Origin of the sequence: Levilactobacillus yonginensis (assembly GCF_003946265.1) — a bacterium.
Taxonomy (GTDB): domain Bacteria; phylum Bacillota; class Bacilli; order Lactobacillales; family Lactobacillaceae; genus Levilactobacillus; species Levilactobacillus yonginensis.
Window position 1 is genome coordinate 1 of record NZ_RHNO01000005.1, and the last position, 57,671, is coordinate 57,671.

A 57,671-nucleotide genomic window follows, 5' to 3' on the forward strand; every position below is an offset into this window, starting at 1 on the left:
AGCTCCATATACCTACTGTAATTCAAAAAGCTCTGCAAAACCTAAATCGGTTTTACAGAGCTAATCTTAGTATGTTTTGTACATCATTCTTCAATCATGAATTAAGTTTGGACCAAACCGTTCGGTACGTGGCAGCTGTGTTTTCATCGAAAGCCACCAACCGCACGCGTTGAATTGTCGACGTGTGTGCCAAGAAATCAGCAATGGTCTCACCGGCCACTGCCGCGGCCTCCTCTACCGGATAACCATACACACCGGTACTGATGGACGGAAAGTCCACCGTCTTGCAATCGTGGGCAGCCGCTAACTTCAGGCTATTGCGGTAACAGCTGGCCAGTAACGTGGCCTCCTGATGATCGCCGCCCCGCCAAACGGGGCCCGGCGTGTGAATTACCCATTTGGCGGGTAACTTGAATCCCGGTGTGATTTTTGCCTCACCGGTTAGACAACCGTTGAGTGGCGCACAGGCCGCAAACAGCTCAGGACCGGCTGCACGATGAATTGCACCGTCCACGCCACCACCGCCCAACAAGGTCGTATTCGCGGCGTTCACAATCGCATCTACCTGGCTCAACGTAATGTCTCCTTGAATCACCGTAAAATCTGCCACACTGCTCACTCCTTTGACCAGGGCCAATGCCACCGTTTCTTCTTAGCACTGGTCCCGTCCCGTTTCTCTAAACGTTTCATACCCTCACGGTACGGATTGGCGTAGAGTGAATTCAAATTGAACTTTGTCGATGCCGATTGCGACTCACTGGATTGACGATACGGTCGCAGGTCTGTCTGACATTGCGGACAGAACTCATCGGTTGCCGTGATAGCCGCGCCACAATGCGGGCAAAACTTTAATTCTTCAGCCATGCATTGCCTCCTACTTTCGCCGTTGTTGGTGCGCACGATTACGTGCTGCGTTACGTTCCCTCGTCGCAGCGGCACTCTTTTCAGCTTCACGTTGGCGCTGTTCCGCCGCCGCTTGCCGTTGCTGTTCCGCGGCCACTTTCTGTTGCTCAGCAACCCGCCGTTTAGCCTGACTGCGAGCGCTGAAGTAGCTCCACGCACCGACCGCTAAAAAGGCTACGATAATTTGTAAGGGCACCATCGCCCAATTAACGTGCTTGGCAAACCACAAATCATAGATGATCAGTAGCACTGACATGGCCCCAACAACGGAACACGTGTCGCGCAACCACCGGGGTATCTGTCGCCATTTCATCTTGTAAGCTCCTTATGTATGGTGTCGCCAAGATTGACGACACACGATAACGACGTTAAATCTCGCCTTCAACTCGCAACTGGTGCTCCACCAGATACGCATCGAGATAGCCAAAATCAATTTCTTCAATGTCGGCAATCCGTAAGACCTTGCCAACCTGGTCCAATTGATTATCCTCTAATTCATGGAAGATGAATCGCTCGGCACCCACGTCGCTCGGATAGCCCAGCATGCTGTCACCCTTGTGGGCCTTCACCCGAATAACCGTTTGAAAAGTTGCGGCTTGCGTCAACCGCGAACTGAACTGCTCTTCCGTCGGGTCAAACAGCCGCTCGTCGTTGAGAACTGGCTGAATGTGTTGTTTACTGCTCTGATTGATTTCAATGAACAGGCTGACCGTTTGCAGATAATCCGATTCCAACACGATGGCGTGCAGGGCATCAATTCTGGTTAACGTGTAACCGCCGAATTGGCCAGTCATGTCGACCAAGTTCATAATCACGGAATCTCCGGCAACCACGTTGATTCGCCCAACAAAGAACATATCATGATTATGTTGGGGAATCAGCGCCACGAGTTTATCCTTTTCCGCTAACTCTTGAAGCTGCGGACGGAAAACGTCCTCATCAGTCAACGCCACTTGCTCGACGTGCTGTAGCTTTTTAAGCTGGGGCAACGCCGACCCTTGCAGAGATAACTCTTGTCCTTGGAACTCGATAACTTCGATATCCGCAGGGTTTACGTGTAAAGTAGGCTGGTCACTGTAATCGAATTTATTTAACAGCTTAATCGTGACTTGGTCCGTGACAACACTAGTGACCTGACCTTCGTAGAACCGATTGTCATTGCGCAACACCAGCATGATGACCAGCTGATCAACCCAAGCCTGGCTGAGAATCTGTCCCCGAATATCCCGGCGACCGTCCAACTTGAGCGTTTGGCCACCCACTTGATTAAAATGTTCGACTTGCGCCGTCTGGATACGGAAAGCCATGTTATCCAGGTCGTCGCTGGCAAATTCAACCTCATCAACGATTTTCAAATCTAAGAAGACAGCACCATCCGCTAATCCATAATCATCGTAGGTTGCTAAAGCAATTCCAGTTTCACCTACGGCAGTCACATAACCCGTGTAGACGACGTCTTGGGTCGTTTGATAAACGTTAACCAGTAATCGCTGAGCTAACGCACGGTTTAAGTCATTTACGATTGAATTCACATGACGACCCCCTCTAAATATTATTCTGAAAATCTTACCATATTCTGCGCAAAATAGCCCGTTTAAAAGATTTGTTTTATGAAACAGCTGTGCTTAAGAACTTTTCCAGTTGTTCGCCCTTCATACCAGCACTGAGGCCAACCAAGAGTTTGATCCGCGCCTTTTGACCGTTTAAGCCTTGGCACAGCATCATGCCCATCTTACGCAGGCCGATACCGCCACCCTCGTAACCGTAGATGTCTTCAGCGACGCCATTATAGCACCGGGAAACCAAAACTAAAGGAATATGCCGGTCAAGCAAACGTTGAATTGCTGGTAAGGTTACTGGGGGTACATTCCCCGCACCTAAGCCTTCGATCACTAAGCCCGCCGTTTGATCATTGTCTAAGCAGTCGAACAAAGCGGTATCCATCCCCGCGTATGCCTTAATCAGGTAAACGTGGTCGATGACGTGGTCAATATCACACGTGGTCTTTTGAATTAATTGTTGGAAGTAAATTGGATGGCCATTGGCAACCAGGCCGATTGGGCCAAAGGTTGGGGTCCGGAAGGTTGCCACATTGGTGGTATGGGTCTTCGTGACGTAACGCGCGGTATGAATTTCATCGTTCATAACGACCATGACGCCGTTATCCCTTGAAGCATCATCAGCCGCCACTTCAATGGCCGTCTGAAAATTATGTAACCCATCAGAGCCGACTTGGTTGGAAGAACGCATTGCCCCAGTGACCACGACTGGAATCGTACTAGGCAACGTCAAATCCAAGAAATAGGCCGTTTCCTCAAGCGTATCGGTCCCATGGGTAACAACTACCCCGTCAATACCATCCGCTTCGGCCGCCATGATGCGCTCCTTGATCTTTAACATTTCCACCGGAGTCATGTGCGGAGAAGGCAGGTTAAATAATTCGTCCGTGTGTAGTTGCACACGACCTTCCATAATCGTTTCCTGCTGCGCAATAGGATTCTGCGCGTTTGGAACGACCTCGCCCTTCTCGTTTTGCGACATAGAGATGGTACCACCTGTATGGATAGCTAAGATTTTCTTCACAACAGTCAACTTCTTTCCAAATTTAGTTTGTTACTATAACTAATTCGTTACCCACATTGTACCGCATCTGCGATACAATTTAGTTAGAATTTAGAAAGGATGCTGGTGAAAAATGCTAAAAGATAATGATTCCGACAAATATTACAAACCAGGTCCCCACGTCCATCCCAAAAAATATAGTTCTTCCGGCGGTTTAGCCGACTGGGGACCCCTACTGACTTGGTTTGGTGACGTTTTCAAAAAGCTCTGGCAAAAATTAAAAAAGTAATGCTGCAGGTTGTTATTTTAAATTGCGCGTGGTAAGGTAAATGACATTCTATTAAAAAAATAAGTGATTGCCTATATAATGCCAAGATAAGGTTGGCGAGTTTCTACCCAGAGCCGTAAACTCTGGACTATAAGCAAATTGAGGACGAAACTCTTTTTGCCGATGAAAGAGTTCGTCGGCAGAGTTTTCATTTAGCCTCCTTTTTGCAAGGGAGCTTTTTTTGTTTCCAAAATTACCTTGGCGGCGTATGGACATCACGAGAAGGAGGAAACATTCTTGCAGTCCACAAAATCCGCTTCAACCACCTCGTCACCAGCTAACGCCCAGCCACTTTCCCTGTGGCGGGCCGCCATTCTAGGTTTCCAGCACTTATTAGCGATGTACTCTGGTGACGTCATCGTTCCCTTACTGATTGGGGGCGCGCTCCACTTCAACGCCATGCAAATGGCCTACTTAATCAGCGCGGATATCTTTATGTGTGGGGTTGCAACCCTTCTCCAACTGAAACGGACCCCCTTAACGGGAATTGGGTTACCCGTTGTCTTAGGCTGTGCCGTTCAGGCTGTCACACCCCTCAGCGCCATTGGTAATCAATATGGCGTGGGCGTCATGTACGGCGCCATTATTAGTGCCGGTATCTTCATTCTGCTGATTTCCGGTTGGTTTTCCAAAATCAAAAACTTTTTCCCACCAGTCGTCACGGGTTCTCTAATCACCATCATTGGGTTCACGTTGATTCCAGTTGGGTTCCAGGACCTCGGCGGGGGCGATGCGACCGCGAAGAACTTTGGCGACCCCAAGATGCTCCTGGTTGGATTTCTCACAATGGGAATCATTCTCGGATTGAACGCTTTTGCTAAGGGCTTCTTAAAGTCCCTTGCCATCCTTGCCGGTATCCTGATTGGAACCTTCATTGCTGGGGCAATGGGAATGGTTTCCCTGAAGGCGGTTGGCCAAGCTAGCTGGTTCCACCTACCTCAATTTTTCTACTTTGGGACGCCCAAATTTGAGTGGTCCTCGATTCTAACCATGATTCTAGTTTCTTTGACCACGATGGTAGAGTCCACCGGTGTGTTCTTTGCACTGGGCGATCTAACCGGCCATAAGATTGAATCTCAGGACCTAAAACGGGGCTATCGGGCTGAAGGCCTCGCCGTAATTCTAGGCGGTCTCTTCAACACCTTCCCCTACTCAACCTTCTCCGAAAATGTGGGGGTCGTTCAGCTATCCGGTGTAAAGACGCGGAAGCCCCTGTATTTCTCAGCAGCATTTCTCATGTTACTTGGCCTACTCCCTAAGATTGGCGCATTAGCTACGGTCATCCCCGATGCCGTGTTAGGTGGCGCTATGATTGTGATGTTTGGCATGGTCGGGGTCCAAGGCATTCGGATGCTCCAACAAGTAGATTTCAAGGACAACAACAATCTGTTAGTCTCTGCCATTTCGATTGGCCTAGGTCTGGGCGTAACCGTCTACCCGCAGATTTTTCAAGCGATGCCACAATCCTTACAGATTGTTCTCAATAACGGCGTCGTCATCGGGAGCTTCTCGGCCGTTCTCTTAAACATCATCTTCAATATGCGACCACACCGGGCATCTGCGCCGGCTCAAGCACAAGTTAACAGCGACGCACAACCACAGAATAAATAGGTTCTTTACAATAAGCCGGTCAAGTCAAAACTTGACCAGCTTTTTAATTTCAACTAGCCTCCCATAACCGAATGATTTTACGATAAATTTTATGATTAACATTATATCTTATTCATCCCGGAAACAACTTTGTTTGCCAGTTTTTTCATGGTAAACTAGTTATATTCTTCAGCGGGCAAGCCACTCGTGTCCTAGCTGGTCGCCACGTGGCAGCAAACTTACCAAGCGCGACCATCTTCTTAATTCCACGAGTATCTACGCGTATAATGAAGATATCAATTCGGATAGGAGTATTGCCCATGCTAAGCATTCAACATATCAGTAAACACTTTGAGACCGTTAAAGCGCTAAACGACGTGAGCTTTGACGTCCCCAATGGTCAAATTTTGGGTTTGATCGGCCAAAATGGCGCCGGTAAATCAACCACGTTTCACAGCATCCTCAACTTCATTCAATACGAGGGTCAGATTCAATGGCAAGGCCACTCCCTTTCCGCCGACGATTTCAATCAAATCGGTTACCTGCCTGAAGAACGGAGCCTCATGACCAAGCTGACAATTGAACAGCAGATCATCTACTTGGCCCGGCTCAAGGGTAAATCGGCTAAAGAGATTCGTCCCCAGATTGACGACTGGCTAACCCGTTTCGCCGTTAAAGGAACTAGAAAGAGTAAAATCAAAGATCTCTCCAAGGGTAATCAGCAAAAGGTCCAGTTGATCTGTACCCTTATTCATGAGCCCACACTGCTGATTCTGGACGAACCCTTTAGTGGTTTGGATCCCGTCAATGCAGACCTGCTGAAGCAGGCCATCTTGGCGGCTAAGGACCGTGGCGCAGCAATTATTTTTTCCAGTCATGATATGGAAAACGTCTCCGCGTTATGTGACCAACTGGTCATGCTGCGTAAGGGCGACGTAGTCCTGCACGGAACGCTGGATGAAGTCCGTAATCAATTCGGTAAGTCTGAACTCTACGTCACCACGGACTGGTCGCAGGCTCAATTGGCAGACCTTCCCCACGTGCAAGTCGTTGAGTCCCGGCATGGTCGGCACTATCTACTGCATCTGGACGACCCCGCCGCCGGTCCAGCCATCTTTGATGCGCTGACTCAGGGCCACTATATTGAAGAATTCAGTCAACAGCCACCTTCGTTGGATGCGATCTTCCGTATGAAAGTGGGTGAAACGAATGTCTAAAACCTGGATTGTCACCTTTGAAACGTACCTCCGTCAGATTAAATCCTGGAGCTTTTTATTCATGATTCTTGGCCCCTTTCTGATGATTGGCCTAACCATCGGTATCAGCTACGTAAGTGCCAACAGTACCTCGAAGAGCCACGAAATTGCCGTCATTAGTGACTCACAGCCAATGCGGCAGGCCTATTTGCAGCAAAATTCCGACAACGTTAACCGTAAAATCCAAACTACCAAAGCGGCCAAAGCCGCCATGGCTGACAACCAGTTAGCTGGTTACCTGACGTTTGACACGTCGGACCAACTCGTTCAGGGCGACTACCACGGTAATAACGCGATGGGGTCGGGGCTCAAGGCTCAGGTCCAAAATTTCTTAACTGGTTACCAACAAGTCCAGAACTACCAACAAGCTAAGTTGACGCCTAAACAACAGAAATTACTAGCCCGCACGCCGGTACTCAAGACGCACATTGTCTCGAAGAACGGGACGGCCAACCTGGCTAAGATTATTTCCTTCTGGGTTCTGGTCACTTTGATTTACATCATCTTGATAACGTATTCCTCCATCACGGCTCAAGAAATTGCGTCGGAAAAAGGAACGAAGATTATGGAAATCATCTTCTCCAGTACCACGGCAACCAGCTACTTTGTGGGCAAGATATTAGGAATTCTGTTGGTAATTGCCACCCAGATCATTATCTACCTGCTCGGTGGCTGGGCCGGTTACGCGATTGCCACGAGAAACGCAACAGTCAGTCCCTTGATTACACAGAATCAAGCGTTGATCGATACGGTGATTCACAACTTGTTGAGCCTGAATCTCCTGTATTTGTTCTTAGGGGTCATTATCTACACGATTCTCGCAGCCTACTCGGGTGCCCTGGTGGCACGGGCTGAAGATGCTTCTAAGGCTGCCCAACCCGTCATCATGTTGGGAATGTTTGGCTTCTTTGCCACCTTCCCATTCCAAAACAACATGGACGCCTTTCTGGTAAAAATTCTCTCCTACGTACCATTCTTCTCGTCATACTTTATGCCGATGCGGATCATTAACGGTCACGTTGGCCTAGGCGAGCAACTCTCATCGTTAGCTGTTCTGGTTGTTGCCATTGCGCTATTCTCTATCTACATTGGCAAACAATACCAACGTTTGATGCTACAGACGGATAGTCAAAGTCTCTGGCAGCATCTGTTCCACAGCATTCGCCATCGTTAAACTATGAACTACCCATTAACTTTTGGCACTAGAGTGCTATAATAAATGGGTAGTTTTTTTGGGCCCTTAGCTCAGCTGGGAGAGCGCCTGCTTCGCATGCAGGAGGTCGTCGGTTCAAATCCGGTAGGGTCCATTGATAGAGTTTCAGAAAGTAAAATACAGCTTGTAAACAGCGGTATTAAGGCATTCTCAATTTTTACTATTTTTACTGGTAACCACAATATGGTAACCGATGGTAACCTTTTTGGTAACCGGCACACAAGAATCATCATGCAAGGGCGGTGGGAACTGTTAGCTTAATGGCTAGCAGTTTTTTATTTCACTTCTTCCGAATGCATAGCCGTACAAAAGCCCCCGACCATCAATTGAGGCCGAGGGCTTTTAGATACTGATACTATTAATTTATTTTCAAACATTCCTCAACATGTTTCCTTGTAGCATCGTCCTTAAACCATATCCCCATTGACTTCGTTTCCCTAGATAGCAGGACACTATAAGTATTCAGTATTAGCAAAGTAATGATTCGACGATCACCCTTGGCAGCATCTAAGAGTTCATTGATTTCATACTGCTCCCCTTGCCACTGAACCTTATTACCTTTGCTTTTTCTATTAACCGTAAAAGTTAGCTTTAAATATAAATAGTTGACTGCTTGAATTATATCAGAGCGTGCCATATGAAATGTCAATTCATTTTACCCATTTCAATCGACGACTAATCTCGAAAATTGGTAAATTACTAACCGACAAGGGCCTCACTATTGAGCTTAAATTTGATTACTTAAATTGTCTAATCTATCTCGTATTTTGTTCGTAACTTGATCTGTTTTATTTTTTATAGTCTCATGTAACTCAAGATTCCGCTCCATTCCCTTCAAACTTGTAGCAAAATCCCTCATAGATTCCATAAACCATCTATATGTAAAAAGATCATGCAACTCACTCATGCTTTTAGAAATCATTTCTAATTCACTGTTGACATCTTTAGAGTAAAATGGAGCGTCTTCGCGTCTAATTTTAGAAAAATTGTTAAACGCTTGAGCAAACTCCGTATCCCTTTTCTTCATAATTTTCAACTTTTCATCTGTTTTTTCTGGCAAATTATCCATAATTGGCTGTAATAAGTTCGAAGTATCGTATGCTTCAACTAAGCTTTTGGATAGTTCTCTATAAATCTCTAATTCCAAATCAAATCGTTTTTGACTAACGTGGGACTTATCATTCAATTTCTGTTTCAACGATTCCAATTCTTTCTAAGTATTTTTTCTTGATTGTTCTGCATCATGTTGTTTGGCTATAGTCCAAATTCCCCCACAAATAGTAGTAAACCATAGAAAAGGGCTCATTTGACTAAAAATATCTACAGCTAGCTTCCACATTTTTCTTTTCACCTCTATTTCTTATGGGTGTAATAAACGGTATGGGCAGAAGTTTTTACGTCATTATCAACGATGGAAATCTGCCGGGCAATCGCAGCGTGCTGCTTGTGAGTGGTCCGTTTCAGATACAGATTGGCCCCACCGGAGTTTTGACCGAGATACCAAAAGCCATGCTTACTGCTAGGTGCGTAAAACGTTAAGTAACTAGTTGTTTTCGAAAGCCACTTATTACCGTTGACGGCAACGACCGTTTTGTATTTACCGTGACGGTAGGTGGATAACCGAAAGCTGTGGCGATTGATTTTCAGTCGCTGATGGTTTTTCTTATTCCAGAGGTACCAGGTTCCCCGCAGTGCACTGGGAATTGTCGGCGCTTTGCGAGCGGCACTGGCCGTCGAGGGTGCCAGAACGGTTAGGGTCAACGTCGCTAGTAGTAGCAGTAAAGCTAGCTTGAATTTCTTCATAGGTAAATCCTCCTCACAATAATCAAAGTATACCACTGGTAACGAGGGGAAACGACTCGGACTAAAATAGTCAAATTGTGTATAAGCTAATAAAAAATATCAGGTAGGCTTGATGCTAGCCGATTAAATTTGTACAAAAATAGCCCAACAAGGCTACACTTCGTAATTACGGCCAATCTGTACGATTGACCACAAACCAGCCCAATTCTCTTAGCCATTATCACAAAACCAAAAGTAACAATTATTGATTTTTGTCACTTCTAAGTGTAGAATGACCTTAATCAAAAAAATGACTGAAACAGACAGTGGAATTATTTATCCACAACCAATACCCCCAAGTGCAAAGCACCCACTGACTTTGCTGGAAAGGACTTATTCTAATGACTTCATACATTGACGTACCAACTAAAACCCTAGTTACCCCGACGAACAAAACTTTTGCTTACCGCGAGATTGGCGTAAATTCCGAGGTGCCAGTAATTGGGTTGATTCACCTTTCCGGTAATCTCGATAACTGGGATCCTACCGTCATCGATGGCCTTGCCCAGGAACACCACTTGATTCTCCCCGACTACCAGGGCGTTGGTGGTTCAGGTGGTAAAGCAGCGTCAACGATTCAAGGCATGGCCGAAGAAATTCGCGAATTTATCCACGCACTTGGTTTCAAACAAATTGACTTATTTGGCTTTTCAATGGGCGGCTTCGTTGCGCAAGAAGTCATCAATCAAGAACCAACGTTGATTCGGCGAGCTCTGTTGACCGGAACCGGCCCTCGCGGTGGTCAAGGGATTCGAAACGTAACTAAGATTTCCGACAAATCCTTAGCGAAGGCCATCTTCACCTTCACTGATGTGAAAACCTACCTGTTCTTCACCCGCACCAGTAATGGTAAACACGAAGCTGCCAAATTCTTAAAGCGAATCAAGACCCGGCAGACGAACCGGGACCGTTCAATCGGCTGGCCCGCTTACCGAACGCAACTGAAAGCCATCAACCAATGGGGCTATGAACAACCAATTGATTTTTCCAAACTGGGAATTCCAGTGCTGGTCGCAAACGGTGATCATGATGCAATGGTCCCAACGAAACCCAATAGCTATGACCTGGCCAAAGCCTTCCCCAACAGTAAACTCGTCATCTATCCAGATGCTGGCCACGCGGGCGTTTTTCAATTTAGTGCCGACTTCGTCAAACAAACTAACCAGTTTCTGAAATAATCACCCGCACGATCTGAATGCCCTGAACGGCACCCACGCTTAATTCATGGGAACCACCTTGAACCGGCTTACCTTACTATTTTAAAATCAACGCTCGACTACCACAATAAGTCGAGCGTTTTTTGGTACTTATGTATCGCCTTCATGGGGCAGGCTGACCAACTTCTTCGGCCGTCTTTTACTGGCTACCGCCAAACCATCTCTATTTTCTGATAGTTTCCATCAATTATTATTTAAATTGAAAATAATGATGAAAACAAGCTGTCAGTAGCGTATTATAGAAATACTGCTGTCTTTTAGCCATCACCGGTGGTCGGTGGGCGCTGACATGAACGGTAAGAAAAATATTATGTGGAGTTGAAATCATGCATTATTCTTTATTGGTTCGGTGCATTGCCGAATTCATTGGGACGGCCATCATGGTTGCCCTCGGTAACGGATCCGTTGCCAACGTCGAGTTAAAAAATACCAAAGGTTACCACGGTGGGTGGGTCCTGATTGGGTTTGGTTATGGGATTGGGGTCATGATTCCAGCCTTAATGTTCGCCACGATTTCCGGCGCCCAGATCAATCCCGCGATGACGATTGCCAGTGCCGTTGCTGGTAGCTTTCCCTGGCAAGAGGTGCTGCCATACGTGGTCGCCCAACTACTAGGCGCCATTATCGGCCAACTAGCAGTGGTCTTGGCCTACAAGCCCTTCTACGACCGGACAACGGATACGGAAGCCATCCTGGGAACCTTCTCCACGATCGACGCGGCCAACAGCCAACTGAACGGATTCATTAACGAATTCTTGGGAACTTTCCTGTTAGTTCTCGGAGCCGTCGCCATGACCGCCGATAAAGTCGATCCCCGCGCCGATTTTATTGGACTAGGTTTCTTGGTTATGTGTCTGGTCGTCTCCCTCGGTGGTGCAACTGGTCCAGCTCTGAACCCCGCTCGAGATATTGGTCCTCGTCTACTCCACGCCATCTGGCCATTTCCCCACAAGGGTAGTTCACAATTTGCTTACAGTTGGGTGCCTATCGTTGCGCCAATTGCTGGTGCGACCGCAGCTACACTCCTCTACAAGGGCGTTTTCTAAATTAACTAATAGCTTAAATCTAAGCGTGCCATTCTCGTTGTTTAACGAGAGTGGCACGCTTTTTTGATTTCAGAGATTTTTCAGCGAGTTTGCAAGCGCTTACCATACCCCGATATCGGCGGCGTTTTTCATGAAACCGCCGCTCTCATCCCCTTGCCATGCCAGCTTGACTTACCCCCGCCAAACCAATCGACCACCCTGTTTATTTCCTCCCTTAATTATCAGCGGGGCGGTCCTGCTTTTTTCATATCTTTTTCGCGGCAAACTCGATATAATCAAAGAGGTTGCGGGTTTTTCCCAACCAAAATTCATTTACCAGAGGAGGTAGCCTGATGACCCAACCAATTATTGAGCTGAAACATGTCACCAAGCGATACGGAACCAACACCATTCTAAAGAACGTTGACCTAACGCTTGAGCCCGGGACGTTTTACACGCTTCTCGGACCGTCAGGCTGCGGCAAAACAACGATTTTACGAATTATTGCCGGCTTCAGTGACGCCACTGAGGGGGACGTGCTCTTTGCGGGGAAACGCCTGAACAAAGTCCCTGCCAACCAACGAAACATTAATACGGTCTTCCAAGAATACGCGCTCTTCCCCCACATGACCGTGGCGGAAAACGTGGCCTTTGGATTGACCCTGAAAAAGATGCCCAAGGCAGAAATTGCCGAACGAGTTGCCCAGGCCCTAAAACTGGTCCAGCTGGCCGACTACGGTGATCGCGACATCAGTGCCCTTTCCGGTGGCCAACAGCAACGAATTGCCATTGCCCGGGCCATTGTCATGCAGCCCAAGGTTTTGCTCTTAGACGAGCCCCTATCGGCCTTAGACGCCAAGCTCCGGCGAGAGATGCAGTATGAACTGCGTGACCTGCAACAACGACTCGGTATTACCTTCCTTTTCGTGACGCACGACCAAGAAGAAGCCCTGGCTATGAGTGACGAGATTTTCGTCATGAACCAAGGTGAGGTCTTACAGAGCGGCACCCCTGAAGACATCTACGACGAACCCATCAACCACTTCGTCGCCGACTTTATTGGCGAAAGTAACATTCTCCAGGGCAAGATGCTGGGGGACTTTCAGGTTGCCTTTGGTGGCCACGAATTTGAATGTTCAGACGCTGGGATTCCAGCTGGTGAACCCGTCGAAATCGTAATTCGCCCAGAAGACCTGAACCTCACCACCCCCGAGGAGGCCAAGCTGACCGTCACTATCGACACTCAGCTGTTCCGGGGCAATTACTATGAAATTGCCGCTACCGACAATCTCGGCAATGATTGGCAGATTCATTCCGTCAATCCAGCTGAGGATGGTGAAAACGTCGGCATCACCTTCCGGCCCCAGGACCTGCACGTCATGCGGTTTGGTGAAAAGGAAGCTGAATTTGACGCGCGGCTAGAAACCTACGAGGAAACGGAGGACGAGACCATTGACGAAACGTAGAACGTGGCTCTACTTCATCCCCTACGGTCTGTGGTTGGCCCTCTTCGTCATTGCGCCAGTTGCGTTGATTATTTATCAGTCATTCTTTGATCTTGGCCATCATTTCACGCTGGGAAACTACAGCGCTTACTTCCAATCAGCAACCTACTTAAAAATGACCCTTAACTCGGTTTGGTACGCCTTTCTGATCACCCTGTTCACGGGTCTGATCAGCTATCCGACTGCCTACTTCTTACACGGACTGAAGCACCGTCAGCTATGGCTGTTGCTGGTCATTCTGCCCACTTGGATCAACATTCTGCTGAAGGCCTACGCATTCATTGGTATCTTCAGTCAGGCCGGACTAGCCAACCAATTTCTCAGCTTCATTGGTATTGGTCCCCAACAGATTCTGTTTACCAACGCCAGCTTTATCTTCGTGGCGACCTATATCCAGATTCCGTTCATGATTCTGCCCATCTTTAACGCACTCGATGACTTGAACCCGGCCTTCATCAACGCCAGTCAAGATTTGGGCGCTAGTGGCTGGCAAACGTTTACCAAGGTCGTCTTCCCGTTGACCCTCCCCGGTGTGAAAGCTGGGGTCCAGGCTGTCTTCATCCCCTCACTCTCACTCTTCATGCTGACGCGTCTGATTGGTGGGAACAAGGTGATTACACTAGGGACGGCGATTGAAGAACACTTCCTGACGACCATGAACTGGGGAATGGGCTCAACGATTGGCGTGGTCCTGATCATCGCCATGGTCGTTGTCATGCTGCTAACCGGTGATCAGAAGCCGAAGGGAGGGACGCCCCGATGAAACGAAAATTAGCTAACCTTTACCTAATTTTGATCTTTATTATTCTGTACGCGCCCATCATCTTCCTGATTGTCTATTCCTTCAGTGAAGGGGAAACGATGACCAACTTCCACGGCTTCACGTGGAGTCACTATCACACGCTCTTTACCGATCCCCGGATGCTGGCTATTGTGGCCAACACCTTGTTAGTTGCGCTCCTCTCCTCACTGATTGCTACGCTGGTGGGAACTCTGGGCGCGCTGGGCATTAACCGCACTACCAAACGGGTTACCCGCGAGGCGTTGTTGACCATGAACAACGTTCTGATGGTCTCCCCCGATGTTATCATTGGGGCCAGCTTCTTAATCTTCTTCACGATGCTGGGAATTCCGCTGGGATTTGGTTCCGTGTTGATGAGTCACATTGCCTTTGAGATTCCCATTGTTGTGCTGATGGTGCTGCCCCGCCTGCGGGAGATGTCCTCCTCCATGCTGGATGCGGCCCAAGATTTGGGAGCAACGACCCGCCAGCTGTTATCACGGGTCGTCATCCCCTTCATCTCACCGGGAATCTTTGCCGGGTTCTTCATGGCTCTCACCTACTCACTCGATGACTTTGCCGTCACCTTCTTCGTGACTGGTAACGGATTCTCAACCCTATCCGTGGAAATCTATTCACGAGCTCGGCAAGGTATCAACCTGGAAATCAATGCCTTATCCGGTGTCATGTTCCTATTCTCACTATTACTCGTAGGTGGTTACTACTGGATTCAACAGGCCAGCCACCGTCACAAGCAACGTAAACGGGGGGTGACCTCATGAAACGTTTAATTAGTATTATCGTGGCGTTGCTGGCCATCTGTGGATTGCTGGGTTATTCTAGTGACCGCCTGCAGGCTTCGAGCGGGAGCACCGGTAGTCACGTGCTCAACCTCTACAACTGGGGAGATTACATTGACCCCAACCTCCTGACGAAATTTCAAAAGGAAACGGGCTACCACGTCAACGTGGAAACCTTTGACAGTAACGAAGCCATGTACACCAAGATCAAACAGGGCGGTACCCAATACGACCTGGCCATTCCCAGTGAGTACATGGTTGCCAAAATGAAGCGTGCTCACCTGCTAAAACCACTGGATCAGCAGAAATTGACCGGTTGGCACAACTATGACCCGCGTTTTTTGAATCAATCGTTTGACCGTGGTAATCGTTACTCCATGCCTTATTTCTGGGGCACTTTGGGGATTATTTATAACGATAAGTACGTTCAGGCAAGCGAGGTGCAACACTGGCAAGACCTCTGGTCACCGAAGTTCCGCGATAAAATCATGCTCATCGACTCTGCCCGCGACATCATGGGGATGGCGTTGATTACACAAGGCCAATCCATGAACGCAACGGACCCAGCAACGTTGTCGGCCGCTGAAAAGAAGTTGAACGAACTGGCTCCTAACGTAAAGGCCGTCGTTGCTGATGAAATCAAGATGTACATGATTCAAAACGAAGCCCCACTGGCCGTTGACTGGTCGGGAGAAGCAGCTGAAATGTTGGCCAATAATCCCCACCTCCACTACATTGTTCCCAGCGAAGGCAGTAACCTATGGTTCGATAACCTCGTCATTCCCAAGACCGCAACGCATACCAAAGCCATTTACGCCTTCCTCAACTTTATGAGCGAACCGCAAAATGCCGCGCAAAATGCGAAATACATTGGCTATGCCACGCCGAATAAGGCAGCGAAAGCGTTACTTCCCCGCTCGGTTCGCGATGATCAACAATTCTATCCGAACCAGCAAACTTTGCAACACCTGCAGGTCTACCAAGACCTTTCACCGGCCAAGGTCCAGCTCTACAACGACCGTTACCTAGAATTCAAAATGCACCATTAGCCAAATAAAAAACTCGTGAGCAACCACTGCTCACGAGTTTTTTTAGCCGAAACTACCGGCAATATAATCTTGTGTGACTGGAATCTGGGGATTACTGAACATCGTGGCCGTTGGCGTGTACTCCATCACATGACCCAGATGGAAGAACGCACACTGACTGCTGACCCGCGATGCCTGTTGCATGTTATGCGTCACGATAATGATCGAATACTTCTTCTGCAGTTCCAGCAGGGTTTCTTCAACCTTCACCGTGGAAATTGGATCCAACGCGCTACAAGGTTCATCCAAAAGCAATACGTCGGGTTCCATAGCAATTGAACGGGCAATGCACAACCGCTGTTGCTGACCCCCGGATAAGGAGAGCGCACTCTTTTCAAGATTGTCTTTAACCTCGTCCCAGAGAGCCGCCCCCTTGAGACTCTTCTCAACGCGAGAAGCCAGTTCATCTTTACCCTTGATACCGTTAGCTTTCAGAGCATACACGATATTTTCTCGAATTGATTTAGCAAACGGATTTGGTCGTTGGAACACCATCCCAATGTGCCGCCGAATCTCGTAGATGTTCACATCTGGTTCGTTGATATCAACCCCGTGATACCAAATTTTACCAGTTACCGTGGCAATTCCATCGTTCATCCGGTTCAACGACCGCAAGTACGTGGATTTTCCAGAACCCGAGGCACCAATCAAAGCCGTGATCTGATTCTTTGGAAATTCTAGGTTGGCGTCATGCATGGCATGATTGGCACCATAAAACACCTGTAAATTATCCGTCTTTAAGGCCAGCGAGACACTGTCATCGAAGGTCTGCACGGCCGTCTTTTCAAATGAATATTGTTTTAACATGGCAGCTCCTCCTTATTTGCTGGCCGTCACGCGACGATACAGGTAGTTTCCCAGTAACCGCGCACTCAGGTTGAACAGTAACACGGCAATAATCAGAACCGCAGAGGCCGCAGCAGACAACGCTGCAGCATTCGTCGCGAGTCCTTCCGTGTTGATCTTCCAAATATGAACCGCCAAAGTTTCAGCCGGTCGGAGTGGATTCAACGGACTGTCCGCATTCATTGGGTTCCAGTCAGCAAAGTTCGTCACTGGAGCACTTTGGCCAGCCGTGTAAATTAAGGCAGCGGCTTCACCGAAAACCCGCCCCGCACTCAGAACGACTCCGGTCACGATTCCGGGTAAGGCAACCGGCAGGATAATGCCAATTTCAGTCTTCCATTTTGACAAGCCCAAAGACAGTCCGGCTTCTCGTTGACTGCTAGAAACAGCACTCAATGATTCTTCAATGTTCCGCGTCAACAGAGGGAGGTTAAAGAAGGTCAGTGCAATGGCCCCTGAAATAACCGAAAACCCAATCTTAAACTTCACAACGAACAACAGGAAACCAAACAACCCAACCACCACAGAAGGCAAGGAACTCAGCACTTCAATGGCCGAACGAATCAGACTCGTTCGCCAGTTATCTTTGGCATACTCTGCTAAGTAAATCCCAGCACCCAACGAAATCGGGATTGAAATGAGCATCGTCAAAACTAATAGATAAAAGGAATTAAACAGTTGGACCCCAATGCCACCTGCTCCAGAAAAGGCGTCCGTTGTTCCCGTCAGGAACGTCCAACTAACGTGCGGCAAACCGGCAACCAAAATGTACGTCAACAGGAAAACCAAGATACCAACCACAGCGGCAACAATCAAATTAATCATCACCGTTGCAACAAAGTCTTTGCGTTTAGCGTTCATGTTTCAATTGCCCCCTCTTAGCAATGACCCGGACTAATGCGTTAAAGAACAGTGACATGAGCAACAGGATCAACGCCAGAGACCACAACGCATTGTTGGGCAGCGTGCCATCAATCGTGTCCCCAATACCTGAAGTCAATTGACTTGTCAGCGTTGAGGCAGCAGAAATCAAGTTCTTAGGCATCACAGCGGCGTTCCCAATTACCATTTGAACCGCTAAAGCTTCACCGAACGCCCGCGCCATCCCAAAGATAATTGCCGTTAAAATACCGGGCGTGGCAGAACGTAAAATCACCCGCGAAACTGTTTGCCACCGAGTGGCTCCCAGTGCCAGTGAAGCTTCTTTGTAGTGACGAGGAACGGCCCGCAAACTGTCTACCGTCATTGACGTAATCGTTGGTAATACCATGACGAACAGGACAAACGTGGCTGAGATAATCCCAAACCCGGAGCCCCCCACCAAATGACGCATGAATGGCACAACTACTGCCAATCCAATGAATCCATAAACAACGGAAGGAATTCCCACCAATAATTCAATGACTGGTTGGAGCAGCTTCCGCCCCTTGTTAGGCGAAATTTCCGTCATGAAGATCGCCGTTCCCACTGCAAACGGTGTTGCCACGATGGCTGCCGCAAAGGTTACCGCAAAGGACCCAACAATCATTGGTGCGGCCCCAATATGACCAGTATCGGGTGACCAGTTAGTCCCGGTTAGAAATTGCCAAACGTTCACGTGATTCTGGGTAAACGTGGCCAATCCCTTGGACGTGATGAACCACAGCATCGAAGCCACTACTAGAATAATGACGCCAATACAGAGGTAACTGATTCCACGCCCCATCCAATCCTCACGCGTTGCCCGGGTGGCATGGTGTAATCGTGCCGACCACTCGTTGGATTGGGCGTCTTGTTTCTTAAGTTGAAAATTTGTTTGTTCCATAAGTTGACTCCCCCTTAAAAAAAATGAAGGTGCTACGACCGCACCTCCACCCTGTGACTTACTACTAATAATCTAAATTGTGCCTAGCTTTGGGTAACAGTACCCTTAGCATCCTTCGTCACTTTCATGTCGTGGATACTGATGTAGCCCATGTCTTTAACTAAGCTGTCCTGCACCGTCTTGGAATCCATGTACTTCAGGAAGGCAGCAGTGACCTTGTCAGGTGTCCCCTTCGTGTACATGTGTTCGTAAGACCAGATCTTCCACTTGTTGTTTTCAACGTTGTTGTCTGTTGGCGTTACGTTGTCGATTGAAACGGCTTGTAACTTGTTCGTGAAGTAAGAGAAGGCCAAGTAACTAACGGCCCCTGGAGTTGAAGAAACGATCTTTTGAACGGCACCATTGGAGTCTTGTTCTTGTGACTTGATGGCAGTTGCACCCTTCAAGACAGCATTTTCAAATGTTGCCCGGGTCCCACTTCCTTGGGCACGGTTAACGATAACGATCTTTTGATCCTTACCACCAACTTCTTTCCAGTTCGTGATCTTACCCGTGAAGATTTGCTTTAACTGAGCCATCTTCAAGTTCTTAACACCGGTATCTTTGTTCACAACGGGAGCCATACCAACAACAGCGACCTTGTGGTCAGTTAACTTGTCGGCCTTGATTCCGTCTTTTTCTTCAGCGAAGATATCTGAGTTACCGATGGATACGGCACCGGCTTGCACTTGGCTTAACCCAGTCCCAGAACCCCCACCTTGAACGGTCAAGTTAACCTTGCTGTTCTTGGATTGGAAATTAGCACCAGCTTTGGCTGCCAATGGTTGTAACGCGGTTGAACCAACTGCGGTAACCTTCCCCGATAAAGCCTCGCTGCTACTGCTACTCTTGCTGCTAGTTGAGCTCGTTGCCTTGCCACAACCTACCAAAAGTAAACTAATTGTTGCAATCCCCATTGCTAATTTTGATCCCTTATTCATCTCAGTCACTCCATGTCTTTTTTAAGATAGTAGAACCACCACACGTAAGCTAAGCAGCAATACTCGTGGTGCCTCCCCTTAACTTACAACCTTGATTCTAAGCGATGAATATAAATTCTTCGTCGCAATCGTGTAAATTTTCGGTAAATGTTGCCAGTTTCTGTATAAATTCTCTAATATCACGGTATTTGACCCCCATAACCGATTAATCGCTTAATTTCAGGGAATTAATTGCGTAATATAACGGAATTGACTAGAATGAAATTAAGAGGTGACCAAAAGTGGCAAAGAAAAATGAACGGGCAGCCCGTCATGCCATTATTGTTGACATGAACGACTTCTTAATGGATTACGCTGCTAGCAAGTTAGGGCCCAAAAAGGACCTGGCTCAGCAGGTATCAGCTGCAGCTAAAACAGATTTAACTGGATTAGATGACCTATTTAAAGACAACGGGGTTGGTCGGCGAACCAAGTATGTCGACCTAGCTGCTGGCTTCCTTCGTGATGAAGCCGACGCCGACGGTGAAGATACTGAACATGACTTTACCGCTGCAAGTGAGGCCTTGGCCAAGGAAGCCCTGGCTTACTTAAACAGTCACGCCAAAGATTTCGATCGTTGGGAAGAAGCGTAACAAAAGAGAGTGAGGCAAGAGGCGCTTAGTCAATGAGCATTAACGTCGATAGACGAATAATCCCGGTCTTGGATTGTTTGTCTATCGGGGCTAAACGGAGTTAACTGCCTGTTGCCGCACGTTTCGACTATATACGTTCGGAGCGCAAAGAAAGGTTTGAGACTTTGTCCCAAACCTTTTTGCTGTATTTCTAAAACATGCGCTGAAAGGCAGGCAACTTCCTTCAGGCGCACGCTCTTTCGTTTACACATTTATTGCCACTGCCAGAGATCCGCCTTCATCTTAGTCGCAATCATCTGAGAGAGAAGATCAACAAACTGATCCGGCATATATTTTGCAGTGTCCAGGTCCGTGGTTTGTTTATCGACCTTGGTAATGACTGAACCTTGATGTTCCAAATAAAGTCCATATTTCGGGGCAATCTGACATAACCGTTCAACTTGTTCTTGCGTCAAGGACAACGCCTCCTCAGTATTTACTCTGCGCTTAGCGAAATCACGCAATGCCGTCAAGATAATCAGTAACAGAACTTTTTGGCTACCAGTTGCTGGTGAATCGTCGACGCAAGACTGGCCTCATCCGGGCCGTCCGTAATGATCTGTACGAACTGCCCCTCATACTGGGCCAACGCATGTCCTAATTCCGGGTCCATGGGATCTAATTCAACATCATTGATCTTAATGATGGCTGTGCCACGATAGTGTTGACAAGCTCTCTGTAAGCTATCGGTCTGCTCAGTCGTCGGGATACTTTGGTAAAGAGGAAATCCTATCGTCTTCATACGTCTCACCTCTACCTATATTGTAAGCGCTTACGTTACATTTGCCAATACCCTTTATAATATTTTCACAATATTTACGGTTCACGAACACGCGTTCAAACCGGGCTAAAAGTGTGGTATGATATTGCCAGAAATGGAGGAGACGCCGGTATGACAAATAAATTGGGAGTTCGTGAATTAGTCGAATTCACCCTACGCACGGGCGACCTGAGTAGCACCTCAGGCAGTCAAAACACCGCCCTGTTAGGCGCCCAGATTCACCGTCGTCTTCAGAAACAACGCGACGAAAACTATCAAAAAGAGTACTACCTTGAACAAGAATTAACGCTCAATGGTAATCCGTACCTCCTACACGGCCGGGCCGATGGCGTGACGCTCACGGATGACTCCGCCGAAATTGAAGAAATCAAAACATCTGAAACGGTCTTTGACCAGCTGAGTGAGAACACTCTGACCCTTTACTGGGCCCAGGTCAAAATTTACGCGCATTTGCTGATGGAAAAGGAAACTGACTTAGACGCGGTAACCCTCACCCTAACTTACTTTCAGACGAATACTGAAACCACCACCCAGAAGACCCAGGTAATTAGTAAAGCGGACGCCCAAACATTCTTTGATGATGTCATCACCGAATACGTCACCTGGCTCAAGTTTCGCTCGGATCTGCAGGAACGACGCGACCCAACGATTCATCAGTTGACCTTCCCATTCGATCACTATCGACCGGGGCAACGGGAGCTAGCCGTCGCTGTGTACAAAACGATTCTGACTAATAAACGCCTCTTTGCCGAGGCACCCACTGGGACAGGAAAAACAATTTCAACCCTATTTCCTAGCATCAAGGCCATTGGTGAAAGCCTGATTCAACGGATCTTTTATCTGACTGCGAAACAAAGTACGCGGCGAGTCGCTGAAGAAGCCATTACTATGATGGCCGCACAGGGTCTCAAGTTAAAAAGTATCACGTTGACCGCCAAGGATAAAATCAAATTTCCCGAGGAAACCGACCTACTGCCCGAAGAAAATCCATACATGTTGGGATACTATGATCGGTTAAAACCTGCGCTACTAGATCTTATTCAGAACAATGATCAACTGACCCGTCCCGTCATCGAAAAATACGCGCGTAAACACACCCTGGACCCCTTTGAATTCCAACTGGACGCCAGTCTTTTTTGTGACGTCATTATCGGGGACTACAACTACCTCTTCGATCCCCAGGTTCACCTCCAGCGCTTCTTCGCCACCGAAGATCCTGACAACTTCTTTCTGATCGATGAGGCCCATAACCTAGTCAACCGCTCCCGTGAAATGTACTCCGCGGCCATCAGCAGCCAGCCACTCGACCATTTGATCAATCAGAGTCGGGACTTACCCCAATCCAGTAAAAAGTTACACCGCCGACTCCTCGACCTACGGGCCACCTTTGACGACGTGGCCGCACCTCTGCTAGCGGAAAATCAGACAGACAGTACCTTCCTCACGCCACCCGAAAACTTTGACCACGACCTCAGCCGTTTGGTAGAAGCGATTCACGATTGGCTCGTTGATCAGCCACAAACGCCGTTCACGCAGGCGATTTTAGACTACTATTTCGCGGCCATCAGCTATCAACGAATCGGCGAATATTTTGACGAGACTTACCGCATGCGCCTGGAAATTGTTGATGGCAACATTACCTTAAAAGAACTCTGTCTGGATCCCAGTGCCTTTCTAGCGGATAGCCTGGCACTTGGCCACGGAGCAGTTCTCTTCTCGGCCACCCTTTCACCAATGGACTACTATCAGACTGTCCTCGGTGGGGACACTGACAGTCTGGCCTATCGGTTGGATTCGCCCTTTGAACCGCAACACCAAGCCATCATGGTCACCACCTACATTCAAACCACTTACAAGCAACGCAACGCCAATCTCGCCAACATTTTGTTGGCAATTAAAACCATGATCGACGGAAAAAAGGGTAACTACCTCATTTTTCTGCCCTCCCGTAGCTACCTGCTTGATGTGAGTCAGGCCTTTCAATTGGCCTATCCACACATCAAAACTGTGATCCAAGAAGCACAAATGGCGGAGGCCGATCGAACAGCCTTTCTCGCTAATTTTGTAGCCAACCCTGCGCAAACGCTGGTTGGGTTCGCCCTCCTTGGCGGTATTTTCGCCGAAGGTATCGACCTCAAGGCCGACCGTTTGATTGGTGTGGGTATCGTTAGTGTCGGGCTTCCTGGGATCAATCCTGAGACTGACTTGATTCGAGATTACTTTGATGCGCAATCCCAACACGGATTCGCCTTTGCCTATCAGTTGCCCGGTCTTAACAACGTCTTCCAAGCCGCCGGTCGGTTAATTCGGGGATCCAAGGACGTGGGTATCATGCTATTAATGGACCAACGCTTTGCTAGTCCCCGTTACACGCACCTATATCCACGCCACTGGCAACACTTCCAGCGACTCTATCGACCAGAACAATTAACGACAGCCATCCAGAATTTTTGGCACCAGGAGGTATCCGATGAAAACTAAATTGACGCTCGCTATGGAACGAACCCTCTATTATTACTGTAGAGAAGCCGGTACCTTTGCCGTTGAAGAAGTGACCATGCCAGATGACCAAGGCATCGTCGACACCCTCAGTTACCAGGAATTGCCTAGTGGTGAGATTGAATGGCGCTGTTATGAACTCAAGGTCACTAAGAGCGATTTTCATTCTAAAGCTAAGTTGTCCTTCGTCGGTCACTACAACTACTTTGTCTTGCCACTCGACCTCTACCAGGAAGTGGCTGACGAGATTCCCGCGGGCATCGGCGTCCTCATTTACCGACCATTCGCCCAGGAACTTTTAGCCACCGCAACTGAGACCCCCGTTGCGCCGGGCTATCTCACCGTCACGCGACCACCACGACGCCAGGACTTGCAGGTACCCGCTAGCCAGTTGACTACCCGGTTTATTGCTTCACAGGCCCGTGAAGTTGGTAAAGCCAAGCAAATGGCCACCGGCCTCAAACAATACAGTACCGACCGTCTCTACCAGGAACTCAAAAAACGCCACCAACACTACGACATCTACGATCCTGAGGCTAACTTCTACGAACAATTTATTGAAGATACACAATCGACTGCAGTCACGGCCCTGCAGACTGAGGTCGATGCTTTAAACCTAGAGCTTCACGCCTTACAGGACCAGCTAAAGGAGCGCTCATAATGCTGTACTTCCCCTATTTTCGTGGTCGGCAGTACGACCTCCTTGCCTTGAAAAAAATCGCTGAACAACGGATATTACCGCGCAACATCATTCCCATTATCGAACCCGTTCGAGATATTCGGGCCCTCCCCCAAACCGTAGCCGCCTTCGTGGACCATGATCAGCCATTGGTTATCATTGCGAACCCCACGGTCAGTGATTACGCCCTGACCCAACAAAAGCTTTATGACTGGCAGCCTTGGCGCGATAATCCCAATCTCATCGTTGGCCACATCTTGACGCCAACCACGGTAGCTAGTCCCCCAGTCGCTGGTCACCAAACTTTACTGATTGGCCGGCAGTACGATGAACTTTTGGCAGCACAACACGCCGGTATTTTAACCGACAGTACTTACCTATTGGTTCCACCAGAAGCTCGAATTCGCCAACTCCTGCAGCGCCCAACCATTAGTCTCTTTGACCACGCCTGGTTGCCAGAACACGACCGGAGCTACGCCGACATTGAAGACGGCTTTTTCAGCAATGACTGGGAACTAGCCGACTTGAATCACTATCAAGGATTCAGCGACTATACCATTGGCGGCGGTTACTATAGTGAGCACGGCTACCCAGCCCGAGCGGTCACCCTCCATTTGACCTACTTTGCGGGTGAACAGCTCCGCATTCACCGTTTCGTTTCCAACGACCGCTCGGACTTCAAACATCCTAAGGAAAAGTTCTTCCAGGCTGTTGCCAAGTTGGCCGAGTGGTTACCGCAGCAACCCGCTAGTGTGCAAACACCTGCGGCCCAAGAGCTCGCAGCCTACCACACGCAGCACCATTTTCCTGGTCTAGGCGTGGTCAAGCGACTCAGTCTGGAGCACCACCTTCAAACGATGGCAGCTTATTTTAAAAAGCACTATCCACTAAACTGAATTTAAGTTAGACATCAAAAGGTTGAAAGCATTGAAATAACCACTATGCCTGATACAACAAGGATTAGGTATTGGGATTTAGTCGGATATAGTGAAAAATTGCCGCCTTACCGTTCGCCAAATTTGGACTGGAACGCGGCGGGCAGGACGGGACAAGCCAAAGAGCGGTCTTGCCCCTCGCTTGAAGCCGCAAAACACGTCTTCAAGTCGCCATTTTCAAGAAAACCACTTGAAAATCCCATGGCTGAGTCCAAATTTGACTCACTCCCGGCTACCCAGTGGAGCGCCAATAATGCTGAGTAAATACTGCCATTCAGGTATGTAAGTTAGCTTAGTTTCCAAGAATCCGTTTAACCGGAGGCAGTCAAAGGTGGAGCTCGCTGTGTCGACGGTGTTAGCCGATTTTCGGCTTACAGCGTGGGACGTTTTTGAAGACTGGTGGTCTTTCCGGGCTTCAAACCGAGCCGAAGGACCGTTTCTCAGGCCGCAGGCGTTCCCCACAGCAGGCGGAATCTCTGACCGCCGCAGGTGGCGGGGTGAGACTAATTTTAAACCGATAACGCCTGACTATTCTTGGCTTTATAACGGTCTTCGAACTTTCACCCTTCAGTTAGGTATCAACAAAACCAGTTGAGGGTACGGACAGACTTGTCCGCCTCCTCAACTGGTTTTTACTTAAAATTTAATTAGCATGCAACTTAAATTCCACGTATTTCAGTCAAAAACGTGAGTCAGCAAGTGCTGTTGTTGCATGACCCACTGAGTTGAGAGATCCATAACGGCCCGGCAAGCCCGGGTCTTGTCCAACGCGTTTAGCATGACAAAGTCATGGACCATCCCCTGGAACCGAACCTGCGTTACCGCCACCCCAACCTGGCGGAGACGACAGGCATAGGCTTCGGCCTCATCGCGAGTCACATCCGCTTCCGCCGTCAAAATCATGGCGGCCGGTAGTTCCACCAGTTCCGACTGGTCTGCCCTCAGCGGGGCCACCGTACTTTTCTCCCGGTCTGCCGGGTCAGGCGTATACTGGTCCCAGAACCACTGCATCCCAGCGCCAGCTAAGCCGTAGCCCTCACCAAATTCTTGATATGAGGCCGTCTCGAAGTCCGTATCAGTTACTGGATAATATAATAGCTGGCCGGTGATTCTGGGACCCTGCCGTTGCTTGGCCAACAAGGTCATCACGGTGGCTAAATTACCACCAACACCGTCCCCGGCCACAATCAAGTGACTGGCATCCCACAGACCGTGAGCGGCCGCCGTTTGGCAAAGGACAGCGTAATTCTGTTCAACCGCCGTAGGATACTGGGCCTCAGGCGCCAATGAATATTCTGGGAAAATGACCACTGAATGCGTCCTGACCGCTAATTCACGAATTAACTTATCGTGGGTGTGGCTGTCCCCGAAGACCCACCCACCGCCGTGAATGTAAAAAATCACGGGTAACCGGCCAAATGCACCGATCGGCCTAATGTAGCGGACATTAATAATTCCCCAGTCACCAGTGTCACAAGGTTCATCTTCAATCGTGACCTCATCCTTAGCGATGGGGCGGTCCTGAAAATCACTTAACAGTTGCCGGCCGGCATCCGGAATCAGCTCATATGAACGTGGATGGGCGCTATTGTCCTCACAGACCGCCACCGCTGCTGGTTCTAAAGAAAGTCGTTCCCCCATGTCACAGTCCTCCTCTTTGAAATTCCCAAAAACTAGCGTTACTCATTTATACCCTGAATCGCCAGCCAATCCAATCGAAGGCCTCGCATAATCGTTTAATAGTTAAACCACCTAACCACGTTCTGGACAAGTAGCGTGAGGTTAGGCGGATAACTGCCACTTCAGTAAGATAAATTTAGGGATAGGAAAAGGCCTGAGACTCTTGTCTCAGACCTTCTCCGTTCTTTATCTACAAACTCATATCGCTGAAACGTGCGCCACCAGACAGTTAACCATCCTGGGACTCACGCTTTATATTTAATTTATGCTGGCAGGACGCTGACGCCTTCTGGCACCATGAAGTCCTTTTGAACCAACGTTAACTTACCACTCTGGGCGTCCCGTTGATACAACGTGGCGTTGTCAGAATTTTGGTTAACTACCAAGACTAAGCTCTGATCAGCCGTCCAGTTGAAGTCCCGTGGGAAGTCACCTTCCGTGGAAATCCGTTGAACCAACGTCAGGCTACCATCTTCAGCCGTCGCAAAGACTGCCAAAGAATTGTTGCCCCGGTTAGACACGTAAACGAACCGACCATCAGCACTCAAGCGAATGGCAGCGGCCCCGTTGTGGGCAGTCCAGTCTTCTGGAATCGTTGACGTAATTTCTTTAACGGCAAACTTGCCGGCAGCGGCATCGTAGCTCAACGTGGCCACGTTGCTACTCAATTCACCGACCAAGTAAGCAACGTGCTTCTTGTCGTCAAATACAATGTGCCGGGGACCATAACCAGCTGGTAAATCCAGTTGGCTAACAGCTGAGAGCTTCCCCTCATCTGACACGTCATACAAGTAAACCTTGTCAGAACCCAAGTCACAAACGACCAACCGTTTGTCCGGCGTGAGGTCAGCAAAGTGTGGGTGCGGACCATCAGCTTGTTCTGGAGCTGGGCCGACTGGATCTTGATCGATCACCTTATCAGTTAGCGTCAGGGTACCGTCGGCAGCGATGGCGTAGACCGTTACAGCAGCCGTATGGTAATTGGCCGTAAAGACTAATTGACGAGCTTCATCGACCGCCACGTAGGCTGGTGAGGACCCGTTATCCAAGACTTGTTGAATTGCCCGTGGCTTTTCTTCTGAAACATCATAGATGATTAGACCACCGTGTGTGGTCCCATCAGTTTCCTTTTTGTTGATGACGTATAACCGTTGTGCCTTAGCCTTTGCAATGTAAGTTGGGCTTCCGGCTGACGCCAGCCATTCGCAATCCATGAGCTTAGGTGTCGCCGTGTCAACGCTGACCCGGTAGATTCCGCGGCTAATTCGCTTGGTGTAAGTCCCAATATAAAACTCTTCCGTCATATGTGCTGCCCCTTTCAACTTAACAAGATATCACTTCTAAGTATAGCACAGCTGATTGGCCTACACCGATTAAGTCACTGGTAACTGTACGCAAAGACCGTTACAATGGGAATAAATCGTTTTTTGAAAGGACCCACTATCCATGTCTAGTTTCGAAGGGTACCATCCCCTCTTAACCCCCTTATTTCGTTTCGACTGGCTCACCCGCTTCAATCTAAAAAACATTGCCGACCTTGCCAACAAGGATCTGGCAGCTACTGCCGAATGGGTCAACACCACCATGCACGACACCATGAGCCGTTCCGCTCTAACGTGGGGTATCGAACGGCGTCAGACCCACAAATTGGTTGGTTGGGCTGGTTTCACTGCCTTAGATCTCACCACCCATAAAGGTCAGATTCGGTTCATTGGCAAACGACTACCAGTGACGGAACAGCAAGAAATCGTTGACCGGTTAGTTAACTTTGGACGGGACGAACTCCAGCTTACGACACTGAAGCTGACCGCTCCCGAACGCCTGGATGACAGCGTATTGCTTGCTGCCGGCTTCACAAAAACCACCGATGGTCCGTGGACTTGGCACAAATAGCGTGGCAATTGTTAACCATGATATTCTTCTAGTTGCGACAACAATATGTCATGAGAACAGAAATTTTCAATTAAATAAAACCAAAAAAGGTTCCCAGATAATTCGTCTGAGAACCTTTTCGTTTATTATTCATATCTCTATTTAAATATTTTAAAAATAGACAATCATCTCGTACAAGAAGTGAACATGCTCGAACATTTAACATTCTGAATGCTCAGCCAGCCTAAGCCATGGGCGTCTTTTAAGACTTGGGGCTTTCATGGCTTAAAAGCGAGCGAGAAGCCCGCCCTTTGACTGAAGCGTCCCCACAGTAGTCCCCAGTCCCTGGCCGCCGGAGCGCAACTAACTATTCCTCGTTCACCCGTAAGTTAAGTTCCTCAGCAATCTCGAAGGATTCACTGTGATAAGCATCGTGAACACCCAGGTAGTAACAACCGAGGCTTCCCAATGTTACCAAGACAAAGTCCCACGGATAGGCCGCAAAGCCAACGCCACCAAACTCATGGCTCCCAATCAACGACATAATCGTCAACCAGATCATTTCTGCCAATAGCCAGCGGCTCCCCTTCAGACTCGCACGTAAAGCGTGCCAGCCCGCTGGTTGTCGTACTTCATAGTAAATGTAGAAGACGAGGCCGAGGGCAATGACCCCAAAGACTTCGATGGTGGTTGGCCACTTAGCCCAGTAGATAGCCAGACTGGCCAAAATGTACGCCAGTGGCGACCACCAGTGCACCGCGTGCAGGCGGAATGGCCGAATAAAGTTGGGTGCCTGACGTCGTAACGCTGTCACCGTGACCGGACCCGTCAGGTAAGCAATCAACGTAGACGTCGAAATCACGTTAGATAGTGCGCTCCAATTACGGAACCCAGCGACCAACACCACCCCTAGTAGCATGTTGACGACCATCGCCCGCCGAGGTGTCTGATACTTGCGGTTAACTTCACCCAATTTGGTCGGCATGTGCTTACTCCCCGTCATGGCAGCTAACGCCCGACTGGTGGTCGCCACGAAGGAAACCCCAGTTCCAAACGGTGAAACGAACGCATCCAGGTATAACAGTGTCGACAGCCAGCCAAGGTTTAATAGAATGGCAATATCTGCGAATGGTGACTGGAAGTTTACACCGTGCCAACCGTGAGCCAGGTTCCCAGCTGGAACTGCCCCAATGAAGGCTACCTGTAGCATCGTGTAGATAACGGCACTAATGCTGAAGGCAATCACGATACTCCAAAAGATATTCTTCTCTGGATGTTCAATTTCATTTCCCATGTTAATGGTCGTTTGAAAAGCATTGTAAGAAAAGATAATTCCGGCAGCCGTGGTCGCTGAGAAAATCGACGCACTACCGCTTGGCATGAACCCGGCCGCATGGGCAAAATTTTGGGAGTCAAACCCGGTCCAAATCAACACGATAATGGTCAGTGTTGGAATCAATAATTTGAACATCGAAATAAAACTCGTAAACCGGGTCAGTAACTTGACCGACCAAAAGTTTAAGAGGGTAAAAGCCAGAATAAAGAGAAAGACAATCACTAATCCCTCGTTGGTAATATTACCAGCCTTAAGAAAGCCCCGCGTCCAATTAGCCCAACTCCAGGGCCATGAACTCATATACTGTACCGCTGCCACGGCTTCGATCGGAATAATCGTCAAGAGTGACAACCAATTCGACCAACCGGCAACGAACCCCAGTAACGGGCCATGTGAAAAAGCGGCGTACTGACTCATCCCACCGCTCGTCGGGAACATCGTCCCAAGTTCAATATAATTTAACGCAATCAGGCCAATCACGATGGCCCCCAATATCCAGGACAGAATGGAAGCGGGTCCCGCGATTTGAGCAGCCATCCCCGCGCCGAACAGCCAGCCGGACCCAATGATGGCGCTCAGCGTTAACATGATCAAAGAAAATAAACTCATTTTGCGCTTCATGCCAGTTTCCTCACTTTCACAGAGATGTTTGCCCTATTGTACACTACGTCTCCGTCAAAATGTAAAGAATCCCGGAATTTCCATTAGAATAATTGACCGACGTAATAGTGAATAAACATCGTAATAATACCGACGATGACGTTACGAATAATTGCCGTCTTAACTAAGCCACGGCCCAGCTTAGCGCTCAGGTACCCGGTTAACGTTACGGACAATAGCACAGCCACAATGGTCGCTGGCCACTGAGTTGCTGCTGGAAATACCGTCATGGCAACGAGTGGGAAAGTCCCCCCCAGGGCCGCTGCAAACAGGGAAGAAAAAGCTGCATCCCAGGGATTCATGTAATGGCCCAGTTGGATATCTTCCTTGACGTTAACGACCGTGGCCAATGCGTCCTTGTGCATTAAGTCCTTCGCAATTGCCAAAGACGTTTCGGGTGTCACGCCCCGTTCCTCGTAAAACTTTTGAACGGCGGCTTGTTGATCAGCGAAATTGCTCTCCAATAAGGCTTGTTCTTTAGCCACCGCAGCCTGTTCAGTATCTTTTTGCGTACTGACTGAGGCGTATTCACCAGATGCCATTGAAAACGCACAAGCCAGCAAGTCGGCTAACCCGGCAATAAAAATCGTAAACTGGTTAGTAGTGGCCGCAGCAACACTAAAAAGTACCCCAACGACGGTTAGAATACCGTCGTTAGAACCCAACACTCCGGCCCGCAACGTGTTCAATTTTTCATCCATAGTTTGATGTTGCTTTTGTTTCTTTTGATTTTTTTCGTGAACCTCTTCGTTTACTTCCATCTTCGGACCCCCCTAGGCAAATAGATGGCCGATGCCGTAAGTGACGAGCATCGTCAAAATCCCAGCGATTACGTTACGCATGGTTCCGTTGCGACGGTTGGCATTGCCCAACGTAGCGGCCACGTACCCTGTAATCGATAATGCAATCACCACCGCAATGAACGTTCCCAGAATCCGCCAGTCCTTTGGCAACAAGCTAATTGAGACCAAGGGTAAAATCGAACCAGTGGGAAACGAAATCATCGAAGCAATTGCCGCTGAGAAGGGGTTGGTGTATTCACCAACGTTAAACCCAAACCGTTCTCGAACGCTGGCTTTGACTGGATCACTGGCCATCATTTCCTTAGTCGCCTGAGCGGCTAATTCCGGCTTAATCCCACTCGCAATGTATTTTTCTCGAATGAAATCAACCTCACCCTGATAATCATCATCCAACGCCGTGGTCTGGGTTTCAATCGCTTTACGCTGCGCATCCTTTTGGGTGTTGACGGAGACGTACTCGCCCATCGCCATGGACACCGTACCCGCAATCATGCCGGCAATCCCAGAAATAAAAATTGCAAAACTACTAGTGGCCGCCCCAGCAACCCCCACAACGATCCCAGCAACGGAAAGGATACCATCGTTGGCGCCCATCACGCTCGCCCGTAACACGTTGATCCGTTGGGCCAGTGTTGCTGGCTTCTTATTCTTTTTCATCGTATCTACCCCCTGAATTTACACACAAACTTCTCTTACCCATCTTAACACGAGTTGTAAATAAAAGTTTGGGACAACAAACAATTTCTGAGTAATTTAGAACCATTATTACTTAACAACAAATCTATTGTACTCTTTGGCCGCCAAAAGTAAATGGTCGAGATTGAAAAATTTCATTTTAATGACAAGCGATTCTAAAGTGAGCAGAACACTGGCACTCTCGTCAAAATGTGGTTTAATAGAGTCAAACTAGATTCATTCTAAAAAAAGGAGGGAAAACCTTGGCTAGTCAGCAACAACTTTTAAATCAGGCACTACAAACCCTGAAGGAACACCACGTCCGGGTGACCCCGCAACGCCAAATCATCTTAACTTACCTGGTGACCCACCATAACCATCCCGCCGTTGAAACCATCTTCACAGCATTGGCTGAGCAACTGCCCAACCTCAGTATGGCAACGGTCTACAACACATTAAATCTGTTAGTTGATCTGGGAATCGTTATCGAACTTCCCAACGACAATGGCGGTATTCGCTATGACTTCTATGGGCGCCCCCACTACCACGTTATCTGTGAAAACTGCGGTAAAATAACGGATGTCTTCACGCCCGCCTTCGAGCAGATCGAAGAGACCCTGAACGCGGAAGCCAAAAAACAAACGGGTTACCTGATTACCAGCAATCACGTCGAAGTTTACGGACTGTGTCCAGAGTGTCAGCAAAAACTTCACATCGATCCGACCCGCCAAACCTGGGCGACCGAAAAGTAACCGGCACCAATCCAGCCATAGCGGCGTTCCCTCTATCTGACGGAATGCCGCTTTTTAACTTGCCATAAAGCCCGGTCTAACAATATTACAAGGACGTTACAGGTGTCGTAAAGTTTTAATCTATTTGAAAACACGGCGAACAAACGCCGCGATACTCGTTATTACCATCGTAATATAAGCCCTGAAGCCCCGTGTGACGGTTGTCTGGGCGTCTAATAATGTTTATAGTTGATAACGAATGATAAATAAGTCGAGTAAACGACCCATTAACGGGTCCCTTAAATTTAGAAAAGAAAGTACGAGGATGATTAGGGTGAAAATGCACAAAGTCGTTTTAACTGCAGTGGCCGCACTAGGGGCTATCGGTATCTTTGGTGCCACATCAATGACAACTGCCAATGCTGCATCGTCAAAGGTCAACAACTACATCAGCAGTAAGAATATCAAACCTGCTAAAGTAACTAAGAGTATTTGGAGTGGTTTTCCTAAGAACAAGTACCGTCATGGTAAGGGTAAGCCAGAAGGAGTCGTTGTTCACGAAACGGCCAACCCATCCTCAACCATTTACAACGAAATTGCCTACATGAAGCGTAACTATAACAACGCCTTCGTTCACAGTTTCGTTGACGGTTCCCGGATCATCAACATTGCCAACACGGACTACTTAGCTTGGGGTGTTGGTTACCCTGGTAACGCCCGTTTCGTTCAATTCGAACAAGTCGAGGTGCACAGTAAGTCTGCCTTTGCCCACGAAGTTGCTAACGCTTCTTGGTACACGGCTTACCTTCTGAACAAGTACAACTTAAAGCCTAACGATGCTGCCTACGACTACAAAGGCACTGTTTGGTCCCATAAGGCCGTTGCTCACAAACTTGGTGGTTCAACACATACCGACCCAATCGGTTACTACGCTTCCGCTGGGAAGAAGTACTTTGGTCAAAAGTACACCATGGCTGCCTTCTACAAGATGGTCAAGTCATACTACAACGACATGAACGCAACGAAGCACACGAAGCTGGCCAGCGCGACCTACACGTCCGTTAACCAGGAAGCTAAGTTGAGCAGCAAGTACACCAAGTACTACCTGTACAACCACGTTAAGGGTGCCAACAAAAACGCCAAGCGCCAAAGTTGGTCCAAGATTGCGCCTAAGGTTGGCAAGTCTTACAGCATCGACATGACCGCTAAGAAGAGCAATGGTACCACGTGGTACCGAATCAAGCCTTCTAAGGACTCGACCAGCAAGACCCGTTACTGGGTTTATTCCGGTAACCTGACAAACGTTCAAGACGTTGCCACGGAAACGGCCAGTGCTACCAGCACTAGCACCAGCTCTGAAAACAACGCCGCCAACAGTTCAAGTGCTACTGAATCCTCTGTTAGTTCTTCTAGCGCTAGCTCAGTAAGTAGCAGCAACTAAATTTAACATTTCTAACGACCATCCATTTGTCTGGGTGGTCGTTTTTTTGTACTTCTAATTCGGTAGTTGATCGTTAAAGTAGCGGTCAGGGGTGGGGCCCGCTGTGGGGACGCTTCAGCCTGAGGACCGGGCTTCTCGCTCGATTTGAAGCCAGGACAGCCCACCTGTCTTCAAAGTCGCCCATGCCGTAAGCTAGTAGCCCACTAGCTAACGCCATTTTCACGGCCGGCCCCACCCCTGACCACCTCCGCTTTGATTGATCATTACCACCTCATCAGTGCAAACCAACGCTCATAGTGGCGTCAGTACTAACTGATATTGCCACTGAAGACCACTTAATCTACTTACAAACTCTCACCCCAAGATTACTGCATTGCCATAGGATTCAAATTAATTGCCTACAAAAACGTCGTCGACACCTCTCATTAGAGATTGTCGACGACTATTTTAGTCATACTTTATAGCTCCCTAAGCGACCACTAACCAGTTATCACACTAACCGCTGTAAATGACCAATCAGTTTCAACAAAATAACACTATGTTAGCGTAGGTGGCCTGGGACGGGGCCAGCCGTGAAAGTGGTGTTAATTGGCAGTTTTTTTGCCAATTTACAGTACGGGCGAGCTTGGAGACACGTGGGTTCCGTGGCTTCAAGTCGAGCGAGAAGCCCGCTCTTTGGCTGAAGCGTCCCCACAGCTGGCCCCGTCCCAGGCCGCCGAAGCGCGAGATTGCTGTTACTCACCCATTTTAGCTTTATCAGCACGTTTACGTTGACCGGCCACGGCGCGGGTCATGACCCACGTCGTAATTGGCACGGTCAAGATAACACTGACCATAGCAAATAAAATCATCAAAATTTCTGAAACAAAGATTTTATCATTTAAGATTTCACCGAATGAGTAATGAACACCGGTAAACCAGATAAACAGTGCTAGAAAGCCACCAAAGAACCCAAAGAACAAGGTATTAAACGTCGTCCCAATGATTTGCTTACCGACGGCGATACCATCACCCATCAAGGCCTTTAAACCCACCTGAGGATGCTGCTCAAGGATTTCACTAAGACCAGCGGCAATTGCCATAGCAGCCTCGGCAATCGCCCCCAGCGTGCTTAGAATGGCCGTAGCAGTGGTTACCTGTACGAAGCTGATCCCCACCAAGACGGATAAGCCTTCAAGGTCCTCACTATCTTCCGGTCCGAATCCTTGAACGAGAGCCCACTGTTCCACTGGAACAATGACGGCGACCAGGACGACTAGCACGACCGCAGACGCAATGAAGGCCACGGTGCTAGACAAGTCATCCCCACTGCTCATGAAGATGGTCAAAGCTAGCACTAGCATCCCCGTCACCAGGGTAACGATCAACGGTGAGAAGTGAAACGCCACTAAAACAATTGCCAGAAATAACAGGCCAAAATTGAGAATCAACGCTAGAAATGACTGCGCCCCCGCTTTACCACCGACTAAAATCATCAACATTAGTAGAATTAATCCCAAAGTACTGATTGTACTCATGCGCTCACCTTCTTTTCCATGAATCGGCTAGCCAGAAAGCTTGCTAACGGAACCGCCAAGACAATACCGATTCCGCTGATTAGGCTTTGCACGACCCCCATCGACATATTCATCGAGAAGGTGTAGCCCCAGCTATTCCCATTTTTTAAGTACAACATGGCCATCGGGAAAGTATCCGCCACGAAGATAAAGAATAACACGTTGATCAGTGGCCCCATAATCGTACTCCCAATCTGCCGACCAGACTTAAATACTTGATTGGCAGACAGCTCCGGCCGCTCACGTTTCAGGGCAAAGAGCGACGAAATAATATCCGTGGACTCGTCCATGACCGCTCCCAGAGAACCCAAGAGTGTCTCTGCCAAGAACAGTGGGCGCGGCAGCTGAGTCACGTACTGCATGGATTCGTAGTACATCCCCCGCTCATGCGTGAAATGAAAGACCAACAACGCCACGATAATTGAAAACGCCGTTCCGCCTAACGTAGTTGCCAGTGTAATCAGCATCTGTCGGTTCGCACCTAGTACCAACCACAGTGTGAGAGCAGCAAACACAATGGCTAAACTCCCAAAGATCCACAGCACCTGTGCCCCCTGGGTTGAGCCATTCAGGAGAATTGCCATTAAAAACAGCACCCCATTAGCCGCAACACTGAGAAAGGCCATGAACCCACTGAATTGCATAATTAAGAGCAGTAACGCCACGACGACCCAAATCATAGTCAGTATTGGGGTATCCCGCTTCACGTCCTTGGCCGTCGCGGTTAACTTTTGACCGGTGTGTTGATGAACGACCACAAATAGTTGGCTACCCACGTGGTAACGCTGATCCATTGCACCTGATTGTGAATAGGTATTGGTCACTGTCAATGAGCGCCCCCGGTAAGACCCGTTCAAAATGTGACCAGTCAATGTTTGTTTCGTTTGATAATCTTGATTGTGGAAATCATCGGTCTCCTTCGTCGCCCGGCCAGTTTTAACCTGGGTGACCTTCATAATGGGATCATGATAGAGACCAGCATTATGCTGCGTCCCCCATATCAGGAGACCCCCGATGACTAGGGCCAGAAGCCAGAACCACCCCTGCACCCGTTTCCCTTTCATCACTTGCATGTTCCCCGTCCCTTCTTACGCCATTTACCGAATTAATTCCAATATACCACTTTCCGTGGGGTCCCCTGAGCCGGATAAAAAATTTTAAGCAAATCACAGCAAACGCGGCCCGTCAACGCTAATAGGTGGTCTGAAGTTGCTTAATCCCGCGAGGGGCTTGCATTTTGTGAGAATATCCAGTAGAATAACACACGATTGTTATTTTAATTAAGCGAGGGTTTTTACAATGAGAAAAGCACATCCAAATGGCGTTCAAGGCCGTCGGAAGGTTAACCGTAAAAAGGACCGGAAGCGACGCGACGAAATTTCAGACTTACAACGTTGGTTAAAGAACAAGAAGTAGTCTGACGCCTTTACTAGAAAAGTCACTGACACTGTCAGTGGCTTTTTTGTTTACTCATGATCCATAAAGAGGTTCCTGGCCAACGACTGGTTGACCAAGAACCCCAATTTTGAAGATATAATAGCAAAAGCAATTGTTGCTTAGTCGACCACTAACACGCTGGTCTTAGAGTGATGAACCACGTAACTAGTGGTGGAACCCATGATTGCTCGCCCAATGCCGTGCGCCCCGGAACGACCGATCACCGTCAACGTCGTTCCTAATTCTGCTGGTAAAGTTTGGGCGATGGTTGGCTTCGGTAACCCAACTTTGAAGCTCGTTTCGACTGCCACGCCCTGCGCTTCGACTTCCGTGACGGCACTCTCCAAAAACTTCGCAGCGTCTTCCTTAAAATGCGTAACGATTTCGCTGCCAAATTCTGCACCGTAGTGGGCGTAAGTCTGATCACTGGCGACGGACACGATGAACAGTTTGGAACCGAGTTGCTTAGCCAAGTTGGTAGCCTCCACCAACGCAGCGTGGGCGTTCTTGCTCCCATCCATTGGTACTAAAATCCGTTCATACATAATATCCCGTCCTTTCCATAGTAAACCATCTAGGTGATATCGCTTTCAACACCTTTATCATACCAATTCTTTCGACCGCATAAAAGACCTTTGCGTCATTTTTCACGATTTAATTTGTTCCTGAAAATCTCGAGAATATCATCACCCGCTTAATCAGTACTTTGTGGTAAGATAAGTCGAGTAAATCAATCACTGAGGGATGGATATAAAATGAAAAAGTTTTTATTGGGCGCCCTAGGACTCTTAGCTTTGACCCTAGCCGGCTGCTCTAGTAACAAGCTCACCACCAATAAAAGTAGCTATCACCCAACTGCATTGACCGCTGTGGTGAAAGGCAATACCAAGTCCAAAACGGTCACCTACCAAATCGATGGTGGCCAGAAACAAAAGGCCGAGGTTAGCGGCGGCACTTACTTCTTCCAAGTTCCAGCTGCTACTAAGGACCAACAAGTCAAAATCACTGCTGGGACGGCCCACAAAAACGTTTCAGTGAAACACGTCACAGCATTGGCTAACTACAAAAAGTTCGCTGCAAAGTACAATCAAATGGTGATTGCCACCCACTTACCAGCAAAGGTACAAAAACAATTAGCTAGTGCGCAAAAGACCCAAGCCGCTACTAAAAAGAAGTTAGCCGCCCTGGCCCAAACGAATCCTGCCGCAGCTGCAGCCGCTGTCCAAAAGCAACAAGCCGCTGCCAAGCAACTCCAAGCACAGATGGCCACAGCCAAAAAAGCTGCTAAGGACGACCTTTTGCCAACGAATACGGCTGCGGGCGTGAAAAACCTGATCAGTACCAAAGCCGTCACCGTCCGGGGCAATGTTCAAGATGGTAAATTGATGGGCTTAGCACTGATCACACCCACTAAGCAAATGAAAACGAAGTCTGGCCAAAAGGATTTCGGGACCACCTTTGCGCTGTTGGGTGGCTCACTCAATGCCAAACCTAAGTACGTCATCAAGAAGTTTGAAAAGGTTTTGAAGGACGCAAAGAAGAACAGTAGCTCCACGACGACCAAGACGATTCGGTCGAACGGCGTGCGGTTCAACACTGGTTTCTCTACCGATCATCTCTACATCTACATGACGAAATAGCAATGCTTGCGCGTGAACATTGATTACCGTCTCCGGTCGACAGGGTGGGTGTCTGCTGTGGGGACCGGAGAAAGCCAAAGTACGGTCTTTCTCCTCGACTTCAAGCCTCGGCAAACCACCAAGGCTTGAAGATCGTCCCGTGCTGTAAGCTCGAAGGACCTGAGCTAACACCACCTTCACAGCTGCCACCCACCCTGTCGACCTCCGGCTCATGCAACTCATGAGTAAATCAACTTAATTCGCTCACTTGTTGACTTGTCATACTGGTCCTCAAGGCAACCTTCACTATCGTTAACAAGTTTACTTTCGTTTCTAAAATAACTATCTTAATCCGTTCATCCCTGCTGTGTCAGTCAGATGAGCGGATTTTCTTTTGCCATCAACCAAGTTCCTTCCCCAACTGTGATTTAGAAAACAAGCTGACCTTTCTTAATCACAGTGGATAAGCGCAATTGTTTTTATCCCCACCCGTCAGGCCGCATAATAACGGTATGCTGAGTTAGTGAAGAATGCTGGTCATTTTACCAGCAAATTGCACCAAATCGGCTGAATTCGTTTTCCTAGGGGGAGTTATCATGCAAAACGAAGAAAGAGTATTCGAAACTTTTCTGCGTCAATACCGGGAAATTTTTCGCGTACTGATCAACGCCGCTGAACAGGTGACGGGTCAGTACTCGGTCAGCTTTGAACAGTACCTGCTGCTGAAGCAAATTCATGAGCAACGCAATATTACGCTGAGTGAACTGGCCGATTCGACCCGTACCACCCGTTCTGCGGCTGCCCGAAAACTACGGGCGCTGCTGTTGGATGGTTTTGTGGAACAAGAGGCTAAGTTGGATGACCGCCGTGTGAAGTACCTGCGGCTGACGCCTAAGGGGGCGGCGATTGAAAATGATATTCGTCAGGCGTTCCTGCAGAGTGCAGCGGCCTGGGAACAGATTCCAACGAGCTTAACTGCTGGCGACATCAATGAATTCTTCACGCAATATCAGCAAAATATTGCTGTTTGGGATCGGACCCGGCCGAAATTTCAACGACCCGTTCTCCGTACGAAACGGAAGGCACTGGGCGATAAGTAGGTCGTGACCCATCACAACAGAATAGAACCAACGTGAGTTAGTGGGCAACCTCGCTAGCTCACGTTTTGGTTTACCCACTAATCCGGTTGGCCAACTAAAAACTAGGTGTCAAAAAAATTCCCTTTTCTCATCAAATGGTTTAACCTTTGAGGTAACACGAAAAATCAAGGAGGATTCCGTATGCGACTTAATCATTTCACGTCTGATGTTTCTGCCGGTGGCTCAACATCAGCGTTTCCCGTAGACGAAAGTAAACTGACCCAGGACTTCTATGACGCGGTCAATGGCAAGTGGGCTGAACAAGCCACCATCCCCGCCGACCACGCTTCAACTGGTGGGTTCATGGACTTAGTCGACAATATCGAGCACACTCTGATGGCTGACTTTGCCGACCTCTTAGCGGGCAAGCTGGCCCCCGCCAATCCGGAAATGGCCGAATTCAAAAAACTATACGCCTTAGCCAGCGATTTCGACCGGCGCGAAAACGATGGCACCGCCCCATTGAAACCTTGGTTGACTAAAATTGCCAACCTCAAGGACTTCGCAGACTTAAACGCTCATTTAGTAGAGTGGTACCAAAAAGGACTCCCCGTACCAATCGACTTGGGTGTCGAACCCGACATGAAAGATACCAGTCGATACGCCCTGTACGTTGACGCCCCTAGCCTGTTCTTACCAGACAAGACTTACTATGCCAAGGACAATCCCGCAGCCAAGCAATTAATGCCCATCTTCACGCAAACGGCCGTCAAACTCTTACAACTGGCGGGCTACGCCGAAGCTGAGGCCACAACCATCGTGGAACAAGCGAAGGACTTTGATGCCCAGATTGCCCCTCACGTAAAGTCCGCTGAAGAATCAGCCGACTACGTCAAGATGTACAACCCCTTCCCATTGAAGGACGTTGACGCCAAATTAACCAACATTGACTTGACCAACGCCATCAAAGGCGTTATTAACGACGTGCCTGAACAAGTCATTCTGCCCCAACCACTCTTCTTCGACGCGGCCAATGACATTCTGACACCGGCCAACTTTGAGGCCATTAAGAGCTGGATGCTGGTCAAGACCGTCTTCGATGCCAGTGGGGCCTTAACCGAAGAATTCCGTCAGATTGGCGGGACATATGGCCGGGCACTATCTGGTCAGAAGCAGGCCCGTTCACAGAAAAAGGCCGCTTACTACCTGGCCACTGGTACGTTTGGTCAAGTCGTGGGTGACTACTACGGGCGTAAATACTTTGGTGAAGCAGCCAAGGAAGACGTCCGGCAGATGGTCCTCAAGATGACCCACGTTTACCAACAACGGTTAAAGACCAACGACTGGCTCAGTGCGGACACTCGTGAAAAGGCCATCGTGAAGTTGCAGAAACTGACTATCAAGGTGGGCTACCCAGACACTATCGACGCCCTCTACAGCAAGTTTAAGATTGACGAGCAAGCCTCACTGTATGACAACCTGCAAACCATTACCGAGACCATCATTGCCAACCACTTCGGCCACTGGGGCCAACCCGTTGACCGGAAGAAGTGGGAAATGAGTGCGAATACTGTGAACGCCTACTACTCCCCTTCCAACAACGAAATCGTCTTCCCTGCTGCCATTCTACAAGCACCATTCTACAGTCTCCAGCAGTCTAGCAGTGCCAACTACGGGGGAATTGGGGCCGTCATTGCTCACGAAATCTCTCATGCTTTTGACAACAATGGTTCCCAATTCGATGAATTTGGGAACATCCACAATTGGTGGACGGAAGCCGACCTGACCCATTTCAAGGACCTGGCTAAGTCGATGATCCATGAATTTGATGGCATTGAATTTGCCGGACAAAAGGTCAACGGTCAATTAACAGTTTCCGAAAACATTGCCGATGCCGGTGGTTTAAGCTGTGCCTTAGAAGCCGCTAAATCAAGTGATGACGTTGACCTCCGCGCATTCTTCATCAACTGGGGCAACGTTTGGCGGATGAAGGCTACCACGGAATACATGCAACTGCTGTTGTCGATTGACGTCCACGCCCCCGCCAAGCTACGGGCCAACGTGCAGGTCAAAAACCTCGACGACTTCTACACGACCTTCAACGTCCAACCGGGTGACCAGATGTACTTGGCCCCTGTCGACCGCGTTAAGATCTGGTAGAATTTCTAAAAATTCGCAAAAAAAAGTTCGGGACTGATTGTCTCGAACTTTTTTTGCGCTATTAATCGTTATTAACTAAAGCTATCAAGCCAAGAATAACAAGGCGTCATCGACTTTCACCTGCGGCGGTCAGAGATTCCGCCTGCTGTGGGGAACACCTGCGGCCTGAGAAGCGGTCCTCCGGCTCAGTTTGAAGCCTGGGAAAAACACCAGTCTCCAAACACATCCCACGCTGTAAGCCGAAATCGGCTAACACCGTCGACACAGCTGGCTCCACCTCTGACCTCCTCCGGTTAAACGGGTTTTTGGAAACTAAGCTAGCTTACATGCCTGGTAGACAGATATTATTGGCGAACGGTCAGGCGGCAATTTTTCACTATGGCTGACTAAGCCCCAAAATCCTCGTCGTATTAGACATAGTGGGTGTTTCAGTGCTTTCAACCTTTAGGTAATTAACTTAGAACCCGACCGACAGAGTACGGTTGCCACGCCCAGCCACCTGGAAGCTATACCACAATCTTCCAGTTCAAGTTGAAGTTGCCAAATCCAACTAATGTAGCCGGAGGACGACAGGGAGGACCCGCGCGGTGTCGACGGTGTTGGTTGGCGTCCTATGCCAGCCTACACCGTGGGGCGGCTGGGAAACTCGGTGACTTCCCGAGGTTGCCAGTCGAGGAGAAAGACCGCTCTTCGGCTTTCTCCGGCCCCCACAGCGGGGGTCCTCCCTGGCGGCCGGAGGCGGACATTTACCGAATTGGGCAAGCACCACTGGCACAGTCGGATTGATCGACTAATTCAACATCCTTCTGATCATGATGCCCCGTCATTTCCGCAAACTTGACCGCCACGTCCGCCGAAATTTCAGCTCGCTTTTGGTTATAAGTTGCTTCATCAATGGGTTCCTTAGGTGCCTGTTCAAAGTCTGCCCCACTGTAAGGTAACAGTGATGTTGACTTAATCGTGTGCCGGTACTGCAGCAGTAGCCGACTGATTTCCGCACCTTCCTTGGGTTGGAACGTCACGGTACAACTGACCGCGTTATCGGACCAGTAGGTCTGGAGGAATGCCTGCGTCGCAAATTGTTCTGCCATGGAGACTTCACCCGCAGATGCAAACGCTGATTGATCTGCATGCGCTGCCTTAACTGGAAATTCCACACACATGGTATTTTGACTGTAAACATCCGGCTCGACCTTGTAGCCACAGGCTTTTAAAGCAGGTAACAACGGATCACTATCCTGGAACCGAATCCGTTGAATCAGGTAACGGGAATAATGGAAATGCATTCCCTCTGAGACACCAGCCAGCTTGGCCACCGTGCCGGAAGGTTTGACCGTCGTATGCTTAATCGAGGGCTGGCAACCCAGCGTTTCAGAATACGTCTTATCAGCTTGAACGACCGCCGCGAAGAGATCGTTGAACCGTTTGACCGCCGCCTGATTATAAATAGGCTGCATGAACGTCTGACCAGTTTCAGTATCCTTTTTAGCTTCAAATCCAGTCACGACCCGTTGACTGAACGTCTTTAAAATCCAGTCCTGAATACCAGACATGGAGACCCCGATCCGTCGATTCTTTTGAATAACTTTCCGGGAAACCTCCCAATCGTAATGACTAAAGGTCACCCGCTTCGTGTAACGAGCACCTAACGCAAAGGCGTCTTCCAATTGCCACCCCTGTTCCTCGGCCACGCTTGGAAAGACTTCAAACAGGTTGCAGGGTTCACCATTACTCAGAGAGATCTCACCGCAGGGATTGGTCCCTTCAACTTCGCCATCAATATCGGGTTGTCGGCCATCGATCAGCCGGCCATAGTCACGTGAAAGTCCCAGGTTCACAATACCGGGTTCCCCGTTATGTTGAATGGAATCCGCAATCGGTTGGTAATCCGCAAACTGACTATCCACCGCTACACTGTTATTAGATGCCCACCGGTGATGATACAGTTTATCCTTATCCTGTTTCATGGTAATGAAGTCGTCGTCTTCAGCACCACCTAAGGCCAGTTCCGCGGACCGGCGAACGTTGCCGGCAACGACCGTTTTACCAATTAAATTCCCCATATCCGTACAATCGACCGCAGACAATTTCCGTCCAGCGGCGTCGTTCAAAATCTGGTTGATGTCAAAGAGCATCTCCACCAGTGGCATCGGCCCAGACGCCGTCCCACCAAAGCCGTGGATTGGCGCATCCTTAGGACGAATATCACTGATATCTAAGACGACTTGCGCCTGACCCTCCGGATTGCTGGCATTGAAATGAGCGTCGATCATGTTGGCGTTGGCCAACACCCAGCCCTCACGGGTATCTGGGAGCCGGTAGTAGCGTGTCTTCGCTAATGAATGGTGCTGCATCCAATCAGTCCGGTCAACAGCTCCTAACGCTACTGAGGCGTCATAGGACGCACTCCGAGAATCAATCACAATGGTTAGATCAATTTGCCGGTCAACCCGGGGCATTTGACGCACGTTGTTGGGTGTTACGGAAAAGCCAACCCCGCCGCCCTTCATGAGTTGATCAAACATGAAGGAAAATGGCATGGAAACCGCTGCCTGGTCCTGTTCCAAGTAGTCTGGAACCAGGTGACTGTCACCATATGGTTGTGGCCGCACCGCGATAAACCAACAGTTATTCAGAGCATCCCCATTACGGTGTTGGTAGTCCGTTCCCGAGATCCATAAATTCCGGCCGGATGGTGTCGCTGCCAGTCCGTAGACTAATCGGTAGAGGTTCTGAGCCTCTTGGGTCAAGTCCGCCACCACCTGGTCAGCCACTGCACCCGTCTGTAGCCGTGGATCAAGGTTGATATTGCCTTCAACCACGCGTTTGACCGTCTCTGGCCACTCCTCAGTCCGTTGCTGCTCAGGTAACCATCGCGCGTAGGTCCGTTTGTACGTGACCCAGCCTAATTCACCCCAATGTGGGGTCACCTCGTCCTGTGTTTTTTTAATGAAATCAGCCGATAGTGTGACCATCGGCGTCGTTACTGTATTCATCAAACTCATTCACTCCCGTCTCAAACGTATACCATATATGGTAGAATATTCAAATTGAAAATACAATATATAGAAAAATCGAACTGTCCCTAGACTTTTGAATGAATCCGACTATGTAACATAGTGCGCGGCGAACACGCAACTTTTCCTTCTCAGCAGTTAATTGTAACTGGATAAACCACGTAAAACTTTTGACCTCCCCGGCTTCGCCCCAATCGAACCACAAGTCCAAATGGGTAGTAAACGACTCGCTTCAAACACAATTAATTCAGTAACGTGGTTGGTCCTTTCAAAAAAATTTCGCCGTTTTTCCGGTCACGCAACAATCATTCACGGCCCCGACAATTCACTTATGCAAGGTGACTCTGTAAAGTGGCACGAAACTCCGTAGCCTTAAGCTGTTTGTGTCCTCATAGCCTATGCTATACTGTTGCCAAAAGGAGGGCGCCCATGCAAATCATTCAATTAGGAAAATTCATTGGCATCCTGCACCGCCGTCTTCAAATCGCCATCAGCCATGACTTAACCTTACCGGAACTTAATGCCAGTAACGCCAATTTTCTCCTCTTCATCAGTGAACACGACCGCGTCACCGCCAAGCAAATTTCTAGTGAACTAGCTATCAACAAGGGACTCGTTAGTCGGGAAATGTTGCGCTTAGAAACAGCTGGCTACATTGAACGGCATACTGACCAGAGCGACCGCCGCACCGTCTGGATCACCAGCACCCAGACTGGCAAGGACGCCAGTCGCAGCATTCGCCGCCTAATGAACCACCTATGGCAAGAGGTCCTGGGTGAACCGGAGCCTGCGGATTTGGAGACCGTCTACGAAAATCTACTGACCTGGAGTGAACGGATCACTGATCTTGAATCCCCTTTGCAAGGCAAATCTAAGTCGTAAAACATACTGCCAGCAATCCGCCTCCGGTTGCCAGGTGGGGGCCTGCTGTGGGGACCGCCTCCGGCTACATTGACTCACAATCAACGTTAGACTAACACTTTCAGAATGAATTCATTTGTACGTTCCCCAAGGAAAACATCCAAAATTTTCTCGAAATATCGACGATCAGTCATCAATTAAAAACAAATCGTCAGTCAAAATAGACTAGCTTTAATCGATAGAATTTATCTAGCTTCAAGCCAACCTTGACTGCGGACACTATCAAATGCTGTATTTGCTTGCCCCACCACTGTAGCCGAAGGCGGACAGGAATGGTACCGGCTGTGTCGACGGTGTTGACTGGCGTTTTTGGCCAGTCTACAGCGTGGGACGAGCTTGGAGACGTGGTGCCCTATCCACGGCTTCAAGTCGAGGTAAAAGACCGCACCACAGGCTTTTACCGGTCCCCACAGCCGGTACCATTCCTGGCAGCCGTAGGCGGCATTTTTAGTAGAACATACAAAAAGAGCGTTCAGACCAGTTTGGCCTAAACGCTCTTATTTTAGTCTATTTTAACGTGCTCTCGCGCTGAATCAGTTCAGTACCCACGGTAATCCGCTGTGGCGTTGAACGACCGGTCTGCAGGCGATTTTCCACCATGTCGATGGCCGTAGCCCCCATCAGTTCCGTGTTCACGTGCACACTACTCAGCTCTGGAAAGACGTACTTGGCGATCGTCGTATCGTTGAAGCTAAACAGCTTCACCCGTTCGGGCACGGCGATTCCATTTTCGTGGAGGGCTTTCAAGGCACCCCCAGCCATTGGATCGTTCGTAACGAAGAAGGCGTCTGGCAAGTCATCCCCCAGTTGAGCAATGGCCGTTTGCATTTCCTGATAGCCCGAATGATTCGTGTAGTCACCAGCAAAGACCAAGTCAGAATCGAAAGCATCTCGTGCCATCATTTCCTGTTTGAACGCCTTATACCGGGGATCAATCACTTCGAGTTCACCATCCGTGGTCCATTCAGTCCCGTAAAGCAAGCCAATGCGGTGCTGGTCCCGTTGCCAGAAGAAGTCCACTACTTGTTTAACGGCAAACTGGAAGTCCGTGACCACGCTATCATATCCGTGGCACAGTTGGTCCTGGTCAACGAACACCAAATTAGGTGTCAGCTGGGCCATCGCCTCAACTTGTGGTTGGCTGAATTTACCAATAGCAATAATGGCATCCACGTCGGTATCAACGGCCTGTAAGTCATTTTGAAACGACCGAGTAGCCAGAATATGACGTTGTTCACAACGCTTTTCTAGACCCAATCGAATCGACATGTAGTACAAGTCATCGAGTTCCTTGGTCTTCGAATACCACTGGACGATGGCAATCTTCAGCTGTTTGGCTGACGACGACGCCCGGTGCTTAAGCTTAGTGTAGTTCAATTCCTCGGCGACTTCGAAAATCTGTTTACGAGTTGACTCACTGACCGAAAGGGTTCGATCATAGTTCAAAACTCGCGATACAGTGGCCAGAGACACGCCAACGGACTGCGCAATATCCTTTAGTGTTGCTGCGATTACCATCACCCCCTCAAAATGTTATTTATCCATTGTACACTAAATCTGAGCAATAAACTTATCCAATGCTGCTTGACCAGCGGCATCGCGTTTGAAGACCCCAGCATCCGCCAGGACCCGAGCAAAGACGTTCCCAATTTCTTGATGCAAGACCTCAGTGACGTTCTCTGACGTCAGTTGGTGGTCCTGTTTGATCTTGTCAGCCCACGCCTTATGCATGTCCGCAATGTTGTTAGGTTGGTCGATCAAGTACTTCGTGACTTCCGCCATTTCACTCTTCAATCGTGCTGGTAAAATAGCACGACCCATAACTTCGATCAAACCAATGTTTTCCTTCTTGATGTGTTGAACATCCTGGTGCGGATGGAAGATACCATCTGGATACTTGTCTGACGTCTGGTTGTCTCGCAGAACTAAATCCAGAACGTAGTCGTCACCGTCACGGTACGCAATTGGCGTGATCGTATGGTGCCGTGTATCACCCGTGTAGGCCCGCACATCAACGGATTCATCGGAGTAACCGATCCAGCTGTTCAAGACCTTCGTTGCCGCATTGATCAGTGGTTCCGGTCGGGTCCCACTTAACCGAATGTCGGTCATTGGCCAGTTAACGACGCCAGCCGTTACGCCAGTCACACCCAAGTCGATTTTCCGGTCGATAGGGGCCTTCATCATTGGAAAGTCGTGCTTCCCACCTTGGTAATGGTCGTGGGTCAGCATAGAGCCCCCAACGATTGGTAAGTCGGCGTTACTCCCAACGAAGTAGGTTGGCAGTGTCCGCACGATTTCCAACAAGTTGGTAAACGTGTGTTGGTTGATCACCATTGGCCGATGTTCCTTGGCCAAGAAAATGGCATGTTCGGAGAAGTAAGCGTATGGGGAGTACTGGAAGCCCCAGGTTTCGCCACCCAGCATCATCCGGATAATCCGGTGATTGCTCCGGGCTGGATAACCCAAGCGTCCCAAATACCCTTCGTTGGTCATACACAGTTGGTCCAACGGGTAGCTGGTCTTCTTCTGCGTCAAGGCAGCCGCAATCGCCTTAGGGTCCTTTTCAGGCTTAGACAGGTTGATGGTGATTTCTAATTCACCAGCTGGTGTCTTCGCTGGAAAGACCACATTTTTGGCAATGTTACGCGTCTTGATGTAATTGTTATTTTGACTTAATTGATAGAACCAGTCAGTTGCGGCACTAGGACTCTGTTGATACCGATCCCAGAACCCCCGGTTGAGGGCTGAAGGAAGTGGTGTCATGAAGTCCATCAGTTGTGATTCAAGAATTTCCTTAGGACTCGGAGAATCTTCAATCTTGCCGTGATCAACGGCCGTTTGAATCATGGCGTTGACCAGATCGATGGGTTCGTCAGAGGATGCTTGAGCAGCAGCACCGTCGCCAATCAAGGCAAAGATGCGGTTAGTCACGTACTGGCGGTCCAGCTCCGTGTAGGGTGCTGGCGAGGAAACAATGTGATCAATGAAAGTTTGAATTGTGTCTTTAGCCATAATTACTTCGTCTCCTCGGTCCGATCGTTGTAACCTTGTGGATGCGTTTGCTTCCAGTTCCAAGCGGTCCGAATAATGTCTTCGACGTTGTCAAACTGTGGCTTCCAGTTCAAGACTTCACGGGCCTTGTCACTGGCGGCAATCAACGTGCTAGGATCACCGGCACGACGTGGTGCCATCTTAGCAGGAATTTCCTTACCAGTAACTTTCCGAGCGGCTTCCAACATTTCTTTGTTGGAGAACCCAGTTGAAGAGCCCAGGTTGAAGGCATTGCTGTCATTACCAGCCTTCAGGTATTCCAAAGCTAAAATGTGGGCATCGGCCAAGTCAACGACGTGCACGTAGTCCCGCACGTTAGTCCCGTCCTTCGTTGGGTAATCACTACCGAAGATGGAAAGTTCTTTCCGTTCACCAGCGGCAACCTGTAAGATGATTGGAACCAAGTGGGTTTCGGGATGGTGGTCTTCACCAATGCTCCCGTCTTCCTTAGCACCAGCCACGTTGAAGTAACGTAAGGCAACGAACTTAATGCCGTAAGCCTTGTCGGACCAGCCCATAATCTTTTCCATCATCAGCTTACTTTCACCGTAAGGATTGGTTGGGATTTGTGGGTCGGTTTCCTTGATAGGAATCTGCTTAGGTTCACCGTAAGTTGCAGCGGTTGAAGAGAAGACGATTCGCTTAACGTTGTGCTTGTTCATGACTTCCAATAAGGAAACCATCCCAGCAGTGTTGTTATCAAAGTACTTCAGCGGCTTTTCCATGGATTCAGGAACGATGGAGAAGGCAGCGAAGTGCATAACCCCTTCAATGTCTTCCTTATCAAAGACATCGTTCAGGAACTTTTGATCGTGCAAGTCCCCTTCGTAGAACCGCGCTTTTTTATTCACAGCGGCCCGGTGTCCCGTTACCAAATTATCGACAACGGCCACATCATAACCCTTACTAATTAAACGATCGACTGCATGGGAACCGATATAACCGGCACCACCTAAGACTAAAACTGTCATTGATCAATTCCTCCTCTTATGTTTTGTTTCACTAATAATTTTACGCTACTTCTGATTATTCGTTAATTGGTTAAGCAACTCATAACTAGCAATACCAACACTCTGGCTCGCATATTCTGTCACTACCTGCGTCACTCAGCCACCTGATCACTTAATGTTAAGGCTAACCTAGCCGCAGGCAGACAGAGTGCCGCGCAGTGTCGAGATTCTAAGGAAGTGTTTTTTACTTCCTTAGAATCTGGGTCGAACTTGGAAACTCGTGTTTTTCGAGGTTTCAAGTCGCTCTGAAGACTTGTGCTTTTTACAAGGCTTCAGAGGTGCCCCACAGCGCGGTACTCTGTCTGCCGTAGGCGAATGTTAACCCACAACCATTAAGTTACTTTTGTAATTCGGCAGGACCGTCAGCAATTTCTGCGACGTAGAATTCTGCTGGATGGCCGATAGTGTCTTCATAGACCTTACCAACCTTAGCTTCGAAGTCTTCAACGTTAGATTTCTTAACGATAGCAATGGCACAGCCACCGAAACCGGCACCAGTCATCCGGGCACCTAAGACACCAGGTTGTTTCCAAGCGGTTTCAACCAACGTATCCAATTCCTTACCCGTAACTTCAAAGTCGTAGTGTAAGGAAATGTGAGAAGCGTTGACCAATTCACCGAAGCTCTTTAAGTCGCTCTTTTGCAGAGCGGCAAAGGCCTTCAACGTCCGTTGGTTTTCGAAGACGGCGTGACGCGCACGCTTGATCAAAGTTTCATCGTTGATCAGGTAAGCATTTTGATCAAATTGATCTTCGTTTAAGTCACCCAACGTCTTGATGTCTAACTTCGTTTGCAAACGACGTAAGGCTTCTTCACATTGTGCCCGCCGTTCGTTGTACTTGGAGTCGGTCAATTCACGACGCTTCTTGGTGTTCATGATAACCACGACGTTGTCACCCAAGTCTAGGGGTGCGTATTCGTAATCCATGGTGTTGGTATCCAACAGAATGGCTTGGTCCTTCTTACCCATACCGATAGCAAATTGGTCCATGATCCCGGTGTTCAAACCGAAGTAGTCATTTTCAACTTGTTGGCCGACCTTAACCATTTCAACTTCGTCTAACTTCATGCCATATGCGGCGCGAAGAATCTCGCCCATCAACATTTCCATTGAAGCTGATGAGGACAAGCCAGAAGCATCTGGTAAGTTCCCGTGAACGAAGAGGTCAAAACCGTGATCGATGGTCAAGTCTTGCTTGGCTAGTTCGAACAACATCCCCTTCAGGTAGTTGGCCCAGTTATCAGCCTTGTTAAAGGCTAAGTTATCCAGTGAGAACGTCAATACGCCAGCGTCAGGAACGTTTGCGGAGTAAACGCGGAATTGCTTGTCGTCTCGTGCTGAGTATGCGGCGTAAGTCCCCATACTGATAGCGGCTGGGAAAACGTGACCACCGTTGAAGTCGGTGTATTCACCAATCAGGTTGATTCGTCCTGGTGAGAAGAAGACCCGTTCTGGTGCGACGTTAAATTGTTCTTGGTATTCAGATGCTAAGCTGGCGAAATCCATGGCGATTAACTCCTTAATAAATTTTTTAGTAAAACTTTACTACAATCATCATAGCCGCTTTTGGCGACCTTGTCAATTAATTTTGAAGCGCTTTCTTTGCCCTTAAATAAAAGCCTCAGGCACTTTCACCTGAGGCCCTGATACATTAACGCATTACTTGGATTCGGATTCTTCTTCCTCTTCCTTTTCGGTTTCCAACTTCGTTTCAAGTTCACGCACAATTTCAGCATGCTTCTTTTCAGACAGTACAATCTTGAATTGGTAGATCAAGGCAGCAACAATCAATAAGATCATTGGCATGTAGAAGATGAATGAATGGAAGACGAACATCCCGTGAGAAGTGATGTCGCTAGGCTTGGCGTTACCAGTCATTCCTGAGTGGACGGCGGCAATAACAACGATCCCAGTTGAGAAGGCACCAGCCAATTTATCAATCAGTGGACGAACAGACAAGGTAACGGATTCATTCCGTGTACCGTTCTTCCATTGCCCATATTCAACACTATCAGTGATCGTCATCAAGGCGGCCAAGAAGATCATTGGGTATGGGAAGAAGAAGATGGCATCGGCAATGTACATCATGATCGTGTTGGTACCAGCCAGCATAAACAGAATGTAACCGACTAACATCATGCAAATCCCACCAATGTAGACACCCTTCCGAGTAATCTTGGAAACAATGATTGGGAACAGTGGTACTGAGATAATCCCTAAGATAGCGGTAATTACCCCAATCAAACTATAAGCAGCAGCGTTACCGATAACGTACCGGAAGTAGTAAATCAACAGTGAGTTCGTGACAACGTAGCTTAAGGCAAACAGTAAGTATGAGAACCCTAACCACATCAATTGGTCATTTTCACCAATAACTTTGAAGACATCGCGGAAACGGGTCTTTTCAGTGTTTTCACGAATTAAACTCGTTTGTTCTTTAGTCCCAAAGAAGGTTGCTAAAGCACCCAGGAAGGAAACTAACCCAATAACGATGGCAAAACCTAACCAGCCGGCACGGGTCTGTGTACTGCCGTGAGTCCCTGAGAAGGTTTGTGAGAAGTAGATAACTAATGGGGTAACAACAATGATAACCCCTTGAGAACCCAAGGTTGAACCGAAACGACCAATCGTCCCGAACTTGTTACGAACCTTAGAATCAACACTCAATGCAGGTAACATGGACCAAAAGGCAATATCTTTAAATGAATAGAAGATATCCATAATGACAAACACGATACCAAAGAGCAGGAAGTAGATTGAGGTGTTACTGTCAGCCAAACCGAACAGGCTGGAGAACATCAACATGATTCCGACAGAGCTGACGATGGCACCAATTAAAATCCAGGGCTTGAATTTCCCAAACTTCGTATTGGTGTTATCGACCATCCCACCAATCATCGGGTCAAAAGCAATTTCAATTAACCGAATAACAACCACCATCGTGGTAACGATCCCGGCTTCAGCAGCCGCGCCGTTCCCAACGAACAGGGCACTAGTAACAAAAATAGCAAAATAAGTATTAAGTGTAGCGTAGAAGGCATCATGTCCGAACGCCCCTAAAGCATATGATAGATATTGCTTAACCATTGTTTCCTTCACACCTTTCAACGGGTTCTATCCCTGATAGTTAATTCACAACAACATTAGTGATAACGATGTTCAATAATCTTGGAAAGAACCGCTTCACGCTGTTGCGCCTTAGCCATATCGAATTGTGATTCCTCAAGACTATTGAAATCCTTAGCAAGTAGCGTTGCTTCCAAGTAAAGGGTCAGTTGCCGTTTGATGTACAACTTATTCTCTTCACCAGGCTTCTGTGCGTTGCCCCCCAATACGGCGGAAGCAAACTCAACGGGATCCAACGTAATCTTGTCATCCTGCTTTGCAGCCATCTATAAACACCTCATATCTTCCAATATAGTTTAACTAGACCGGTAAAACTGCGCTGACGTTTTAGTTAAATGTAAGCGCTTTACATTGTTATTCTAAGGACATCCGTAAAAAATTGCAACCTCTTTCAATGCTCACTGATACACTTAAAACAACGCGGTTACCTGTTGTGTTCACATTGCAACCGGTTGCTTTTTCGATGATAAAAATTTTAGTAAATGTGCGAGTAAACCCTTTTCACATCCATCCCCTCTTTTCAAGCTAACTTTCGCCATAACCGTTTTGAAAAGTCATTTCCAAAGAAACCAAAAAGGATACCGCACAAGATCGTGCGGTATCTTTTTGATTTTCACAGTTATCTACCCGTCACTTCGTTAACAAAGTGGCACCATTCACTGCTTAGTGATAACGGTGTTCAATAATCTTAGACAGGACTTCTTCACGCTTTTGGGACTTAGCCATATCAAAAGCTGATTCTTCCAGGTTGTTGAAATCTTGCGCTAACAGTTCGGATTCCAAGTAAAGCGTCAATTGACGTTTGATATATACTTTGTTTTCTTCATCTGAGCGTTGTTCGTTTCCACCTAACACGGCGGCAGCAAACTTAGCGGGGTCCAACGTTAACTTCTTACTGTTCTTAGCCATTGATCTCTACCTCTTATCCCTTGAATGTTTTTTAACAATCTAAATAACTTTCATCAAGCTAGTTGCTCTTGTAAGCAACTCACATAAACATTCTAAAGAGTTTTCACAGAAATTACAAGTCCCTATTGGGCCCCACTTTCAGTTCAATTTATATGGATTATAGGTTCTATAATATTCACTTTAACTCAGTAACTGTTGGCTGGTCAATTCAAAATGAATTACTTCACGAGATGAAGCCCGACGCTATCCAAATGGTATCGCTTTAATCATTTCAGCCGCTATGCCATTTAATTCGCAAAATGAACAGCTTCTAAACCAATTAAAAATGAGTCAGCACGCTAAAAATTTATCGTGCTGACTCATTCTTTTATTTCAAATTTTATTTAACTGAATCGACGTACGTCTTCAAAGCTTGTTCATAGGTTGCCAAACGAGCTTGGGCAGCGGCATCGGTCTTGTCACTGGTCCCAATGTAGAACTTGACCTTAGGTTCCGTCCCAGAAGGCCGGATGCAGATCCAAGTCCCATCGCTGAGCCAGTACTTTAAGACGTTAGACTGTGGCAGATCAATCTTACTGGTCGTGCCATCTGCAGCCGTCTTCAAACTGGTCGAGAAGTCTTCCACTTCGTCGATGCTGCTATCGCCAAAGGACTTTGGTGCGTTTTCTCTGAATTCGCTCATCAGATGAGCCATCTGGTCGGCACCATCGACACCAGGGAATTCTTCGAACGTCGTCTTTTCAGCAAAATAGCCGTAAGTAGCATAGAGTTCCTCGATACCATCGTACAGAGTCATCCCCCGTTGCTTGTAGTCGGCTGCCACTTCGGCCAATAGAACTGTTGACTGGATGGCATCCTTGTCACGGACGAATGGCTTGATCAAGTAACCGTAACTTTCCTCAAAACCAAATAGGAAGGTGTGATCATGATTGGTTTCGTATTGGTGGATTTGTTCCGCAATAAACTTGAACCCAGTCAGCACGTTCTTCATTTCAACACCGTAAGCGGCCGCAATCTTGGTGGCCAATTCGGTAGAAACGATGGACTTCACTACCCGACTGTCAGCAGGTAATTGTCCAGCTGCTTTGCGAGCCTTCAAAATGTAAGCCAACAAAATAGAAGCAATTTGGTTCCCCGTCAACAGTTGATAATCCCCACTGGGTTGACGAACAGCGGCACCTAACCGGTCAGCGTCGGGGTCAGTCGCAACTAACAGGTCAGCGCCTTCCTTTTTCCCTAAGGCAATCGCCATGTCAAAGGCCTGAGAAAACTCAGGGTTCGGGAATGGAACCGTTGGAAATTCAGGATCGGCAATCGCTTGTTCGGGAACCATGGTAAAATTTTCAAATCCAGCACCGCGCAATGCGCGTTCGCCAATGACCTTCCCGGTCCCATGCAGGGGTGTGTAGATCAATTTCATGGTCTTCCCCACACTGTGGACCAGGTCAGCGTTGATTGTGACACTCTCAACGTTCTTCAGGTAAGGTTGGTCAACATTTTCGCCGATGATCTGTAATGTCTGGTTGGCCCGTAATTCCTGTTCGTCAGCCACTTCAATGGCAAAGACGTCCTTAGCAGACCGAACAAAATCAGTGATCATGTCAGAAGCCTTGGGTGGCATTTGACCACCGTCTGGCCCATAGATCTTAAATCCGTTGTATTGCTTAGGGTTGTGACTAGCAGTAATCATGATTCCCATTGCCGTGTGCAGATGACGAACGGCAAATGACAATTCAGGCGTAGGCCGCATGTCATCGAAAACAAAGCTAGGAATGTGGTGCGCCCCTAAGACGTGAGCTGCCTCGTGGGCAAACTCAGTGGAATGGTACCGGGAATCAAAACTGATGGCGACCCCCTGTTGCTTCGTGGCATCATCCAGCGTGTCTAAGTACCGGGCCACCCCTTCGGTTGCTTGCCGAACGGTGTAAACGTTCATTTGGCCAATCCCTGGGCCCATCACACCACGCATCCCAGCGGTCCCAAAACTCATGGGTGCTGTAAAGGCGGCCTTTAACGCATCGTCATCGTCCGCAATAGCAGTCAATTCGTTTTTAATGTAAGGAATCATGGTTGGTTGTTGTTGCCAAACCTGATAATTTTCTTGCCAACTCATTCTAATCTCTCCCTATTTCCGTAAATATTGATAACTGATCGTGTGTTGTACTGGTTGGTTAGCTGGTAAGACCACGTCACCGAAGTCTGCGTGATGAATAGCGTCTGGCAACGTCTGGGCTTCCATGGCTAAGGCATTGTAGTCGTGCTTGGCCATGCGGTCAGCATCGGTTACGTTCGCCGTGAAGACCACCAGCGCATTACGGTCAGAGTAAACCTGCACTTCACGATGGCCTGTGGTATCCCCAATTTCAGCGATTGGTTGATCCTTGCTAGGCACAACCACAAAGGCATCATCGTATTCAACATGGCCGTCCTGATTCAGCTGAGTCAGCCCGTCCTTAACGGTCCGAGGTTGACTGAAGTCGTAACCAGTACCAGCAGTCTTAACCATTTCACCAGTTGGAATCTTTTCTTGGTTCAGAACTAAGCGCTTGTCGCCGCTCAACTTGACCCACTGATTGTCCAGGCTGTGTTGATCGTCGGTCACGTTAAAGTAAGTGTGGACCGTTGGATTGAACAACGTAGCAGCGTCACTCTCGGCGTCAAACGTGATGTCCAACCGATTTTCTTCAGTCAAGGTGAACGTCACCGTCGTCTTGATTGTCCCAGGATACTTGTCTTCCGCTTCAGTTGCCGTATGGGTCAGCACAACACTGGCCGTGTCTTCAGTTTGCTTAGTGGTGGCGTCCCAGTTCACAAAGGTAAATCCGTGAGGGCCCCCGTGACTGGCATTTGGCTTTTCGTTGGCATCCAAGTGAACCGTTTTGCCGTCCAGGTCAAACTGGGCACCAGCGATTCGGCCAGCAACCCGGCCAAGTGTCTGGCATAAGTAAAATGAGTTATGGTCGTAATCCTTCAGGTTAGGGCGGTTCATGATTAAGTTATGTTTCTCACCATCTTCAACCACACTAAATTCCTGCAGCGTCGCGCCCCAAGTCAGAACGGCTACTCGCGTGCCCTGTTGATTCGTCAATAAATACTTTGATACTGCTTGCTGGTTTAATGTCCCAGCTGAGCTCTTCGTAATTTCCATGTGAATCACACCTCCAAAAAAAGAATCCGGTTTCATTGTATAATACTCGGGCTCTAAAGGCCAATGTTTTAGTAAAATTTTTCTAGCAGTTTTACTCATTCTACCTACAATTGGAATTATGATTATATAAA

Annotated in this window: 52 protein-coding genes, 1 tRNA gene and 1 riboswitch; of the genes, 22 read left to right on the forward strand and 31 right to left on the reverse strand. The window is 48.4% G+C overall.

The window, feature by feature from the left end; translation table 11 throughout:
* Positions 1-94 precede the first annotated feature (94 nt).
* From EKM87_RS03815 to EKM87_RS03835, 5 genes are all read right to left on the reverse strand, one after another.
* Entirely contained in the window at positions 95-610 is a 516-nt protein-coding gene (locus EKM87_RS03815; RefSeq protein WP_125682022.1) for an O-acetyl-ADP-ribose deacetylase, read from the reverse strand.
* A gap of 5 nt (positions 611-615) precedes the next feature.
* Positions 616-864 (reverse strand): zinc-ribbon domain-containing protein, encoded by a 249-nt coding sequence (locus tag EKM87_RS03820; protein ID WP_125682024.1) that lies wholly within the window; start codon positions 862-864, stop codon positions 616-618.
* Between the two features lie 10 nt (positions 865-874).
* Positions 875-1,216, reverse strand: a complete 342-nt coding sequence (locus EKM87_RS03825; RefSeq protein WP_125682026.1) for a hypothetical protein — start codon at positions 1,214-1,216, stop codon at positions 875-877.
* Between the two features lie 55 nt (positions 1,217-1,271).
* Positions 1,272-2,435 (reverse strand): hypothetical protein, encoded by a 1,164-nt coding sequence (locus EKM87_RS03830; protein WP_125682028.1) that lies wholly within the window; start codon positions 2,433-2,435, stop codon positions 1,272-1,274.
* 76 nt (positions 2,436-2,511) lie between these two features.
* Positions 2,512-3,495, reverse strand: a complete 984-nt coding sequence (locus EKM87_RS03835) for an asparaginase (RefSeq protein ID WP_318530958.1) — start codon at positions 3,493-3,495, stop codon at positions 2,512-2,514.
* A 103-nt stretch (positions 3,496-3,598) separates the two neighbouring features.
* Here EKM87_RS03835 and EKM87_RS12365 point away from each other — a divergent pair, with 103 nt between their 5' ends.
* From EKM87_RS12365 to EKM87_RS03855, 5 genes are all read left to right on the forward strand, one after another.
* On the forward strand, positions 3,599-3,754 hold the full coding sequence (locus EKM87_RS12365) for a hypothetical protein (RefSeq protein ID WP_164506425.1): 156 nt from the start codon (positions 3,599-3,601) through the stop codon (positions 3,752-3,754).
* Positions 3,755-3,805: 51 nt separating this feature from the next.
* Positions 3,806-3,904, forward strand: a riboswitch (purine riboswitch).
* A gap of 186 nt (positions 3,905-4,090) precedes the next feature.
* Positions 4,091-5,404, forward strand: coding sequence for a nucleobase:cation symporter-2 family protein (locus EKM87_RS03840; RefSeq protein ID WP_170162813.1), 1,314 nt, complete (start codon positions 4,091-4,093; stop codon positions 5,402-5,404).
* Positions 5,405-5,703: 299 nt separating this feature from the next.
* Positions 5,704-6,600 carry an ABC transporter ATP-binding protein gene (locus tag EKM87_RS03845; protein WP_125682034.1) on the forward strand — a complete coding sequence of 299 codons (897 nt, stop codon included), beginning with the start codon at positions 5,704-5,706 and terminating at the stop codon, positions 6,598-6,600.
* The gene (locus EKM87_RS03850; protein ID WP_125682036.1) at positions 6,593-7,813 is read left to right on the forward strand and encodes an ABC transporter permease; all 1,221 of its coding nucleotides are present in this window, start codon (positions 6,593-6,595) and stop codon (positions 7,811-7,813) included. Before EKM87_RS03845 ends, EKM87_RS03850 begins: the two co-directional genes overlap by 8 nt.
* Positions 7,814-7,873: 60 nt before the next feature.
* A tRNA-Ala gene (locus EKM87_RS03855) sits at positions 7,874-7,946 on the forward strand.
* A gap of 633 nt (positions 7,947-8,579) precedes the next feature.
* Here EKM87_RS03855 and EKM87_RS03860 read toward each other — a convergent pair.
* Positions 8,580-9,050 (reverse strand): hypothetical protein, encoded by a 471-nt coding sequence (locus EKM87_RS03860; RefSeq protein WP_125682038.1) that lies wholly within the window; start codon positions 9,048-9,050, stop codon positions 8,580-8,582.
* A gap of 155 nt (positions 9,051-9,205) precedes the next feature.
* A complete protein-coding gene (locus tag EKM87_RS03865; RefSeq protein ID WP_125682040.1) occupies positions 9,206-9,655 on the reverse strand; it encodes a hypothetical protein in 450 nt (149 codons plus the stop codon).
* 380 nt (positions 9,656-10,035) lie between these two features.
* Between EKM87_RS03865 and EKM87_RS03870 the strand changes: the two genes are divergently transcribed.
* The 6 genes from EKM87_RS03870 (at position 10,036) to EKM87_RS03895 (ending at position 16,071) form a co-directional block, all read left to right on the forward strand.
* Positions 10,036-10,872 (forward strand): alpha/beta fold hydrolase, encoded by an 837-nt coding sequence (locus tag EKM87_RS03870; RefSeq protein ID WP_125682042.1) that lies wholly within the window; start codon positions 10,036-10,038, stop codon positions 10,870-10,872.
* A 365-nt stretch (positions 10,873-11,237) separates the two neighbouring features.
* Positions 11,238-11,957 carry an MIP/aquaporin family protein gene (locus EKM87_RS03875; protein ID WP_125682044.1) on the forward strand — a complete coding sequence of 240 codons (720 nt, stop codon included), beginning with the start codon at positions 11,238-11,240 and terminating at the stop codon, positions 11,955-11,957.
* Positions 11,958-12,289: 332 nt separating this feature from the next.
* A complete protein-coding gene (locus EKM87_RS03880) occupies positions 12,290-13,402 on the forward strand; it encodes an ABC transporter ATP-binding protein (protein WP_125682046.1) in 1,113 nt (370 codons plus the stop codon).
* Positions 13,389-14,204 carry an ABC transporter permease gene (locus tag EKM87_RS03885; protein WP_125682048.1) on the forward strand — a complete coding sequence of 272 codons (816 nt, stop codon included), beginning with the start codon at positions 13,389-13,391 and terminating at the stop codon, positions 14,202-14,204. Before EKM87_RS03880 ends, EKM87_RS03885 begins: the two co-directional genes overlap by 14 nt.
* A complete protein-coding gene (locus EKM87_RS03890; RefSeq protein WP_125682050.1) occupies positions 14,201-15,004 on the forward strand; it encodes an ABC transporter permease in 804 nt (267 codons plus the stop codon). Before EKM87_RS03885 ends, EKM87_RS03890 begins: the two co-directional genes overlap by 4 nt.
* The gene (locus EKM87_RS03895) at positions 15,001-16,071 is read left to right on the forward strand and encodes an ABC transporter substrate-binding protein (RefSeq protein ID WP_125682052.1); all 1,071 of its coding nucleotides are present in this window, start codon (positions 15,001-15,003) and stop codon (positions 16,069-16,071) included. Before EKM87_RS03890 ends, EKM87_RS03895 begins: the two co-directional genes overlap by 4 nt.
* 42 nt (positions 16,072-16,113) lie before the next feature.
* On the opposite strand, the gene pstB is transcribed toward EKM87_RS03895, so the two are convergent.
* The 4 genes from pstB to EKM87_RS03915 all read right to left on the reverse strand — a co-directional run bounded on the left by pstB (position 16,114) and on the right by EKM87_RS03915 (position 19,740).
* Positions 16,114-16,917, reverse strand: coding sequence for a phosphate ABC transporter ATP-binding protein PstB (pstB, locus tag EKM87_RS03900; protein WP_125682054.1), 804 nt, complete (start codon positions 16,915-16,917; stop codon positions 16,114-16,116).
* 12 nt (positions 16,918-16,929) lie between these two features.
* On the reverse strand, positions 16,930-17,817 hold the full coding sequence (pstA, locus tag EKM87_RS03905) for a phosphate ABC transporter permease PstA (RefSeq protein ID WP_125682055.1): 888 nt from the start codon (positions 17,815-17,817) through the stop codon (positions 16,930-16,932).
* On the reverse strand, positions 17,807-18,760 hold the full coding sequence (gene pstC / locus EKM87_RS03910) for a phosphate ABC transporter permease subunit PstC (RefSeq protein ID WP_125682057.1): 954 nt from the start codon (positions 18,758-18,760) through the stop codon (positions 17,807-17,809). Before pstC ends, pstA begins: the two co-directional genes overlap by 11 nt.
* Positions 18,761-18,843: 83 nt before the next feature.
* Positions 18,844-19,740: a phosphate ABC transporter substrate-binding protein PstS family protein gene (locus EKM87_RS03915; protein WP_125682059.1), complete on the reverse strand. Its 897-nt coding sequence runs from the start codon at positions 19,738-19,740 to the stop codon at positions 18,844-18,846.
* Positions 19,741-20,021: 281 nt separating this feature from the next.
* Here EKM87_RS03915 and EKM87_RS03920 point away from each other — a divergent pair, with 281 nt between their 5' ends.
* Positions 20,022-20,372, forward strand: coding sequence for a hypothetical protein (locus EKM87_RS03920; RefSeq protein ID WP_125682061.1), 351 nt, complete (start codon positions 20,022-20,024; stop codon positions 20,370-20,372).
* Between the two features lie 251 nt (positions 20,373-20,623).
* Here the strand turns inward: EKM87_RS03920 and EKM87_RS03925 are convergent, their stop codons facing one another.
* Both EKM87_RS03925 and EKM87_RS03930 read right to left on the reverse strand, forming a co-directional pair.
* Complete coding sequence (locus tag EKM87_RS03925) at positions 20,624-20,827, reverse strand: hypothetical protein (protein ID WP_125682063.1); 204 nt, start codon at positions 20,825-20,827, stop codon at positions 20,624-20,626.
* Between the two features lie 62 nt (positions 20,828-20,889).
* Positions 20,890-21,153 (reverse strand): PTS sugar transporter, encoded by a 264-nt coding sequence (locus EKM87_RS03930; RefSeq protein ID WP_125682065.1) that lies wholly within the window; start codon positions 21,151-21,153, stop codon positions 20,890-20,892.
* Positions 21,154-21,303: 150 nt separating this feature from the next.
* On the opposite strand from EKM87_RS03930, the gene EKM87_RS03935 reads away from it, so the two are divergent.
* Genes EKM87_RS03935 through EKM87_RS03945 form a run of 3 tightly spaced genes read left to right on the forward strand, consistent with a single transcriptional unit; the run spans position 21,304 to position 25,266 of the window.
* Positions 21,304-23,673 carry an ATP-dependent DNA helicase gene (locus EKM87_RS03935; RefSeq protein ID WP_125682067.1) on the forward strand — a complete coding sequence of 790 codons (2,370 nt, stop codon included), beginning with the start codon at positions 21,304-21,306 and terminating at the stop codon, positions 23,671-23,673.
* Complete coding sequence (locus EKM87_RS03940; RefSeq protein ID WP_125682069.1) at positions 23,663-24,352, forward strand: hypothetical protein; 690 nt, start codon at positions 23,663-23,665, stop codon at positions 24,350-24,352. Before EKM87_RS03935 ends, EKM87_RS03940 begins: the two co-directional genes overlap by 11 nt.
* Positions 24,352-25,266: a sce7725 family protein gene (locus EKM87_RS03945; protein ID WP_125682071.1), complete on the forward strand. Its 915-nt coding sequence runs from the start codon at positions 24,352-24,354 to the stop codon at positions 25,264-25,266. Before EKM87_RS03940 ends, EKM87_RS03945 begins: the two co-directional genes overlap by 1 nt.
* Positions 25,267-25,980: 714 nt before the next feature.
* On the opposite strand, the gene EKM87_RS03950 is transcribed toward EKM87_RS03945, so the two are convergent.
* Both EKM87_RS03950 and EKM87_RS03955 read right to left on the reverse strand, forming a co-directional pair.
* Entirely contained in the window at positions 25,981-26,946 is a 966-nt protein-coding gene (locus EKM87_RS03950; protein ID WP_125682073.1) for an alpha/beta hydrolase, read from the reverse strand.
* Positions 26,947-27,248: 302 nt separating this feature from the next.
* Entirely contained in the window at positions 27,249-28,289 is a 1,041-nt protein-coding gene (locus EKM87_RS03955) for a lactonase family protein (RefSeq protein WP_125682075.1), read from the reverse strand.
* Between the two features lie 142 nt (positions 28,290-28,431).
* Between EKM87_RS03955 and EKM87_RS03960 the strand changes: the two genes are divergently transcribed.
* Positions 28,432-28,878, forward strand: coding sequence for a GNAT family N-acetyltransferase (locus EKM87_RS03960; protein WP_125682077.1), 447 nt, complete (start codon positions 28,432-28,434; stop codon positions 28,876-28,878).
* 346 nt (positions 28,879-29,224) lie between these two features.
* Here the strand turns inward: EKM87_RS03960 and EKM87_RS03965 are convergent, their stop codons facing one another.
* From EKM87_RS03965 to EKM87_RS03975, 3 genes are all read right to left on the reverse strand, one after another.
* Complete coding sequence (locus EKM87_RS03965; protein WP_125682079.1) at positions 29,225-30,814, reverse strand: APC family permease; 1,590 nt, start codon at positions 30,812-30,814, stop codon at positions 29,225-29,227.
* 83 nt (positions 30,815-30,897) lie between these two features.
* Positions 30,898-31,614 carry a VIT1/CCC1 transporter family protein gene (locus tag EKM87_RS03970; protein WP_125682081.1) on the reverse strand — a complete coding sequence of 239 codons (717 nt, stop codon included), beginning with the start codon at positions 31,612-31,614 and terminating at the stop codon, positions 30,898-30,900.
* Positions 31,615-31,626: 12 nt separating this feature from the next.
* A complete protein-coding gene (locus EKM87_RS03975; protein ID WP_125682083.1) occupies positions 31,627-32,313 on the reverse strand; it encodes a VIT1/CCC1 transporter family protein in 687 nt (228 codons plus the stop codon).
* Between the two features lie 281 nt (positions 32,314-32,594).
* Here EKM87_RS03975 and EKM87_RS03980 point away from each other — a divergent pair, with 281 nt between their 5' ends.
* Positions 32,595-33,083: a Fur family transcriptional regulator gene (locus EKM87_RS03980; protein WP_125682085.1), complete on the forward strand. Its 489-nt coding sequence runs from the start codon at positions 32,595-32,597 to the stop codon at positions 33,081-33,083.
* A 319-nt stretch (positions 33,084-33,402) separates the two neighbouring features.
* On the forward strand, positions 33,403-34,503 hold the full coding sequence (locus EKM87_RS03985; RefSeq protein WP_125682087.1) for a peptidoglycan recognition protein family protein: 1,101 nt from the start codon (positions 33,403-33,405) through the stop codon (positions 34,501-34,503).
* Positions 34,504-35,237: 734 nt separating this feature from the next.
* Here the strand turns inward: EKM87_RS03985 and EKM87_RS03990 are convergent.
* From EKM87_RS03990 to EKM87_RS04000, 3 genes are all read right to left on the reverse strand, one after another.
* Positions 35,238-36,020: a YibE/F family protein gene (locus EKM87_RS03990; protein WP_125682090.1), complete on the reverse strand. Its 783-nt coding sequence runs from the start codon at positions 36,018-36,020 to the stop codon at positions 35,238-35,240.
* Positions 36,017-37,132, reverse strand: coding sequence for a YibE/F family protein (locus EKM87_RS03995; RefSeq protein WP_125682092.1), 1,116 nt, complete (start codon positions 37,130-37,132; stop codon positions 36,017-36,019). Before EKM87_RS03995 ends, EKM87_RS03990 begins: the two co-directional genes overlap by 4 nt.
* A gap of 483 nt (positions 37,133-37,615) precedes the next feature.
* A complete protein-coding gene (locus EKM87_RS04000) occupies positions 37,616-38,041 on the reverse strand; it encodes a universal stress protein (protein ID WP_125682094.1) in 426 nt (141 codons plus the stop codon).
* A gap of 210 nt (positions 38,042-38,251) precedes the next feature.
* On the opposite strand from EKM87_RS04000, the gene EKM87_RS04005 reads away from it, so the two are divergent.
* The 3 genes from EKM87_RS04005 to EKM87_RS04015 all read left to right on the forward strand — a co-directional run bounded on the left by EKM87_RS04005 (position 38,252) and on the right by EKM87_RS04015 (position 42,354).
* Entirely contained in the window at positions 38,252-39,136 is an 885-nt protein-coding gene (locus EKM87_RS04005; protein ID WP_125682096.1) for a hypothetical protein, read from the forward strand.
* Positions 39,137-39,711: 575 nt separating this feature from the next.
* Positions 39,712-40,215, forward strand: a complete 504-nt coding sequence (locus tag EKM87_RS04010; RefSeq protein WP_125682098.1) for a MarR family transcriptional regulator — start codon at positions 39,712-39,714, stop codon at positions 40,213-40,215.
* 180 nt (positions 40,216-40,395) lie between these two features.
* Positions 40,396-42,354: a M13 family metallopeptidase gene (locus EKM87_RS04015; protein ID WP_125682100.1), complete on the forward strand. Its 1,959-nt coding sequence runs from the start codon at positions 40,396-40,398 to the stop codon at positions 42,352-42,354.
* Between the two features lie 746 nt (positions 42,355-43,100).
* Here the strand turns inward: EKM87_RS04015 and nrdJ are convergent.
* On the reverse strand, positions 43,101-45,350 hold the full coding sequence (gene nrdJ, locus EKM87_RS04020; RefSeq protein WP_125682282.1) for a ribonucleoside-triphosphate reductase, adenosylcobalamin-dependent: 2,250 nt from the start codon (positions 45,348-45,350) through the stop codon (positions 43,101-43,103).
* A 450-nt stretch (positions 45,351-45,800) separates the two neighbouring features.
* On the opposite strand from nrdJ, the gene EKM87_RS04025 reads away from it, so the two are divergent.
* Positions 45,801-46,253, forward strand: coding sequence for a MarR family winged helix-turn-helix transcriptional regulator (locus tag EKM87_RS04025; protein WP_125682102.1), 453 nt, complete (start codon positions 45,801-45,803; stop codon positions 46,251-46,253).
* A 546-nt stretch (positions 46,254-46,799) separates the two neighbouring features.
* On the opposite strand, the gene EKM87_RS04030 is transcribed toward EKM87_RS04025, so the two are convergent.
* The 9 genes from EKM87_RS04030 to EKM87_RS04070 form a co-directional block, all read right to left on the reverse strand.
* A complete protein-coding gene (locus EKM87_RS04030) occupies positions 46,800-47,810 on the reverse strand; it encodes a LacI family DNA-binding transcriptional regulator (RefSeq protein WP_125682104.1) in 1,011 nt (336 codons plus the stop codon).
* Positions 47,811-47,843: 33 nt separating this feature from the next.
* Positions 47,844-49,307 carry a UDP-glucose--hexose-1-phosphate uridylyltransferase gene (locus EKM87_RS04035; protein ID WP_125682106.1) on the reverse strand — a complete coding sequence of 488 codons (1,464 nt, stop codon included), beginning with the start codon at positions 49,305-49,307 and terminating at the stop codon, positions 47,844-47,846.
* A 2-nt stretch (positions 49,308-49,309) separates the two neighbouring features.
* Entirely contained in the window at positions 49,310-50,317 is a 1,008-nt protein-coding gene (gene galE, locus EKM87_RS04040; RefSeq protein WP_125682108.1) for a UDP-glucose 4-epimerase GalE, read from the reverse strand.
* A gap of 376 nt (positions 50,318-50,693) precedes the next feature.
* Positions 50,694-51,863, reverse strand: coding sequence for a galactokinase (locus EKM87_RS04045; RefSeq protein WP_125682110.1), 1,170 nt, complete (start codon positions 51,861-51,863; stop codon positions 50,694-50,696).
* Between the two features lie 153 nt (positions 51,864-52,016).
* Positions 52,017-53,444 (reverse strand): glycoside-pentoside-hexuronide (GPH):cation symporter, encoded by a 1,428-nt coding sequence (locus EKM87_RS04050; RefSeq protein WP_125682284.1) that lies wholly within the window; start codon positions 53,442-53,444, stop codon positions 52,017-52,019.
* Positions 53,445-53,500: 56 nt separating this feature from the next.
* Positions 53,501-53,749 (reverse strand): hypothetical protein, encoded by a 249-nt coding sequence (locus tag EKM87_RS04055; RefSeq protein WP_125682112.1) that lies wholly within the window; start codon positions 53,747-53,749, stop codon positions 53,501-53,503.
* A 397-nt stretch (positions 53,750-54,146) separates the two neighbouring features.
* Positions 54,147-54,392 (reverse strand): hypothetical protein, encoded by a 246-nt coding sequence (locus EKM87_RS04060; protein WP_125682115.1) that lies wholly within the window; start codon positions 54,390-54,392, stop codon positions 54,147-54,149.
* Between the two features lie 379 nt (positions 54,393-54,771).
* Entirely contained in the window at positions 54,772-56,505 is a 1,734-nt protein-coding gene (locus tag EKM87_RS04065; RefSeq protein ID WP_125682117.1) for a phospho-sugar mutase, read from the reverse strand.
* Positions 56,506-56,517: 12 nt separating this feature from the next.
* A complete protein-coding gene (locus EKM87_RS04070; RefSeq protein WP_125682119.1) occupies positions 56,518-57,540 on the reverse strand; it encodes an aldose epimerase family protein in 1,023 nt (340 codons plus the stop codon).
* Between the last annotated feature and the right edge of the window lie 131 nt (positions 57,541-57,671).

What these genes read in the sequence shown, in the direction of transcription:
- EKM87_RS03935 (WP_125682067.1), top strand. Translation starts at nt 21,304, where the DNA reads ATGACAAATAAATTGGGAGTTCGTGAATTAGTCGAATTCACCCTACGC.
- EKM87_RS03915 (WP_125682059.1), bottom strand. Translation starts at nt 19,740, where the DNA reads ATGAATAAGGGATCAAAATTAGCAATGGGGATTGCAACAATTAGTTTA.
- EKM87_RS03955 (WP_125682075.1), bottom strand. Translation starts at nt 28,289, where the DNA reads ATGACGGAAGAGTTTTATATTGGGACTTACACCAAGCGAATTAGCCGC.
- EKM87_RS03845 (WP_125682034.1), top strand. Translation starts at nt 5,704, where the DNA reads ATGCTAAGCATTCAACATATCAGTAAACACTTTGAGACCGTTAAAGCG.
- EKM87_RS03995 (WP_125682092.1), bottom strand. Translation starts at nt 37,132, where the DNA reads ATGCAAGTGATGAAAGGGAAACGGGTGCAGGGGTGGTTCTGGCTTCTG.
- EKM87_RS03940 (WP_125682069.1), top strand. Translation starts at nt 23,663, where the DNA reads ATGAAAACTAAATTGACGCTCGCTATGGAACGAACCCTCTATTATTAC.
- galE (WP_125682108.1), bottom strand. Translation starts at nt 50,317, where the DNA reads ATGACAGTTTTAGTCTTAGGTGGTGCCGGTTATATCGGTTCCCATGCA.
- EKM87_RS04035 (WP_125682106.1), bottom strand. Translation starts at nt 49,307, where the DNA reads ATGGCTAAAGACACAATTCAAACTTTCATTGATCACATTGTTTCCTCG.
- EKM87_RS03990 (WP_125682090.1), bottom strand. Translation starts at nt 36,020, where the DNA reads ATGAGTACAATCAGTACTTTGGGATTAATTCTACTAATGTTGATGATT.
- EKM87_RS03865 (WP_125682040.1), bottom strand. Translation starts at nt 9,655, where the DNA reads ATGAAGAAATTCAAGCTAGCTTTACTGCTACTACTAGCGACGTTGACC.
- nrdJ (WP_125682282.1), bottom strand. Translation starts at nt 45,350, where the DNA reads ATGAATACAGTAACGACGCCGATGGTCACACTATCGGCTGATTTCATT.
- EKM87_RS03930 (WP_125682065.1), bottom strand. Translation starts at nt 21,153, where the DNA reads ATGAAGACGATAGGATTTCCTCTTTACCAAAGTATCCCGACGACTGAG.
- EKM87_RS03895 (WP_125682052.1), top strand. Translation starts at nt 15,001, where the DNA reads ATGAAACGTTTAATTAGTATTATCGTGGCGTTGCTGGCCATCTGTGGA.
- EKM87_RS03820 (WP_125682024.1), bottom strand. Translation starts at nt 864, where the DNA reads ATGGCTGAAGAATTAAAGTTTTGCCCGCATTGTGGCGCGGCTATCACG.
- EKM87_RS04050 (WP_125682284.1), bottom strand. Translation starts at nt 53,444, where the DNA reads ATGGTTAAGCAATATCTATCATATGCTTTAGGGGCGTTCGGACATGAT.
- EKM87_RS04045 (WP_125682110.1), bottom strand. Translation starts at nt 51,863, where the DNA reads ATGGATTTCGCCAGCTTAGCATCTGAATACCAAGAACAATTTAACGTC.
- EKM87_RS04010 (WP_125682098.1), top strand. Translation starts at nt 39,712, where the DNA reads ATGCAAAACGAAGAAAGAGTATTCGAAACTTTTCTGCGTCAATACCGG.
- EKM87_RS03850 (WP_125682036.1), top strand. Translation starts at nt 6,593, where the DNA reads ATGTCTAAAACCTGGATTGTCACCTTTGAAACGTACCTCCGTCAGATT.
- EKM87_RS03965 (WP_125682079.1), bottom strand. Translation starts at nt 30,814, where the DNA reads ATGAAGCGCAAAATGAGTTTATTTTCTTTGATCATGTTAACGCTGAGC.
- EKM87_RS03970 (WP_125682081.1), bottom strand. Translation starts at nt 31,614, where the DNA reads ATGGAAGTAAACGAAGAGGTTCACGAAAAAAATCAAAAGAAACAAAAG.
- EKM87_RS03945 (WP_125682071.1), top strand. Translation starts at nt 24,352, where the DNA reads ATGCTGTACTTCCCCTATTTTCGTGGTCGGCAGTACGACCTCCTTGCC.
- EKM87_RS04015 (WP_125682100.1), top strand. Translation starts at nt 40,396, where the DNA reads ATGCGACTTAATCATTTCACGTCTGATGTTTCTGCCGGTGGCTCAACA.
- EKM87_RS04025 (WP_125682102.1), top strand. Translation starts at nt 45,801, where the DNA reads ATGCAAATCATTCAATTAGGAAAATTCATTGGCATCCTGCACCGCCGT.
- pstB (WP_125682054.1), bottom strand. Translation starts at nt 16,917, where the DNA reads ATGTTAAAACAATATTCATTTGAAAAGACGGCCGTGCAGACCTTCGAT.
- EKM87_RS03825 (WP_125682026.1), bottom strand. Translation starts at nt 1,216, where the DNA reads ATGAAATGGCGACAGATACCCCGGTGGTTGCGCGACACGTGTTCCGTT.
- EKM87_RS03890 (WP_125682050.1), top strand. Translation starts at nt 14,201, where the DNA reads ATGAAACGAAAATTAGCTAACCTTTACCTAATTTTGATCTTTATTATT.
- EKM87_RS04030 (WP_125682104.1), bottom strand. Translation starts at nt 47,810, where the DNA reads ATGGTAATCGCAGCAACACTAAAGGATATTGCGCAGTCCGTTGGCGTG.
- EKM87_RS04070 (WP_125682119.1), bottom strand. Translation starts at nt 57,540, where the DNA reads ATGGAAATTACGAAGAGCTCAGCTGGGACATTAAACCAGCAAGCAGTA.
- EKM87_RS03880 (WP_125682046.1), top strand. Translation starts at nt 12,290, where the DNA reads ATGACCCAACCAATTATTGAGCTGAAACATGTCACCAAGCGATACGGA.
- EKM87_RS04005 (WP_125682096.1), top strand. Translation starts at nt 38,252, where the DNA reads ATGAAAAAGTTTTTATTGGGCGCCCTAGGACTCTTAGCTTTGACCCTA.
- EKM87_RS03870 (WP_125682042.1), top strand. Translation starts at nt 10,036, where the DNA reads ATGACTTCATACATTGACGTACCAACTAAAACCCTAGTTACCCCGACG.
- EKM87_RS03985 (WP_125682087.1), top strand. Translation starts at nt 33,403, where the DNA reads ATGCACAAAGTCGTTTTAACTGCAGTGGCCGCACTAGGGGCTATCGGT.
- EKM87_RS12365 (WP_164506425.1), top strand. Translation starts at nt 3,599, where the DNA reads ATGCTAAAAGATAATGATTCCGACAAATATTACAAACCAGGTCCCCAC.
- EKM87_RS04000 (WP_125682094.1), bottom strand. Translation starts at nt 38,041, where the DNA reads ATGTATGAACGGATTTTAGTACCAATGGATGGGAGCAAGAACGCCCAC.
- pstC (WP_125682057.1), bottom strand. Translation starts at nt 18,760, where the DNA reads ATGGAACAAACAAATTTTCAACTTAAGAAACAAGACGCCCAATCCAAC.
- EKM87_RS04060 (WP_125682115.1), bottom strand. Translation starts at nt 54,392, where the DNA reads ATGGCTAAGAACAGTAAGAAGTTAACGTTGGACCCCGCTAAGTTTGCT.
- pstA (WP_125682055.1), bottom strand. Translation starts at nt 17,817, where the DNA reads ATGAACGCTAAACGCAAAGACTTTGTTGCAACGGTGATGATTAATTTG.
- EKM87_RS04055 (WP_125682112.1), bottom strand. Translation starts at nt 53,749, where the DNA reads ATGGCTGCAAAGCAGGATGACAAGATTACGTTGGATCCCGTTGAGTTT.
- EKM87_RS03950 (WP_125682073.1), bottom strand. Translation starts at nt 26,946, where the DNA reads ATGGGGGAACGACTTTCTTTAGAACCAGCAGCGGTGGCGGTCTGTGAG.
- EKM87_RS04065 (WP_125682117.1), bottom strand. Translation starts at nt 56,505, where the DNA reads ATGAGTTGGCAAGAAAATTATCAGGTTTGGCAACAACAACCAACCATG.
- EKM87_RS03975 (WP_125682083.1), bottom strand. Translation starts at nt 32,313, where the DNA reads ATGAAAAAGAATAAGAAGCCAGCAACACTGGCCCAACGGATCAACGTG.
- EKM87_RS03960 (WP_125682077.1), top strand. Translation starts at nt 28,432, where the DNA reads ATGTCTAGTTTCGAAGGGTACCATCCCCTCTTAACCCCCTTATTTCGT.
- EKM87_RS03875 (WP_125682044.1), top strand. Translation starts at nt 11,238, where the DNA reads ATGCATTATTCTTTATTGGTTCGGTGCATTGCCGAATTCATTGGGACG.